General features: G+C 33.8%; 52 protein-coding genes, 2 tRNA genes and 3 pseudogenes (1 of these 57 running past the window's edge). 27 read left to right on the top strand and 30 right to left on the bottom strand.

What is annotated here, in order from left to right; all coding sequences use genetic code 11:
* From uvrB to OUY_RS04565, 6 genes and pseudogenes are all read right to left on the bottom strand, one after another.
* A protein-coding gene (uvrB, locus tag OUY_RS04590; RefSeq protein ID WP_139686809.1) for an excinuclease ABC subunit UvrB crosses the window boundary here: on the bottom strand, positions 1 to 980 show its 5' portion. 955 nt of this gene lie to the left of the window's left edge; the window shows 980 of its 1,935 coding nt (coding positions 1–980); the start codon lies at positions 978 to 980; its stop codon lies beyond the left edge, outside the window.
* 85 nt (positions 981 to 1,065) lie between these two features.
* A complete protein-coding gene (locus OUY_RS04585) occupies positions 1,066 to 1,827 on the bottom strand; it encodes a cytochrome c1 (RefSeq protein WP_139686808.1) in 762 nt (253 codons plus the stop codon).
* Positions 1,827 to 3,053 (bottom strand): cytochrome b, encoded by a 1,227-nt coding sequence (locus OUY_RS04580; protein WP_139686807.1) that lies wholly within the window; start codon positions 3,051 to 3,053, stop codon positions 1,827 to 1,829. The genes OUY_RS04585 and OUY_RS04580 overlap by 1 nt, the downstream gene beginning before the upstream one ends.
* 122 nt (positions 3,054 to 3,175) lie before the next feature.
* A pseudogene (locus tag OUY_RS04575) lies at positions 3,176 to 4,347 on the bottom strand (ankyrin repeat domain-containing protein).
* A gap of 260 nt (positions 4,348 to 4,607) precedes the next feature.
* Entirely contained in the window at positions 4,608 to 5,600 is a 993-nt protein-coding gene (locus tag OUY_RS04570; protein ID WP_139686806.1) for an ankyrin repeat domain-containing protein, read from the bottom strand.
* Positions 5,601 to 5,691: 91 nt separating this feature from the next.
* Positions 5,692 to 5,943, bottom strand: a complete 252-nt coding sequence (locus OUY_RS04565) for a DnaJ domain-containing protein (protein ID WP_236607909.1) — start codon at positions 5,941 to 5,943, stop codon at positions 5,692 to 5,694.
* A gap of 168 nt (positions 5,944 to 6,111) precedes the next feature.
* On the opposite strand from OUY_RS04565, the gene OUY_RS04560 reads away from it, so the two are divergent.
* Together OUY_RS04560 and hisS are read left to right on the top strand one after the other, a co-directional pair.
* Entirely contained in the window at positions 6,112 to 6,684 is a 573-nt protein-coding gene (locus OUY_RS04560) for a NifU family protein (RefSeq protein WP_006015115.1), read from the top strand.
* Positions 6,681 to 7,904 carry a histidine--tRNA ligase gene (gene hisS / locus OUY_RS04555; RefSeq protein WP_139686805.1) on the top strand — a complete coding sequence of 408 codons (1,224 nt, stop codon included), beginning with the start codon at positions 6,681 to 6,683 and terminating at the stop codon, positions 7,902 to 7,904. The genes OUY_RS04560 and hisS overlap by 4 nt, the downstream gene beginning before the upstream one ends.
* On the opposite strand, the gene surE is transcribed toward hisS, so the two are convergent.
* The 4 genes from surE to OUY_RS06560 form a co-directional block, all read right to left on the bottom strand.
* Positions 7,901 to 8,671 (bottom strand): 5'/3'-nucleotidase SurE, encoded by a 771-nt coding sequence (surE, locus tag OUY_RS04550; RefSeq protein ID WP_010402923.1) that lies wholly within the window; start codon positions 8,669 to 8,671, stop codon positions 7,901 to 7,903. The genes hisS and surE overlap by 4 nt on opposite strands.
* Before the next feature lie 195 nt (positions 8,672 to 8,866).
* Positions 8,867 to 9,577: a hypothetical protein gene (locus OUY_RS06570; protein WP_246038732.1), complete on the bottom strand. Its 711-nt coding sequence runs from the start codon at positions 9,575 to 9,577 to the stop codon at positions 8,867 to 8,869.
* A 5-nt stretch (positions 9,578 to 9,582) separates the two neighbouring features.
* Positions 9,583 to 9,840 carry a hypothetical protein gene (locus tag OUY_RS06565; RefSeq protein WP_246038731.1) on the bottom strand — a complete coding sequence of 86 codons (258 nt, stop codon included), beginning with the start codon at positions 9,838 to 9,840 and terminating at the stop codon, positions 9,583 to 9,585.
* A complete protein-coding gene (locus OUY_RS06560; RefSeq protein ID WP_246038730.1) occupies positions 9,840 to 10,304 on the bottom strand; it encodes a hypothetical protein in 465 nt (154 codons plus the stop codon). The genes OUY_RS06565 and OUY_RS06560 overlap by 1 nt, the downstream gene beginning before the upstream one ends.
* Positions 10,305 to 10,449: 145 nt before the next feature.
* Here OUY_RS06560 and OUY_RS04540 point away from each other — a divergent pair, with 145 nt between their 5' ends.
* Complete coding sequence (locus OUY_RS04540; protein WP_029237623.1) at positions 10,450 to 11,724, top strand: APC family permease; 1,275 nt, start codon at positions 10,450 to 10,452, stop codon at positions 11,722 to 11,724.
* Positions 11,725 to 11,794: 70 nt separating this feature from the next.
* A complete protein-coding gene (locus tag OUY_RS04535) occupies positions 11,795 to 13,081 on the top strand; it encodes an APC family permease (RefSeq protein WP_010402900.1) in 1,287 nt (428 codons plus the stop codon).
* 28 nt (positions 13,082 to 13,109) lie between these two features.
* On the opposite strand, the gene OUY_RS04530 is transcribed toward OUY_RS04535, so the two are convergent.
* The gene (locus tag OUY_RS04530) at positions 13,110 to 13,535 is read right to left on the bottom strand and encodes a hypothetical protein (RefSeq protein ID WP_139686804.1); all 426 of its coding nucleotides are present in this window, start codon (positions 13,533 to 13,535) and stop codon (positions 13,110 to 13,112) included.
* Between the two features lie 138 nt (positions 13,536 to 13,673).
* Between OUY_RS04530 and OUY_RS04525 the strand changes: the two genes are divergently transcribed.
* Positions 13,674 to 14,696 carry an aspartate-semialdehyde dehydrogenase gene (locus tag OUY_RS04525; protein WP_010402896.1) on the top strand — a complete coding sequence of 341 codons (1,023 nt, stop codon included), beginning with the start codon at positions 13,674 to 13,676 and terminating at the stop codon, positions 14,694 to 14,696.
* A 1-nt stretch (position 14,697) separates the two neighbouring features.
* On the opposite strand, the gene OUY_RS04520 is transcribed toward OUY_RS04525, so the two are convergent.
* Positions 14,698 to 15,774: a 5-(carboxyamino)imidazole ribonucleotide synthase gene (locus tag OUY_RS04520; RefSeq protein WP_010402894.1), complete on the bottom strand. Its 1,077-nt coding sequence runs from the start codon at positions 15,772 to 15,774 to the stop codon at positions 14,698 to 14,700.
* Between the two features lie 106 nt (positions 15,775 to 15,880).
* Here OUY_RS04520 and apaG point away from each other — a divergent pair, with 106 nt between their 5' ends.
* Positions 15,881 to 16,285, top strand: coding sequence for a Co2+/Mg2+ efflux protein ApaG (apaG, locus tag OUY_RS04515; protein ID WP_139686803.1), 405 nt, complete (start codon positions 15,881 to 15,883; stop codon positions 16,283 to 16,285).
* A gap of 202 nt (positions 16,286 to 16,487) precedes the next feature.
* On the opposite strand, the gene OUY_RS04510 is transcribed toward apaG, so the two are convergent.
* Positions 16,488 to 18,086 (bottom strand): ABC transporter permease, encoded by a 1,599-nt coding sequence (locus OUY_RS04510; protein ID WP_139686802.1) that lies wholly within the window; start codon positions 18,084 to 18,086, stop codon positions 16,488 to 16,490.
* Positions 18,087 to 18,216: 130 nt separating this feature from the next.
* Between OUY_RS04510 and trhO the strand changes: the two genes are divergently transcribed.
* Positions 18,217 to 19,062 (top strand): oxygen-dependent tRNA uridine(34) hydroxylase TrhO, encoded by an 846-nt coding sequence (gene trhO / locus OUY_RS04505; protein WP_139686801.1) that lies wholly within the window; start codon positions 18,217 to 18,219, stop codon positions 19,060 to 19,062.
* Here trhO and OUY_RS04500 read toward each other — a convergent pair.
* Positions 19,059 to 19,475 (bottom strand): hypothetical protein, encoded by a 417-nt coding sequence (locus OUY_RS04500; RefSeq protein ID WP_139686800.1) that lies wholly within the window; start codon positions 19,473 to 19,475, stop codon positions 19,059 to 19,061. The genes trhO and OUY_RS04500 overlap by 4 nt on opposite strands.
* 137 nt (positions 19,476 to 19,612) lie before the next feature.
* Between OUY_RS04500 and OUY_RS05940 the strand changes: the two genes are divergently transcribed.
* On the top strand, positions 19,613 to 19,771 hold the full coding sequence (locus OUY_RS05940; RefSeq protein ID WP_019236727.1) for a type II toxin-antitoxin system RelE family toxin: 159 nt from the start codon (positions 19,613 to 19,615) through the stop codon (positions 19,769 to 19,771).
* 300 nt (positions 19,772 to 20,071) lie between these two features.
* On the opposite strand, the gene OUY_RS06555 is transcribed toward OUY_RS05940, so the two are convergent.
* From OUY_RS06555 to OUY_RS06545, 3 genes are all read right to left on the bottom strand, one after another.
* Positions 20,072 to 20,182 (bottom strand): hypothetical protein, encoded by a 111-nt coding sequence (locus OUY_RS06555; RefSeq protein ID WP_246038729.1) that lies wholly within the window; start codon positions 20,180 to 20,182, stop codon positions 20,072 to 20,074.
* A 20-nt stretch (positions 20,183 to 20,202) separates the two neighbouring features.
* Entirely contained in the window at positions 20,203 to 20,364 is a 162-nt protein-coding gene (locus OUY_RS06550; RefSeq protein WP_246038728.1) for a hypothetical protein, read from the bottom strand.
* A gap of 66 nt (positions 20,365 to 20,430) precedes the next feature.
* On the bottom strand, positions 20,431 to 20,580 hold the full coding sequence (locus tag OUY_RS06545) for a hypothetical protein (RefSeq protein ID WP_246038727.1): 150 nt from the start codon (positions 20,578 to 20,580) through the stop codon (positions 20,431 to 20,433).
* A gap of 137 nt (positions 20,581 to 20,717) precedes the next feature.
* On the opposite strand from OUY_RS06545, the gene OUY_RS04485 reads away from it, so the two are divergent.
* Complete coding sequence (locus OUY_RS04485) at positions 20,718 to 20,981, top strand: hypothetical protein (protein ID WP_139686799.1); 264 nt, start codon at positions 20,718 to 20,720, stop codon at positions 20,979 to 20,981.
* A gap of 767 nt (positions 20,982 to 21,748) precedes the next feature.
* On the opposite strand, the gene OUY_RS04480 is transcribed toward OUY_RS04485, so the two are convergent.
* The 3 genes from OUY_RS04480 to OUY_RS04470 all read right to left on the bottom strand — a co-directional run bounded on the left by OUY_RS04480 (position 21,749) and on the right by OUY_RS04470 (position 25,089).
* A tRNA-Ser gene (locus tag OUY_RS04480) sits at positions 21,749 to 21,835 on the bottom strand.
* A gap of 31 nt (positions 21,836 to 21,866) precedes the next feature.
* Positions 21,867 to 22,655, bottom strand: a complete 789-nt coding sequence (locus OUY_RS04475; RefSeq protein ID WP_139686798.1) for a DUF2163 domain-containing protein — start codon at positions 22,653 to 22,655, stop codon at positions 21,867 to 21,869.
* Positions 22,656 to 23,046: 391 nt separating this feature from the next.
* On the bottom strand, positions 23,047 to 25,089 hold the full coding sequence (locus OUY_RS04470) for a WD0745 family porin (RefSeq protein ID WP_139686797.1): 2,043 nt from the start codon (positions 25,087 to 25,089) through the stop codon (positions 23,047 to 23,049).
* Positions 25,090 to 25,417: 328 nt separating this feature from the next.
* Between OUY_RS04470 and OUY_RS04465 the strand changes: the two genes are divergently transcribed.
* A complete protein-coding gene (locus OUY_RS04465; protein WP_139686796.1) occupies positions 25,418 to 26,710 on the top strand; it encodes a lipase family protein in 1,293 nt (430 codons plus the stop codon).
* A 43-nt stretch (positions 26,711 to 26,753) separates the two neighbouring features.
* Here the strand turns inward: OUY_RS04465 and OUY_RS04460 are convergent, their stop codons facing one another.
* Genes OUY_RS04460 through OUY_RS04450 form a run of 3 tightly spaced genes read right to left on the bottom strand, consistent with a single transcriptional unit; the run spans position 26,754 to position 28,827 of the window.
* Positions 26,754 to 27,581 (bottom strand): 3'-5' exonuclease, encoded by an 828-nt coding sequence (locus OUY_RS04460; RefSeq protein ID WP_010402862.1) that lies wholly within the window; start codon positions 27,579 to 27,581, stop codon positions 26,754 to 26,756.
* Positions 27,574 to 28,458: a GTPase Era gene (gene era / locus OUY_RS04455; RefSeq protein WP_010402857.1), complete on the bottom strand. Its 885-nt coding sequence runs from the start codon at positions 28,456 to 28,458 to the stop codon at positions 27,574 to 27,576. The genes OUY_RS04460 and era overlap by 8 nt, the downstream gene beginning before the upstream one ends.
* 51 nt (positions 28,459 to 28,509) lie before the next feature.
* Positions 28,510 to 28,827 (bottom strand): hypothetical protein, encoded by a 318-nt coding sequence (locus OUY_RS04450; protein ID WP_246038726.1) that lies wholly within the window; start codon positions 28,825 to 28,827, stop codon positions 28,510 to 28,512.
* A gap of 42 nt (positions 28,828 to 28,869) precedes the next feature.
* On the opposite strand from OUY_RS04450, the pseudogene OUY_RS04445 reads away from it, so the two are divergent.
* Positions 28,870 to 29,957 (top strand): annotated as a pseudogene (locus OUY_RS04445) (IS481 family transposase).
* A 47-nt stretch (positions 29,958 to 30,004) separates the two neighbouring features.
* On the opposite strand, the gene OUY_RS04440 reads toward OUY_RS04445, so the two are convergent.
* A complete protein-coding gene (locus OUY_RS04440) occupies positions 30,005 to 31,174 on the bottom strand; it encodes an aspartate aminotransferase family protein (RefSeq protein WP_010403274.1) in 1,170 nt (389 codons plus the stop codon).
* 64 nt (positions 31,175 to 31,238) lie between these two features.
* Here OUY_RS04440 and OUY_RS04435 point away from each other — a divergent pair, with 64 nt between their 5' ends.
* The 6 genes from OUY_RS04435 to OUY_RS04415 all read left to right on the top strand — a co-directional run bounded on the left by OUY_RS04435 (position 31,239) and on the right by OUY_RS04415 (position 40,449).
* Positions 31,239 to 32,666 carry a sensor histidine kinase gene (locus OUY_RS04435; protein WP_139686795.1) on the top strand — a complete coding sequence of 476 codons (1,428 nt, stop codon included), beginning with the start codon at positions 31,239 to 31,241 and terminating at the stop codon, positions 32,664 to 32,666.
* A gap of 175 nt (positions 32,667 to 32,841) precedes the next feature.
* Positions 32,842 to 33,579: a WD_0702 family putative metalloprotease gene (locus OUY_RS04430; protein WP_139686794.1), complete on the top strand. Its 738-nt coding sequence runs from the start codon at positions 32,842 to 32,844 to the stop codon at positions 33,577 to 33,579.
* Positions 33,580 to 33,652: 73 nt separating this feature from the next.
* Positions 33,653 to 34,663 carry a tRNA (adenosine(37)-N6)-threonylcarbamoyltransferase complex transferase subunit TsaD gene (tsaD, locus tag OUY_RS04425; RefSeq protein ID WP_010403280.1) on the top strand — a complete coding sequence of 337 codons (1,011 nt, stop codon included), beginning with the start codon at positions 33,653 to 33,655 and terminating at the stop codon, positions 34,661 to 34,663.
* 118 nt (positions 34,664 to 34,781) lie between these two features.
* Entirely contained in the window at positions 34,782 to 36,977 is a 2,196-nt protein-coding gene (locus tag OUY_RS06540) for an ankyrin repeat domain-containing protein (RefSeq protein ID WP_246038725.1), read from the top strand.
* Positions 36,970 to 38,409, top strand: coding sequence for a hypothetical protein (locus OUY_RS06535; protein WP_246038724.1), 1,440 nt, complete (start codon positions 36,970 to 36,972; stop codon positions 38,407 to 38,409). The genes OUY_RS06540 and OUY_RS06535 overlap by 8 nt, the downstream gene beginning before the upstream one ends.
* Positions 38,410 to 38,703: 294 nt before the next feature.
* Positions 38,704 to 40,449: a type I secretion system permease/ATPase gene (locus tag OUY_RS04415; RefSeq protein ID WP_139686793.1), complete on the top strand. Its 1,746-nt coding sequence runs from the start codon at positions 38,704 to 38,706 to the stop codon at positions 40,447 to 40,449.
* A 99-nt stretch (positions 40,450 to 40,548) separates the two neighbouring features.
* On the opposite strand, the gene OUY_RS04410 is transcribed toward OUY_RS04415, so the two are convergent.
* The 3 genes from OUY_RS04410 to OUY_RS04400 form a co-directional block, all read right to left on the bottom strand.
* Positions 40,549 to 41,310 (bottom strand): hypothetical protein, encoded by a 762-nt coding sequence (locus OUY_RS04410; protein WP_010403294.1) that lies wholly within the window; start codon positions 41,308 to 41,310, stop codon positions 40,549 to 40,551.
* 57 nt (positions 41,311 to 41,367) lie between these two features.
* A complete protein-coding gene (locus tag OUY_RS04405) occupies positions 41,368 to 42,630 on the bottom strand; it encodes a pyruvate dehydrogenase complex dihydrolipoamide acetyltransferase (protein ID WP_139686792.1) in 1,263 nt (420 codons plus the stop codon).
* Positions 42,631 to 42,914: 284 nt separating this feature from the next.
* A complete protein-coding gene (locus tag OUY_RS04400; RefSeq protein WP_010403296.1) occupies positions 42,915 to 43,409 on the bottom strand; it encodes a WBM0748 family T4SS-associated protein in 495 nt (164 codons plus the stop codon).
* 236 nt (positions 43,410 to 43,645) lie between these two features.
* Between OUY_RS04400 and OUY_RS04395 the strand changes: the two are divergent.
* A pseudogene (locus tag OUY_RS04395) lies at positions 43,646 to 44,526 on the top strand (hypothetical protein).
* Positions 44,527 to 44,650: 124 nt separating this feature from the next.
* Here the strand turns inward: OUY_RS04395 and ftsH are convergent.
* The 3 genes from ftsH to OUY_RS04375 form a co-directional block, all read right to left on the bottom strand.
* On the bottom strand, positions 44,651 to 46,480 hold the full coding sequence (gene ftsH / locus OUY_RS04390) for an ATP-dependent zinc metalloprotease FtsH (protein ID WP_139686791.1): 1,830 nt from the start codon (positions 46,478 to 46,480) through the stop codon (positions 44,651 to 44,653).
* A gap of 219 nt (positions 46,481 to 46,699) precedes the next feature.
* Positions 46,700 to 47,992, bottom strand: a complete 1,293-nt coding sequence (tilS, locus tag OUY_RS04380; protein ID WP_139686790.1) for a tRNA lysidine(34) synthetase TilS — start codon at positions 47,990 to 47,992, stop codon at positions 46,700 to 46,702.
* Between the two features lie 142 nt (positions 47,993 to 48,134).
* Positions 48,135 to 48,614: an OmpA family protein gene (locus OUY_RS04375; RefSeq protein ID WP_139686789.1), complete on the bottom strand. Its 480-nt coding sequence runs from the start codon at positions 48,612 to 48,614 to the stop codon at positions 48,135 to 48,137.
* A gap of 273 nt (positions 48,615 to 48,887) precedes the next feature.
* Between OUY_RS04375 and OUY_RS04370 the strand changes: the two genes are divergently transcribed.
* The 9 genes from OUY_RS04370 (at position 48,888) to OUY_RS04325 (ending at position 57,548) form a co-directional block, all read left to right on the top strand.
* Positions 48,888 to 50,306 carry a carboxypeptidase M32 gene (locus OUY_RS04370; protein WP_139686788.1) on the top strand — a complete coding sequence of 473 codons (1,419 nt, stop codon included), beginning with the start codon at positions 48,888 to 48,890 and terminating at the stop codon, positions 50,304 to 50,306.
* A gap of 20 nt (positions 50,307 to 50,326) precedes the next feature.
* Positions 50,327 to 51,394, top strand: coding sequence for a rod shape-determining protein (locus tag OUY_RS04365; RefSeq protein ID WP_007302210.1), 1,068 nt, complete (start codon positions 50,327 to 50,329; stop codon positions 51,392 to 51,394).
* A 227-nt stretch (positions 51,395 to 51,621) separates the two neighbouring features.
* Positions 51,622 to 52,734, top strand: coding sequence for a tRNA 2-thiouridine(34) synthase MnmA (mnmA, locus tag OUY_RS04360; protein ID WP_010403319.1), 1,113 nt, complete (start codon positions 51,622 to 51,624; stop codon positions 52,732 to 52,734).
* Positions 52,735 to 52,841: 107 nt separating this feature from the next.
* A complete protein-coding gene (locus tag OUY_RS04355) occupies positions 52,842 to 54,074 on the top strand; it encodes a WD1261 family protein (protein ID WP_139686787.1) in 1,233 nt (410 codons plus the stop codon).
* A 59-nt stretch (positions 54,075 to 54,133) separates the two neighbouring features.
* Positions 54,134 to 54,640: an inorganic diphosphatase gene (ppa, locus tag OUY_RS04350; RefSeq protein WP_139686786.1), complete on the top strand. Its 507-nt coding sequence runs from the start codon at positions 54,134 to 54,136 to the stop codon at positions 54,638 to 54,640.
* 373 nt (positions 54,641 to 55,013) lie between these two features.
* Positions 55,014 to 55,104 (top strand) — tRNA-Ser (locus tag OUY_RS04340).
* Between the two features lie 118 nt (positions 55,105 to 55,222).
* Positions 55,223 to 56,350, top strand: coding sequence for a SurA N-terminal domain-containing protein (locus tag OUY_RS04335; RefSeq protein ID WP_139686784.1), 1,128 nt, complete (start codon positions 55,223 to 55,225; stop codon positions 56,348 to 56,350).
* A 33-nt stretch (positions 56,351 to 56,383) separates the two neighbouring features.
* Positions 56,384 to 57,013 carry a ferredoxin reductase domain-containing protein gene (locus tag OUY_RS04330; protein ID WP_139686783.1) on the top strand — a complete coding sequence of 210 codons (630 nt, stop codon included), beginning with the start codon at positions 56,384 to 56,386 and terminating at the stop codon, positions 57,011 to 57,013.
* Entirely contained in the window at positions 56,997 to 57,548 is a 552-nt protein-coding gene (locus OUY_RS04325) for a 5-formyltetrahydrofolate cyclo-ligase (RefSeq protein WP_010403418.1), read from the top strand. The genes OUY_RS04330 and OUY_RS04325 overlap by 17 nt, the downstream gene beginning before the upstream one ends.
* Positions 57,549 to 57,671: the final 123 nt, after the last annotated feature.

Genomic DNA, 57,671 nt, shown 5'->3' with positions numbered 1-57,671 from the left:
AAATACTCAAACAATGTAGGCGGTGGATCTCCGGCTTTCATTCCGCAAAGATAACGCAAATAATTTTCAATACCTTTACACACTCCCGTTGCCATCATCATTTCAATATCAAAATTAGTACGCTGCTCAAGGCGTTTTGCTTCAACAATTTTGTTCTGTGAATAGTAATAATCCAGGCGTTCATGTAGTTCTTTTTTAATCAATTGAACTGCTTGCAAAAGAGTCTCACGTGATGTAGTGTAATAGCTATTTGGAAAAATGGTGACTGTATCTATGCGTCTGATAATATTGCCGTTCATGGCATCAATCTCAGAAATTTCCTCTATTTCATCACCAAACAATGATAAACGCCAAGCTTTATTTTCATAATAGGCAGGAAATATATCAATAATATCGCCGCGCACTCTGAAATATCCTCGCTCAAATCTGACATCAGAACGTTTATATTGGAGATTAACTAAATTATTCAGAAAGTCATTAACATGAATCTTATCTCCAGCACTTAAAGTCAAGGTCATGCTGAGATAGCTCTCAGGCGAACCAAGACCATATATACAAGAAACACTCGCAACTACAATCGTGTCCCTACGCTCCAAAAGAGAGCATATAGTAGAATAGCGTAGCATATCAATTCTTTCATTTATTAAAGAGTCTTTTTCAATATAAGTGTCTGTTTGTGGCGAATAAGCCTCAGGCTGATAATAATCATAATAAGAAATGAAGTATCCAACAGCATTGTGAGGGAAAAATCCTCTCATCTCCTCGTAAAGCTGCGCCGCTAAAGTTTTATTATGTGCCATAATTAATGCAGGCCTGTTTGTTCTTGCAATAACATTTGCCATAGTGAAGGTTTTTCCAGAGCCAGTAACTCCAAGCAAAACCTGATCTCTTTTATTACTATTTAACCCTGCAACTAAGTTGTCTATTGCCTGTGGTTGATCTCCAGCTGGCTGAAAATGTGTAACTATTTGAAATTCCATACCTTTATATTTTCATAATGTATTTATTACTATACAATACATTTGCTAGTGTAAATAAGGTATGAAAGAATGAACATAAAAAACTCTATTTTTTCTTTTTATAGAGCCTGCTCCAAATCCTATTGTTGGTTAATACAAAAAACAACGTCAAAATTATAAAGTATGTCACTATTTTTAACCCAAGTTTATGTCGGCGTTCCATTTCTGGCTCTGCTGCCCATTGTAAGAAATTTACCACATCATATGACATACTTTCAACTGTAGCTTGCCTTGCACCATCATATTCTACCATTCCTTCAGAGAGTGGTGGTGCCATAGCTAACCTGCCTGTTGAAAAATATGGATTAAAATATAAACCGTTCTCATCGTGTTCACCATTTTGATAACCAATGAGCAGTGAATAGATGTAATTTGCACCATCGTGCCTTGCTTTAACAATGAGTGATAAGTCTGGTGGAATTGCACCATTATTACTTGCTGCGGCTGCTTCTTTTGTATCAAAAGGTGCAATAAAATAATCCGAAGACACTCCCGGCCTATCAAACATTTCACCCAAATCATTTGGACCATCTTTCACTTGGTAAGAGGCTGCAATTTGTTTTACATCCTCTTCGGAAAAACCAACATCTTGCAAGTTACGAAACGCTATTCTATTCATTGAATGGCAAGCAGCACAGACTTCCTTGTATACTTTATAGCCACGCTGAATTGACTCTCTATCGAAAGATCCGGTAATTCCATTAAAACTCCAGTCAATTTTCTTATTTGGTAAAGGTTTAAACTCCTCTGCAGATAGAGAATTAGCGAAAAATAATACACAAAACACAGCAACTTTAACCAATAGCATCACTTCATCTCCGGCACGGAATCGCTTATTGTTTTTGGTAATTTTTTTGGTTTCTCATACTTACTAAGTAAAGGTAAAATTATCACAAAATATGAAAAATAATAAAGAGTTGAAAGCCTACTTAAAGTAATGTAAGGCTCCTTAACTTCTTGTCCCCCAAGCCAGGCAAGAAATGCAAAATTTATTGCAAAAACCCAAAAAAATTTCTTAAATAATGGACGGTAGGAACCACTTTTAACATTTGATTTATCAAGCCAAGGCAAAAGAAACCACACTAAAATAGATCCAAACATGGTAAGTACACCAATAAGTTTATTTGGAATTGAACGCAGCATCGCATAAAAAGGTAAGAAATACCACTCTGGCACTATATGTGCTGGAGTTACCATAGGATCAGCCTCTATATAATTATCAGGATGCCCAAGATAATTAGGGGCATAAAAAACAAATGCAAATAAAATTATAAAAAATAAACCAAAAGTTATGCAGTCCTTTGCTATATAGTAAGGATAAAAAGGAATGGTATCCTTATCTGACCTGACTTCTATTCCACTTGGATTATTAGAGCCAAACCTATGCAGAGCAACAACATGCAACATAGCTAAAGCGATAATAATGAAAGGCATAAGATAATGCAGCGCAAAAAAACGATTAAGCGTTGGATTATCAACAGAGAAACCTCCCCATAGCCATATAACTATTTTATCACCAATTAAAGGTATAGCCGAGAATAAATTAGTTATAACTGTTGCACCCCAAAAACTCATTTGTCCCCATGGAAGAACATATCCCATAAAGGCAGTTGCCATCATTGCAAAAAATATAAATATGCCAATAAACCATACCATTTCTCGCGGTCTCTTATAAGATCCGTAATATAATCCACGCATGATATGAACATAGACCACCATAAAGAAGAGCGACGCCCCAACAGCATGAGTATAACGTATCAGCCATCCATAACTTACGTCACGCATTATACGCTCCACACTATTAAATGCATGATCAACATGCGGAGTGTAGTGCATGGCAAGAAATATACCTGTTATTATTTGTAAAATCAGCGCTATACCAGCTAAAGAACCAAAATTCCAAGCATAATTTAAATTTTTTGGTACTTGATAAGAAGCAGTATGTTTTAGAAAAGAAAATATAGGCAGTCTGTACTCTATCCAACCTAATATACCTTTTTCTTCTATTATTTCTTTTTTGCTATCATCTTCCATAACTTAAAGCTTTGTCATCTTAACTCATTGTATTGTAACAATTTAACGCTAATAAACAATAAAAAGTTTAAGTTTAAAGAGTAGATTTCACAAAAACAAGCACTCAAATTTGAGTGCTTGTTTTAAAGGGACTTTTGATGACATACACCTTTAGATATTGTTGAATTGCTTAATGAACTTCGAGGACATTGATAAAGTTTTTCACAATTACTAAGTGCCGTCTCGAATTTTTTTTCTATAATGTCAAGTTCTCTTTCTTTATTTTTTTCTCTGTCAAAGGTGAATCGTCTAGTGGCCTAAAATGTTGTTTTCTTGTGAACTTACTTATTGCTAAAGCAGTTAGCAGAACTGTTCCATTACAATCAATTTGTGAAGAACCAATAGGACTTCCAGTTAAATGTGCAACAGATTGCTGTACAGTAGGTAAAGCAGGAGCGCTGCTGAATAAGCCACTGATGGTGGTAGTTATCCAACTAAATATACTATTAATAAAAGAAGAAGGTTTTACTGCATTGCTTGCAGTGCTGCTAACTTCTTCAAAATTTTCTCTGATAAGAGTGAAGGAAGAATTCACTGTTCTACTTGCCAAGTCTGTGGTATTACTAACTTCCAATTCTATCTTGATTGCTTTGGTAGGGAATAATGAAAGATTCGCTGCACTACTTACAGAATCTGTGGCGTCATTAGCGTCTAACCCTACCTTAACACCTGCTTTTATAGAAGTTAATTTTGCTTCACAATCATCTTCAGTAGCACTGCTCAATACAGATTCTATCTCTTGAATTTTACTATTGCTATTACATCTATCTTTTCTATAACCTCCAACAACATCTAATGCTGTTTTGCCGTACTGACTTTGAATACTAGCATCAGCACCTCTACAGAGTAGGAGTTTTACCATATCTAAATGACAATGGTTAAATGCTAAGTACAAAGGTGTAAAGCCTTTATAATTTGTAGCATTGATGTTAGCATCACGATCAAGTAAAAACTGTGCTATTTCTAGTTTGCCATTAATAGCAGCAATGTGTAAGGGAGTACTCAAATATCGACTGCTAATAGTAGTATTAACATCAGCGCCACTGTCACACAAAAACTGCAATACCTTTAAGTTACCTATGTAAGTAGCAGAATGCATAGGCTTCATACTATATTTTTCATTATTCAAAATCTCATTTTTTATGTGTCTATGTTCTGCCTCTTCAATATATTCTTTAACTTTCTCAAAATCATCTCTGTTTATAGCAGAAAATAATTTTTTTCTCAGGCTCTCAATTATTTCTTGTCTTTCCATCAAATACCTCCTAAAAGACAACGTTCCCGGCTCTATATCACACAATTTAGTATGTGCAAGTGAAATTTACAGAGAAAAAATTTCAATAGTTAAAAATTAGGTCTTCAGCAATCTATCACTTTAACTTTCGTACAAGACATGCTGAGCTTCCTTATTCAAATTTTTTTTGCTCTTAATAAGAAGCAATATGCTTTAGAAAAGGAAATAAGGGATAAGTTTTGTAAATAAGCACTCGAATTCTAGTGCTTATTTTAACTGATTTAGAGGGACTTTTGATGCATACCTTTAGATATCGTTAAATTGCTTAATGAACTTTCAGGACATTGATAAAGTTTTTCACAACTACTAATTGCCGTCTCGAGTTTTTTTTCTATAATAGAAAGTCTTGTCAGAGGTGGATTGTCCAGTAGCCTTGAATACTTTTTCCCTGTGAACTTTTTGACCACTACATCAACTAGTAGAGCTGTTGCATTAAAATCAACTTGTGAAGAACCAATTGGGCTACCAGCCAAGTGATCAACAGATTGCTGTGCAGGAAGTAAAGTAGGAGCACTGCTGAATAAGCCATTGAGTGTGGCAGTGGTTACCCAACTAAATATACTATTAATAAAAGAAAAAGGTTTTACTGCACTGCTTGGTGCAGGATCTGGAGTATCACCAGCTTCTAATTCTAACTTAGTATTTATTCTAGCAGAAAGTAATAGTTCTGTACAATTATTTTTATGAAATCTTAACACAGCTAAGAATATTTTTTTTATGTCACAGCCATCACTGCAAAGACTTTCATAACCTGGAATAACCTCAAATGCTATTTTGCCATTTGTACTTCTAATATTAACATCAATATTATGATCAAGCAGAACTTTTGCTATATCTAATCGACAATGATAAAGTGCTAAGTGTAAAGCTGTAAAATTTTGCATTCCTTGAAAGCTAGTGTTGCCGTGAATACAATCAAATACAACTTTCTCCATATCATATGTTACAATAATGGATACGGAAGGAACAATGCACGCATCACTCACAGCATTAACACGAGCACCATTGTTAATCAAAAACTGCAATATCTTTGAGTTAGCTCTGTAAGTAGCAAAATGTATAGGTGCCATGCCATATTGCTTACCATTAATAATATCGTTTTGTACACCTTTAATCTTTTCCTTTCTAACACATCTTTTAACTTTCTCAAAATCAAGTTTGTTTATAGCAATAAACAATTTATTCCTTAACTCTTCTATTCTGTATTTTCGCATCAAATACCTCCTATAAGACAACGCCCTTGGCTTTGTATCACATGATTTAGTATTTACAAGTAAAATTTACAGAGAAAACAATAGTTAAAAATTAGGTCTTTAGCAATCTATCACGTGCTGCGTTTAACTTTTGTGCAAAATATTCCGAGCCTCCCTTGTCTGGATGGACCAGTTTCATTAAATTTTGGTATGCCTTATTGATTTCATTTTGGCTTGCCTCGGAATTCAGCCCCAGTATTTTTAATGCTTCATCTTTGGACATATTATCACCAGTGTAATTTTTGGTGTAACTTTTACTGCTGTTAAATTCGTTCAAAAACTTACTTAATATAGAGTTCATCATAAAACTTATGTTATTTCTCTTTGCCAAAAAGAGAAAAAATACAACAACGCTAGGTAAAACAAACGTGATTATTGTGAATATCAAAAAAAGGAAGAAGATGAATGACATGTATATTTTTTATCATTTTATGATTAAATAGTAACAATTATAATTGTCATGGTAAATAACATGTTTATCCAGATTGAAGAAACACCAAACCCAAACACGCTGAAATTTCTTCCTGGTTTTGAAATTCTGAGCGAAGGAGAAACAGCTGATTTTTCAAATGCAGATGAAATAAAGAACTCCAAACTAGCAGTAAATCTTTTTCAAATAGAACATGTTGTAAGAGTATTTTTTGGTCATGATTTTATTTCGGTAACAAAATCAGATAGAATGAATTGGGATATAGTAAAGGTGGAAATTTTAACTACAATTATGGATCACTTTACTTCTGGTGGAAAAGCATTTGATAAAGAAGGAGTAAGTGATAATAAAATGCTAGAGGAAGAATTCTTTAATGAAAATGATATAGAAATTGTAAATAGAATAAAAGAATTGATGGAAAGTTATATTAAACCTGCAGTTGCTCAAGATGGTGGTGATATCAAGTTCCGTGGCTATAAAGACGGAATAGTTTACGTTGAACTGCAAGGAGCTTGCTCTGGGTGCCCAAGTGCTGCAATTACCTTAAAACAAGGAGTGCAGAATATGCTAAGCTATCACATACCAGAAGTTTCGGGTATAGAGACTATGCTATGACTAATCAAACAGTTAGAGGAACAAAAGATCTCCTGTTTGATGAATGGTACAAGTTTAAACACATAGAGCAAACAGCAAGCAGAATCTCAAGTTTATACGGCTTTTTACCTGTTCAAACTCCGATATTTGAATACACAGAAGTCTTTACAAAGACTTTAGGTGATAGCTCAGATATTATCACTAAAGAGATGTATACTTTTATTGATACGGGGGGAAAGAGCATAACTCTGCGTCCTGAGTTCACTGCAGCTATTGTTAGGTTACTCATTGAAAAAAAACTGCACACGCCGATAAAATTATTTTCAATAGGGCCTGCATTTCGCTATGAAAGACCGCAAAAGGGAAGACAAAGGCAATTTCATCAGATAAATTTTGAGTTTTTTGGCATAGAAGATCCAAAAGCTGATATTGAATTGATATCACTCGCTCAGCACTTACTAACTGAATTTGGCATCAATAAAAATGTAAAGCTGGAAATCAACTCTCTGGGTGATAGTGAAACAATAACTCAGTATAGAGAAGCTTTGATATCGTATTTAAAAAAGTTTCAAAATGACCTATCAGAAGATAGTCAAAATAGATTGATTAAAAACCCACTCAGAATATTAGACTCTAAGGATAAGACAGATAAAGAAATAATCTCTGACGCACCAAAAATCAGTGATTATTATACAAAAGAATCTTCATATTTCTTTGACCAGGTGTTAAATGGACTGCAAGCTCTTGGCATACCTTACACTGTAAATAGCAAATTAGTTCGAGGTCTAGACTATTATTGTCACACAGTATTTGAATTTGTCACAGAAGATTTAGGTGCACAAGGAGCAGTTTTTGCCGGTGGAAGATACGATAATCTAGTATCTTCAGTAGGTGGAAAACACACTCCAGCAATAGGATTTGCAGGGGGGATTGAGCGTATAATGGAATTAATCAACTATGCTGAAAAAAAAGAGAGGCCTATTTATATAATTCCAATCGGTGGAGAAGCTGAAGAACATGCTCTAACACTTGCAAGTGAATTACGCAGAAATGGTTTATATGTGATTTACGAATATAGTGGAACTCTAAAAACCCGAATGAAAAAAGCAAATCAAGCAAATGCAAAAGTTGTATTAATCTTTGGTGATGAAGAACTAAGCGGTAAAACTTTAAAAATTAAAAACATGGATACGGGTGAAGAAAAAGTAATCGCTCGTGATAAAATAGTAGAAAATATCTAATCAAGAGCAATAGGAGTGTTAGCTATAGAAGAAAATTCTTCTGCAAAAGAATTTTTCATAGCGTTCAATGTATTATAATCAGTAAAATCTAATTTTATTGGTGTAATAGTAATAAACCCTCCTTTTATTTTATCTACGCTACCACTGCCTGAGTGTTCCCGAGACCAATTTAAGCTTAAAGAACCATTCGAATTTTCAGTAAAAGTTAAATCCCCATCAATGTTGTATTCACCTTGCTCAGCAAATTCTACTCCTTTCACTTTTTCTGTAGCAGGAAAATTTACACTCATCACTATATTTTTAGGCCAACCAACTTTCATTAGCTTGCTGATAACCTTTGGTGCAAAAACTTTTGTATTGTTCCAGTCTATTTTATCATGATAAACTTGGCTTAGTGCAATAGAGGGTATAGACCTTGCAGCACCCTCCATTGCAGCACCAATTGTTCCTGAATAACAAATATCATCTCCAACATTTGACCCAATATTTACTCCAGATAATATTAAATCTGGTTTTTTATTCATAATCTTATTTAACGCAATAATGACACAGTCTGCAGGAGTACCAGATACACTAAACTCTCTTTCACTATGTCGGTTTATTTTAATGGAGTGTTTCACTGGATAGTCAAGAGATCTTGCAGCTCCACTCCTATCAGTATCTGGCGCCACTATCCATATTTGTGATGCAAAATTCTGTGCAATCTCTTTAAGTAATCTTATTCCTTCACTCTCAAAACCATCATCATTTGTTATCAATATTATCATATATAATACTCACCTATCAAAGTATACTGATGAGGTTTCTTTTCATAACCATAGCAAAGAACCTACTACGAATCAATAAGGAAAAATTAGAGGGTGACCAGGTTGCCATCGTTTAGTTTGCTGTGAGTTAATCGTAAATACCAATTTTTATTTTACGCCTAACTCACAATCAAAGTTTAGACAAGTCTTAGAGCTTTAAGCAGTAGAGAATCTTGCATGCCCTGCAAAAAATGCTTTCACTCTTTCAAGGCAAGTGGATGGTTCTGCAGGTATTGCTACCTCATCTATCTTACCAAATATTGCTGCATCTACGACTTCACCTGTTATTAATTCCCTTAGCTTTTGTTTTATCTGCCCTCTACGAATATATTCTCCATAGTCATTATAAAACTTCACATATAATTCTTTAAATACAAATTCTTTTATAGAATTTCTCATATGAGAAATTCTATCCTTTACTTCATCACTTGCATTGCTCAAATCCACTTCAGAACCTGGCGAATATAAGTCATCAAAATTTTCTTTTAAAATTTTTATTTTAAAGTAGTGCTTATCTAAAGATTTCTCAAGAAATCTTTTAGTAGCATTACCGGCCAACTCTCCTATTATCTGAGGCTCTAGTTGAGCTGCAAAATTATTTTCTGCTTCAAGTCCACTTAATGCATAAATGATACGATTAAGCATTCCAGGACCACATTGGCGATTACTTTCCTCAAAACGAACCAGCAATATGGATTTCAACAGCTCTACATCTGCATTTTGATTTGTTGCTGCAATTAAAACTAAATTTGTAGCCTGTGTTAATGTCAATCTTGTTTTAGAATCTACCCACCTTACCCATTCTCCTTCTCTATAATTATCTACCTTCAAATAATGCGCTATCAGTTCTTTCTGCTGATTTGTCAAACCGCCTATATAGTTTTAAACTCTTCATCCAGCTCATTTGACGGAGTCCAATATTCTTCCTTTAATTTTTTGGCACACTCAATAACACTTTGCTCAAAACTTCTAGTATGAACATTCTGATTACCAGTGCCTACATCACTTACATTAAACAAAAAGCTCATTTGCTTTACACTTAAACCCAGAGGCGAGAAGAGCTTTATTAATGGATATTTTATTAACTCAAGAAGTGCTACTGGGATCAATAATATAGTATTAATAAGCACTAAACATATTCTAAGACCCAAGCTCTACTATTTGATAATGTTCTGCTAAGCTCTGATATCTTCGATGAACAATACAAAAATGGTAATTGGATACAATATATTGAGTATATAGAAAAAAATAAAATCTTATCTTTCAACCCTATTGTCGGGTCATTATATACTTCAGAAAAAATGTTATCATCACTATTTTCATTTTTGAAAGATTGATAGCTACTTGTAATCTTTTCTGTAAAAATAGAACAGAGCTTATGCAGTCCGTAGCACAAAACACAAGTGGCAAGTAAAACTGCAAGTGTTCCAAAAACAGCTAACACCTCACTTGAAGTTTTGGCAAGAAGGAATGCATAAAGCGCATCAATAAAGATCTCAAGTAAGTAGTCAAATAAAAAAATTGCTCCAATAGCAGCACCAACTAATAGAACATACCCACAAACAACCAAAAATGTTTTTAACCTCGGATTCATAAACCACTTCTTAATAACCTATTAATATACTCCTCATTATATGCTTAAATTAAAAAAATGCAAATTTTTATACAAAAAAGATCAATTGAAATTTTCGAGCTTCAGCTATATTGTTAATATATTCAGATAAAAATTAAACATTGTCGTGTCAAATAAAATAGGCTTTTTGGCTATTTTCGCCTTGGTGATCAGTAGCCAAATCGGCTCTGGAATTTTTATGCTCCCAATTAGCCTTGCACCATACGGCGCTTATAGCCTCATAAGCTGGGTTATATCAGGATTTGGTGCTATATCTCTTGCTTTAGTTTTTGCTTCACTCTGCGCAAAATTTCCAGAAACGGGTGGTCCTCATATTTATGTGAAACATGCCTTTGGCTCTACAGCAGCTTTTTTTGTTGGCTGGACATATTGGGTAAGCTCGTGGGTAAGCTCAACAGCCGTGACAATTGCAAGTATCGGTTATTTAGCCCCGCTTTTTCATAATGATATACAAGATATACGTTTGCTTTTAGAAATAACATTAATTTTAGCTATTATGCTAATAAACTTAAGGGGAGTAACTACTGCTGGGCATGTTGAGCTTCTGCTGACCATTGTTAAAATTATTGCACTTCTCGCAATACCTATCGCAGGGTTGTTTTTCTTTGATAAAAATAATTTTATTGTAAGCGAGGAAGTATCAAACTTTACAATATCACAAACTCTTGCTCGTTCTACACTCCTTACTCTATGGTGTTTTATTGGACTTGAATCAGCAACGGCACCTGCAGGATATGTCAATAATCCCTCTAAAACAATACCAAGGGCTATAGTGCTTGGAACAGTCTGTGTTGCTGTGATATATTTCATCAATAGTCTTTCAATTATGGGATTGATAAGTTGTAATGACCTAGCTAGTTCAAAAGCACCATATGTTGATGCGATAAAAATTATGTTTCCAGGTAATTGGCATTTAATTATTTCTGTTGTTGCCTTTATCGTTTCTGTAAGTAATTTAAATGCTTGGTTTTTAGCTGATGGACAGGTCACCTTAGGCCTTGCAAAAGACAAGTTAATGCCGCAATTTTTTGGCAAAAAAAATAAGCATGATGCTCCATTATGGGGAATAATACTCAGTACTTTGGGGGTGTTAGTTTTACTTATCCTAACGTCAAACAAAAGTTTTGCTGAGCAAGTAACTTCAATAATTGATATCTCTGTGGTGTCATTTTTGTTTATCTACTTAGCATGTAGCCTTGCTTTTCTCAAAGTTAATATACAAGACAAAAGCTACTGCAAATTTTTAATTGGAGGTGTGGCTGTATCTTTTTGCTGTTGGGTAATATACGAGACTTCTATAAAAACATTGTTAATATCAAGTCTATTCCCTTTAAGCGGAACACTTATTTATCTACTTTGGTATCATAAACTAAAAACTTAACTTAAATTTTTTATTTGCTAAAATTCTTAAGCTATACTACTGGCTTACATTAATAGAATTAAGAGGTATTGTGTCAAATAAAATAGGTTTTTGGGCTGTTTTTGCTTTAGTCATTAGTAGTCAGATCGGCTCTGGGGTTTTTATGCTTCCAATTAGCCTTGCTCCATATGGCGCTTATAGCCTTATAAGTTGGATGATATCAGGAGCTGGTGCTGTGTCTCTTGCGCTAGTTTTTGCTACGCTATGTGCAAAGTTTCCAGAAACAGGAGGTCCTCACGTTTATGTGAAACATACTTTTGGTCCTGCTGCAGCGTTCTTTGTTGGTTGGACATATTGGGTAATCTCATGGGTTAGTACAACAGCTTTAATAGTTGTGGGTGTTGGCTATCTTACACCATTTTTCCATGAAGATATCAAAAGTATGCGTTTATTTTTAGAGCTGTTGTTATTTACAATCATTACATTAATAAATTTAAGGGGAATAGCTACTGCAGGGCACGTTGAGTTTCTGCTCACGGTTGTGAAGGTTGCTGTATTGCTTGCAATACCTGTAGCAGCGTTGTTTTTTTTCGATAGAAATAATTTTATCATAAGTGAAGAAATATTAAGTCTTACAACATCGCAAATTCTTGCCCGCTCTACACTCCTTACTTTATGGTGTTTTATTGGACTTGAATTGGCAACAGCACCTGCAGGGTCAGTTGATAATCCAGCTAAAACTATACCAAAAGCTGTGGTGCTTGGCACAGTTTGTGTTGCTGTTATATATTTTATCAACAATTTTGCAATTATGGGATTGATCAATGGCAACAATTTAGCAAGTTCAAGAGCACCATATGTTGATGCGATAAAAATTATGTTTTCTGGTAATTGGCATTTAATTGTTTCTATAGTTGCATTCATTTTTTGTGTTGGCAGTCTAAACGCTTGGGTTTTATCTAGTGGACAAGTTGCTTTTGGTCTTGCAGAAGATAGACTAATGCCAAAATTCTTTGCTAAAAGGAACAAGCATGGCTCTCCTTTTTGGGGAATAACAGTTAGTTCAATTGGAACTGCAATTTTACTAATTCTCACTTCAAACAACAATTTTGCCCAGCAGATTACGTCGATTATTGACTTTTCTGTAATTTCATTTTTGTTCGTTTATCTTGCATGCAGTCTTGCCTTTCTAAAGGTTATTATACAGGAGAGGAGTTGTTATAAGCTTTTAATTGGTAGCATAGCAACAACCTTTTGTTGTTGGGTGATATTAGAAACCCCTGTAGGTACTCTACTGATTTCGAGCCTGTTCACTGCAAGTGGCATACCCATTTATTTATTTTGGTACTGCAAAACTTCTGTGCAACAAATTCAGTAGTGAGAGATACACTTTAAATGGTTAATATTTATGGGCCAAGATTTTTTTTCTCTTTATCTACTTGTTCAATATTACCATTCTCAAGTTTGCTACCTACTTCTTCTGTGCGTTTATTATCTATGTAGATCTCATTTTTTGCTTTATTAGAAAGACCTATTTGCGATTGCAGTTTTTTATACTCTTCTTTTTCAGGCGTGAAAATTTTCACTAAAGATCTTCCTATTATTGGTATTGAACTTAAAAAATCTCTTAATCCAAAAGATTCTTGCTTCTTGTTTGAAAGATGCTGGTCTATCTTAGAAATTTTCACACCATACTTTTTATCATCAAAATTTATCGCTGGCTTGCTTTTTTTTGAAAGAACATTTTGAATCTCTAACCTATTGACTTTTTCAGGCTTTTGAAATTCAGATACTGCAGGTTTGACCTTAGTGTCATCATGTTTTTTACTCATTTCATTCTACCATGCAATATTACTAGTGTCTTATAATTATAACTAAATTATGGTTAATTGCAAGGTAAAAATATTAAAGTAATTGTAAATTTTATCAGTAAAAATATAATATAGCTTTAAAATCAGAGGTTTATTTATATGGGATGTAAGATTGCAGTTATTGGAGCAACAGGAAGAGTAGGATATGAGGTATTGACCATGCTTGCTGAGTTTCAAAAAGAGGGAAAATTTTCGATAGATTCTGTTGTTGCTTTTGCATCGAAAAAATCAAAGGGAAAAAAGGTGAGTTTTGGTGACAAAGAGTTAACAGTTTTATGCCTTGAGGATTATGATTTCGTTGGAACTAATATAGCCATTTTCTGTGCAGAATCTCATGTTTCTGAGAGATACGTACCAATTGCAACTGAGGCTGGGTGCGTTGTGATAGATAACACTTCCTATTTTAGGATGAAAGAAGGCGTGCCACTAGTTATTCCAGAGATCAACAAAGATAAAATTACGGAATATAAAAACCATAACATAATATCTAATCCAAACTGTACTACAATACAAATGTTGCTGGCATTACATTTATTACACAAAAAAGCAAAAATAAAGAGAATCGTTGCTTCAACTTATCAATCAACTTCTGGTGTAGGTAAAGCAGCAATGGATGAGCTTTACAATCAGACAAAAAAAATCTTTATGAATGAAGCTAAAAAACCTGAAATATTTCCTAAGCAAATAGCATTTAATTGCATTCCTCATATAGGAGAGTTTATGGAAGATGGTTCTACAAAAGAGGAGTGGAAAATGCAAGAGGAGACAAAAAAAATTTTAGAAGAGGATATAAAAGTAACTGCAACTTGTGTACGAGTACCTGTTCTTGTTGGTCATGCTATAGCAGTAAATGTAGAATTTGATCAGCATATAACTGAAGAAGAAGCTCGTGAAATGCTCAGTGAAGACGATGGAGTTTTAGTACAAGATAAGCGCGAAGATGGTGGATATATGACTCAGATTGATGTTGTGCAAGAGGATGCCGTATACATATCGCGTATTAGACAAGACGATACCGTTAAACACGGATTAAATATGTGGATAGTAGCTGATAATCTACGCAAAGGTGCAGCACTAAATATAGTGCAGATCTTGGAGATCTTGATCAAAGAGCATTTATAGCTCAATAACTTAAATCTATATTGACATGTCCCATTTTACGCTTGTCCCTAACCTCTTTTTTCCCATATATGGTTAAACTAGCTTTTTCGTTGCTCAAATATTTGTGAGAATTATATATATCATTACCTATTATATTTTTTGTCATGCAAGGAAAGCGTAATACTACTTCCTGCATAGGTAATCCGCATATTACCCTCACCAGCTGCTCGAATTGACTAACGTTGCATGCATCCAAGCTCCAGTGGCAAGAATTGTGGGGTCTTGGGGCCAATTCATTAACTAGTAATTCATGATTTTGAGTGATGAAAAATTCAATAGCTAGGATTCCTACTACATCAAGCGCAGTTGCTATTTTCTTTGCAGTTTTTTGTACCTCTTGGGCTAATTTATTATCTATTTTAGCTGGTGCTATTGAAGTATTAAGTATTCCGTCAACGTGGTGATTCTCTGCTATAGGAAAAAAAGCTACTTTACCGTTTTTATTTCTTGCAACGACTATTGAAACCTCTTTCAGTAAATCAACACTTGCTTCAAGAATGTACTCTTTATTCCAATCGAAGGAAGCAAATTGCTTCAGTTCAGAATCATTTTCAATCACATATTGTCCTTTTCCATCATAACCCATTTCTGTTGTTTTTAGCCTCACTGGATAGCTAAAAGTTTCACTACTTTCTAGTAGCTGATTATAATTTTGTATACTTTTGTAATCAGCAGTTTTTATGCTTAAATCTCTAATAAAATCTTTCTCTCTCAGCCTATTTTGCGAAATGTGTAACGCCTTTTTGCCTGGATAAAAATCTGCGTGCAGCGACACAATATCAATTGCACTACATGGAATATTTTCAGACTCAATAGTGACTAAATCCACACTCTGTGCAAAAGATTCAAGTGCCCTCTTATCACAGAAGTCTGCTATTGTTAAATCATCAGCAACAGAACAAGCTGGATCGTTTTTAGCACTGGCAAAAATATGCGTTTTGTGCCCAAGTTTTATTGCAGCGATAGCAGTCATTTTACCTAATTGCCCACTTCCTATTATTCCTATCACTTTTTTATCCAGTGGATCTGTTTTGTTCATCATGTAGATTAATATTTCCTAGTTAGAGTACGATAATATGCTTGGAAAATCTATGAAAAAAGTGTATAATTGAAGTGTGTTAAATTTTTATCATGAACACTTTACGATGACCATGAAATACACACTTATTACTAATTCTGTTGAAGTTACAGTTTTGCCAATTTACATTGAAGAGCAATCCATTCCTTATGAAAATTCTTACGTATGGATGTATAATGTTAAGATAAAAAATAAAAGCTCATCAACCATTCAATTATTAAGTCGCTATTGGCGAATAATAGATCATAAGGGCAAAATAAATGAAATTGCTGGAGTTGGTGTTATTGGAGAACAACCTGTAATAAAATCTGGAGAGGTATTCAAATATACAAGTGGAACATACTTAAATACACCATCAGGAATAATGCAGGGTAAATATGAATTTCTGAACGAAGAGAGCATAAAAACCTTTGATGTTATGGTACCACCCTTTTCCTTAGATAGTCCATACGTTAACACTAGACCTCATTGATCATCAAGATAGTGTATTTGTTTAAGTGCATCTGAAACCAATGCTTCTTGGTTTGTCATTTGAGCTTCCATAATGTCATCCGAGTAGCTGATACTGAGATCCAACTAAGTTGATAAACACGAAAGCACTGACCATTTGCTTCTATAGTTGTCTTTTTTCGTCTATCTTATTTTGTTACTCTGCTGAACAGATGCAAAATAGTTTATTTTTGATTCTTATCATCAAGTGTGAATAAGATTATTGTAGAGGTTAAACCTATAATAACTATCATTAACGAAAATGGGGCAGCTTCTCTGTAACGCTCATCGCTGACAAGTTCATATATTCTAGTTGATATAGTTTCAAAATTAAATGGTCTGATAATTAGTGTTGCCGTGAGTTCTTTTACCGTATCCATAAACACGAGCAGAAATCCCGATAGTATGCTTTTCTTGATAAGGGGAATATGAATATTCAGGCACGTGGAAATAGGCCCATGACCCATAGTATATGCAGTCCATTCAATTTCATTTGGTGTTTTTTTGAGTCCCGACTCTATCGCCTTGAAAGATATAGCAAAAAAACGAAATAAATATGAGTAAACTAATGCGCCAATAGTTCCTACCAAGCTAATTTCTACAATATATTGAGTAATGAAAGAAGATATTCTGCTTAAAAACATTATTATGCTAATTGCAATAATTGCATTTGGAATTGCATATCCAAGAGAAATGAGACATGCTATATTGCTTGTTACCTTATTTTTACGTGCTGTATATCCAATAATTATTGCAATGCTGATCGAGATTAGCGCGGTAATAAATGATAAACTAATACTGTTTGTTATTATATTGTAAAATCTTGCTTCATATATGAAAAAGCCTTTCTCTATGCTCCAATATATAAGTGGAATCATTGGTAAAATAAAGCCTATTAATATCGGCAATAAACACATAAGATAAGAAAAGATCAATGATATAGAACCGTTTATACTACGTTTATTGTGATAATCTGCATTAGTATTGATTGAAGAGTAAGATATTTCTCTTTTTTGTAGTTTTTTCTCGATAACTATTAGTGTTGCAACGAAAATCAGTTCTGCAACTGCCAAAACAGTAGTTGAATATTTGTCATGCAGTAAAAACCAAGTACGGTATATTCCCGTCGTGAAAGTATCGATAGCAAGAAACTGTGGTGTGCCGAAATCTGTAATTACTTCCATTAGTACCAAGGATAACCCAGCTATAATTGATGGACGTATGGAGGGTATGATGACAGAAAACAGACTCTGTAATGAGGAGAACCCAAGTGTTGATGCAATAGTGACTGAGTTACTAACGCTCTTTAGACTTGAGCGGACCAACATATAAACGTATGGATATAGACTAAATCCCATTACTAATATTCCACCACCTAGGGATTTGATCTCGGGAAACCAATAGTCACCTTTGCCCAATTGAAAAGTATCTCTTAACAAGCTCTGAATCGGACCTGAAAACTCTAGCGTATTTACATAAACAAACGATACTATATATCCAGGAATTGATATCGGAAAGAATAAGGCAATCTCAAAAATTCTACTTCCGGGAAACGAAAAAAATGTAGTAAGCCAAGCTGGAATTACTCCAAATATAAAGGATATTAACCCTACTCCTACCATCAAAATCAACGTATTGAGTATATATTCAGGAAAAAGTCTACTAATTACCCATCCAGAGTTTGCTGATTCTGTAAATAGAATCGATATTAACGATAGTATAGGGCAGACAAATAATACACTTACTAAAAACAAGAATATATTTTTAAATACTCTCAGAAACATTAACTTGAATCTATATTTGATATTAAAATGTTATATGCAAAAACTAAAGATATCCAGTAATTAACAGCCGTCCTATTGAATATCTTCATAATTTTATATATTATGTTTTAAATCGATAAACTAATTAATTATGAGTTTTGTCATTGCAACTTTTTATCATTTTGTAAAATTCTCTAATTATTATGACATGAAAGATGAAATAAAAGTTGCATGCGACAATGTCGAATTAAAGGGTACTATACTCCTTGCAGAAGAGGGTATTAATGCAACCGTATCTGGTGAAAGAAACGCGATTGATAAAATATTCGATTTTCTACGTTCTGATTATAGACTAAGGGACCTTACATGGAAAGAGAGTGCAGCAGAATATCAACCATTTAGTAAGATGAAAGTGAGATTAAAAAGAGAAATTGTGAATCTTGGTGTAAGTAATCTCGATACTTCCGTTAGAGGTCAGTACATTGATCCAGATTATTGGGATGATTTTATCTCTCAACCTGATGTTTTAGTGATAGACACACGAAATGATTACGAAGTAAAACTAGGCAAGTTTAAAAATGCAATCAATCCACATACTCAGCGTTTTCGAGATTTTCCTCAGTGGGCAGAGTCTTTCTCTGAGAGTAAAGATCTGAAAGTGGCTATGTACTGCACTGGTGGAATCAGATGCGAGAAATCTACAGCATATATGAAAAGCCTTGGATTTAACGATGTTTATCACCTTAAAGGCGGTATTCTTTCCTACCTTGAAAAAACTCACAACAAAAGTGGTAATTGGGAAGGCGAGTGTTTTGTTTTTGATGATAGAATTGCTGTTGATCATTCACTCGCCCCAAGTGATAAAATAAAATGCATATTCTGCTCAAGTAAAGTTTCAACTGATGAGCTGAAATCAGTTTCACGTGGCCAGGTAGTTTGCTCTGATTGTAAATCTTTAAGTATTGAAAGAAATTCAGAATACAACACGAACCTTTAACGACTTATTTCTCTTTGCATATTTGTAACCTTAATTTTATCAAGACATTTACCTACTACATAGCTCGCTCCAGCTCCAAGTAACGCACCAACTATAGCAAATGCAATCAACACTACACCAGAACCGCCAATAAGAGCTAAAGTTTCTTGCCATAAACAACATGCTGCAACTAGACCAGCAACTAAACCAATTCCTGCACCTCTGCACCTAAGTTTCATATTATTACTAATATTGTAACCTCTTCTATGCTTTAGGCTATGACTAGTATTGTTACTTATCCAATCAAAGATTTTGACATTTGGGTTTTTGTCCATAAAATCGATAAGCTCACCTATTGTTTTGTTACGCAAACTATCTAAAAATATAACTTTATCTTCTACATATTGTTCAAATACATTTTTTTTACGTGTCATTTATTTTTCCATACTATTAGAATATGTTTTTACTACACTGCACATCTTAACAATTGGTAAATTCCCATACAAGAATAAGTAGATAATCTTACCACTATAGGTGGGACTAAAGCGCTATAAGATTAAATTCCTGAAAAATGTTGGTAAGAAGAGCTTTTCCAAAAACAATAAAGTTAAGAGTTGAAGAGATAGTAAAAGAGCGACTTACAGTTAATCCAATTGATTTTGGTGAATCGTTTTGTTACAAACTCAAAGGATACAGAAGACTGAGAACTGGCGATTATCGTATCATGTAAATGCTGCAAAGTATGAAGTGTTTCAATAAAACACAGAAAAGACATTTACGAGTCTGAGGCTCCATACTAATATCCTTCCAGTATTAACTTACTGTAACCTTTCCGGTTGAGCCACTGCGATTCTTTGCAACGTTTATCTCTAATTCGTTATTAGCATCGATTTTATAGTCTGTAGAGTAGTAAAATTATAGGGGTATAGTCAAAAATGAGTTATTTTTGAGCTGAGCAAAGCCACCTAAGGTGAAGAGGAAGGAGAGGTGTATAATATAATATTTATAATTTACTTACGTAACTTAACGATTATTGAAAAACATAGTTCTTAAGTACCTTCAAAGCTTTCTCGTAAATAGTGTCTCTATGTCCTATTGTAACGATAGTTACTTCATGTTTTTTGGTGTCTGCACAATACATAATACGGTAATCGCTGACTCTTAGTCTTCTAAACCCTTTAAAGCTATGGTATAAAGGCTCACCAATGGATCAACTGTAAGGCGTTCCTTTATTGCTTTATTTACTCTTGATTCTATTTTTATTGGTAAAGCTGGAAGATCTTTTTCAGTGACATTCTTCAAAAATTTAATTTTGTAGTTCACTTGATCTCCACTTTACATCTTTGTAATCAACTGTTTCTGCACCTTCAATATCATATTGATCAGCAACTACAGATAGTAAAAATCTTCCATTTCACTATCTATTGCTTCTTTAAGTAGTTTTTCTGCTAATGCTTGAGCAGGTTGCTTAGTAAGTTCAGATAATTTAGCAAGATGCTGTAAGGTTTCTTTACTGAAAGCTAAATTAGCGTTTGCCATAAGTTTTACCAAGTTCTACTACTGTATAATTATACAACATTTTCCTAAAATTTTCAATAAAAGTAATTATACTATTATTAATATAATATTAATGCTTTTATATTAAAATTAATACAATATTAATTAAGGGGAATATTATGTTCGGAAACTTACAGAGTGAGAAAACAGGAGCAGATTTACAACAAAAGTTGGATAATCAATCAACACAGTATGGAAAAACACGTGTACACCGAAATGAATCAAATTTGAATGATTTGGATCCGGACATGGATCCTTCTCGGCTCTGGAAGAGCTCAGAGGGCAGAACAGTTTGTGAAGAACACCAGGTTGATGCAAGTGATGTATTAAGTGATATTGGAGACAATTTCCATGATCTTGCAGATTTATTTTCTGTTCTGTAGAAGGTACAGGTTTAATATCAAAAAAGTGTGAGGCTTCTTTATTTTTTCCTAAAATTTTCAATAAAGTAAACGAAGTAATTATGCTAATCTAAATATTGGGATAATATTAACATATAAGTACTATCTTAGCGTTAGTTTTTTAATTAAGGAGTATATTATGGTTGAAGACCCTTTTTGTCATATAAATCAGACTTGCCACGAATAATGTGAAATGAAATTCATTGAGGAAAAATCTCAGTGCAATGACCTCTGTGATTTTATCTTTCCAATTTCTGAAACTTGTTCACCATCTGAAGTTGTGGATCAATTAGTATCTATTTAACAAAAAAGTGTCAGTATATTTTTTAATAAAGAATTATATTGACAGATTATGACAGGTTGAATATAAACGAGTTTGCTGAGGCTAGGGAGAAATGACGCAGACTAAGTATAGTATTGCAAGATATTGTTAGGAATGGGGAGGATATGCTGGTAGCCGGCTACTGGATGTATTTCTACGATAACAACGACTCTTCGTAATCCGTATTACAAAAACGAGAAAGGTACCAGCCTCTGCAGCTTGATGAACATAAACTCTACTACTTTGTTGACGTAGATTACACCGAAGATCGTTACAATTGCAGAGCTGAAGTGCTAATGCTGCTGCTACTCATACGGTTATTCCGTTGGTGGAGTATGTTTTTTGGTCGATTGCAGTCTACTAAAAATCAATGAGGACAGAGTTGCTATTATAGGACAAAAATGTGTGTTATACTAGAAATAATGTGCGGAAAAGGGGGGATTCGAACCCCCGACATATTTTCATATGTGCACGCTTTCCAAGCGTGTGCTTTAGACCGCTCAGCCACCTTTCCATACTTATTCATAATATTAAAAATTATGCTGCTAAACAACTGGTATATATGGTTCGCCACGGAAATTCACAGTATTGTTAAACTTGTTTTTGCACGTTAAAAACGCTTTATCACAACCTGCAAGTATCGAATATTTATCTCCGGTAGAAATTTGATATGGAGGAGAAGCAAATAATGTAACTACTTTATTTTTGTATTCTTTAACTACAACTTCAAATGTTGCTGAACTAAACACTCCGTGCTTATAATATCCATCGCTTTCGATTAAATTAGTGTCTTCAAATCTTCTTTCATCTATCACTTTAGTAATTGTGCTCATTCTACTAAACTTTTTAGCATCAGCTTTACATCTATCATCGCAAAATTGTGCCCTGCATACAGGAGAATATAGCTCTGTTATGCTTCTCTCAAGCTTTGTCGCAAGACCTCTAATTTCAGCGATAAACCTCCCACTATTTAATGTTACTTTACCAAAAGTTCCTGCATGCAAATTCATAATTCCCTGACTCAAATCTTTATAATTCACAAGAAATATTTCAATATTTGCAAAGTCATGCCTTCCTGATAAAACATCTTTTTCTTTAATATCAGCACTATTTAATATTCCTTCAATTTCTAGATTATCAGTTCTCAAATCGCTATTTAATATTATACTGCTGGCTATAAAACCGCTTGAAGATTTATAGAGTATATTATTGAGATTTAAATCTTTATCATAGTCAATGAATCCCATTACCTCCCCACTTACAAGTGTTAATTTCCAGCAAGTAGCGATGGTAAGTAATTCTCCAGTTAAATGGTTTTTTAGTTTGGTTTGCATACTGCTTAATTGATTGAATTTGAAAACGTTCGATAGGTAAGGGATTATGATAATTTATCCATTATCTGAGTAGCCATAGGGTGTCATGCCAGTGTCCAGACACTGGCATCCAGTTAAATTTACGAGTATAAAAGTAATGTTAAAATACAACGTTTCTGATGATGATGGAAAAATGGATCCCAGTGTCAAGCACTGGGATGACACCATTTACTATGCAAATTGCCACAATTTTCGTACAGCTGTGACTGGGATGACATTACTTATTGTGTGAATAAAATAAATACTCGTAGAGTTTGTTACGCACTGGCTTATGTTTATTTGATCGACAAATAAACACTAACAGACAAGACACACACCACATTCAAGTTGTGGTGTGTATTACTAGAACAAATTAGAAAGAAAACTTCACACCAGTTAGTAGAAGAATTCCTTGGTTAGAAGGTACATCAGTACCTTTTTGGTCTTTCAGCGCACCTTGTTCATCAGTCATAAAATAATGTAAGGCTGCATAAGGAACAAACTTGCTCTTATTGCAAGAAGATAGATCATACTGAACACCAAGTGCAACATCATGAAGCATATCTTTGTCGCTCATTCTGCTACCAAAGTATGTCAAGCTTGTGTAGATATTATCATATTGATAACCAGCACCTGTAGTCCAATACATGGTGTCCTTGTCATTAAATTGCTTTAAGCCATTTTTTCTAACATCATCATTAGTATCTTTATATTCTTTTGAAGTAGGGTTGAGTTCCTTGATACTCTTCGGTTGACCAGATTTGCCTAAATATGCAAAAGAAGCAGCGAATTTTATATTTTGACCTTCATCAATCTTATAATCAGCGCTTACACCCAAATTAACACCCATCAGGTCATTGTACTCTACAAATTCCTTATAAAGATGCTTATCTTTACTCGGTTGCTTTGAAACCCCATATTCACCAACTACGGAAGTTTTAACTTTTACATTATGTTTACTAAAGTCATATTCATATGATGCACCAGCACTTATTATATGCTGGTAATCTGGTCCAACATGTCTTAACGTTTCCTCATTCTTTACCCCTGTTACCTTATTACTTGAATCTTTGAGGAAATCTGGAGCTATTTCTTTTACAACGGATAAACCACTATCGTAGCGAGGTGAGTAGCTAAGACCAAATCTTGCACCCATATAATTCGGCGAGTAGTAAGCAGCTCTAAATGGCAATGTGGTCATAACCTCTTTGTTGTATTTTCCTGCCATACGGAAGGAGAGTTTTTCGCTCTCGCTTGAGAAGCTTTCAGTGTAAAGACGTGGTGTTACGTAAAATGGGAAGTTTGCAGCACTTCCTTCTAAGTTTACTTTTCTGAACCAGTCACTATCTGCAGCTCCATCAACAGTTGCAATTCTTGTTGCATCAAGTCTCATCAGAGACTCAGGACCAAACTGATAGCCAAGTTTCAGATCACCATATTTTGAATTCAAAAACACATGTGCACTTCTACCTCTTGCAGCATTCACGCCTTGTGAAGCTCCTTTACCTTCAGTAACTGGAACATGGAATTGTACATCGGCACCATAACGAAGACCAATATCCTCATTTTTATTTTCAGCTCTTAAGTGCAATATTGCATCTGAAATCATGCCCATGTTTTCACTGTAATCACCAATATTCCCTATCCCTTTAGGAAATATTGGATTTGCTCCTTTTATACTATCTGTAGTATTGTTAAAATAATCTGTAGATTTACCTGGCATAACATTATAATGGTTATAGCCACTTAGCCCATGGTTACCATAACCTTGAGAATCAACAACGCCACCGAAAGTTATTCTTAAACCATCCCCTTGATTGGTATTGATAATATCAACCCCACCAACTGAAACAACAGGACTTGCCTTACCTTTTTCCTCTGTATTGCTGTTAACAACTTTTACATCCTTTTTTATATCTTTAGCTTCAATTTTAGCATTCTTAGTTTTAGAACCCTTAATTTTTGACTTTTCTACATTAGAATTTTTAACTTTCAGGGCTTTCGCCTTTGAATCCTCTATAAGCTTTGCTTTTTTCTCTTTTGCTAGCCTAATTTCATCTTTTTTCTTTTGTTTTGCTACTAATTTTAACTCTTCTTTTTTCTTCTTTTGTTCAGCTGCTAATTTTAACTCCTCTTTTTTCTTCTGCTCAGCTGCTAATCTTAATTCTTCTTTTTTCTTAAGCTCCTCAGCTTTTTTTCTTGGATCAGCATTACATATCCTGTCCATTTTTTCTTTTAGTTTCTTATTTGACGTCTTCATCACTTCCATCTTTCCAGAAGTTTTGATTGACTCGTTACTCTCTTGCTTTTTTACTTCCTTCATACTCTCGTCAGAAAAGTCAGCAGCAAAGCCACTGAAAGAACATAAAGTCAATAGAGAAGCTAGAGCAGTTCTAGTATAAATAGATTTTTTCATGAAGTGCCCCCAAAAAATTTTAAAATCATAACATAAATAGTATAAAGGTGTTGAAAATCCAACTTAAAGCAACCTTATAGCGAAAATAAAAGTAAAATGCAATACTTTAAAAGCAACTTTCTTAATACGCTCAACGTGTATATTAACCAAAATTTAGTACAGAGGTTTGCTTGTTAGTGTATTATAACTCTATACTTATTCTATGGAAGTAAAATTTACTCAAGTGAAAGTACATAAAGATTAAAATATTAATATAACTATTGACAATAATATTAGTTTATATTATAGTTAGTGAATTATTGTTTAATTTTTAATAATTAAGGTATTTATGGATTTTAGTTTTTTACGAAATTGGTTTAGCACTACAGGTGCTGCTACAGGCTCAGAGCCAGGTAATACTGAACAACCAGACTCTATTTCAGTAGATGATGGCAAATACGAGATGAAAGAATATGACGATGAATTTGAGATCATTGAAGATTATGAATTTATAAATCGTGCTGATCCAAATGAGCCATGTTCTTTACCTTCTGACTATAAAATAGATGAAAGTATTGTAAAAATTGCAGGATTTGATAGAGAGAAATTATTAGAAATGGGTAATTTCTGCAATATAAGCTATGGCGATGATGATGATAAATTAAGTAAAAAAAGATGTAACAATCTAGCTCAAAGAGTATACAAAACTGAATTTGAAACTGAAGAAGATTTTGAGATTGTTCCATCTACTGAAAAAATGTATAAAACTAGAGCTGAACTCATCAGCGAAGGTTATGAAATTATTCCATTTGGTAATAGCTTTGAAAAAGACGCTGGTCATGTTTTCATAAAAGGTAAAGAAATAACAATAGCTTACCACGGTACTCGTCTGAGCCATGGTGCAAATGATGGACTTACTGATATAAATGTACTTTTTACTACTTCAGAATTTTTACCTGAAGGTGGAAGAATGCATAGAGGATTTTATAATTCATTTACGGATTCATGGCCTAATCTTTATGGCATTTTGAAATCTCATGCTGAAAAACAAGGATCAAAAATCAAAGATTTTAAAATTAATCTCACAGGTCACAGTATGGGAGGAGCTATTGCCAAGATAGCTGCTTTATGCCTAAACAAAACAGAAGGAGCTGAAGATGTCCATGTTGCAACTTTTGGTGATCCACGAGTTTTTGATCTTACTGCTAGTGAATTTTATAATGATGTTCTTCAAGAAAAAACCATTAGAGTAACTCAACATAGACAAGACCCAGTACCAGCGGTATCACCTGGTATTTGTGGTTATGCTCATGTAGGTGCACAATTGAGAATATCAGTACCTGAAGGATATTTTGTTCATCAAATGGATGGTTATCATGAAGCCATTAAAATAATGGATGAAAATGACTTCCGATCAAACAATAACGTTTCTCTCTTTTACTACCCTTCGAGAATATTAAGCCGAATTAACTGTGCAGTTTTAGGTAACGTTCAATATTATGCTGCTAATTTAGGTAATTATATCCTTGTTGGACAAAGCTTTTTCGAAGAAGTAAAAAATAAAAATTTTTCTCAGCTTGAACAAGCAGAAGTTAAGCAGATAGGATATGAGGATCCCTTGTCTACTGCAAGGAGTTTATAACTACTATACAGAGCAATCTAATGATTGCTCTGTAAGCATCTATTCATTTAAATTCAATATAAAAATTTTCACCAGAAGTTATTTTCCATTCTTCTTTAAATTTCTTTAGGTGTTCTTTTTTTTCGCATTCTAAAAGCAGTTCTTCTATGCTCTTATTATAGCTTTCTGTAGTAATTCTTCCTTGATGATGCATAAACCTCAAATAAATCAAATAAGTGTTAATCACATCTGTTTCACAATAATCGCGAATCTCTTGTATTTTGCCACTATCATATAAGTCCATAACTTGTGAACCATCAACTCCAATCTTACCGGGAAGATTAAATGCTGCGCAAACTTCGTTCATCTTCATTCTTGCAGAAGCTCCAAAATCAGAGAGAGATTCAAGCAAATCACAATGCCAATCACTACTGTACCTCTGATTGTAACTATTCCACTTATCGCCAGCTTTGTGAAAATATTCTGCTTGAATGCCATGAACCATAGAACGGTACTTCAGTACCGGTATATCAAAAGTGCGTCCATTGAACGAAACTAGTCTTGGCTTTTTCTCTGATATGTAGTTAAAAAATCCCTTTACTAGCTCTTTTTCATTGGAGTTTACTGTGCCTCCAGATCTTATTTCTTGTAGTGTGAACATTTCATAGCCGCTCTGGCGTGTTATATTACAAAGTAAAAAACTAATAACTACAACAAGGTGGAAGGGCTGACGCAGAAAAGAGTTTTGCCCGTTTGTTATTTCAAGATGATATTTTGTTAATGCGTTCCTCTTTTCTTCTACACTGCTATCATCACTAATATTTAGTAAATTCTTGCAGGAATTTACATCTGGTATAGTTTCAATATCAAATACTAACAAAGAATTAAGCATTACTTATATATTCCTCAGGGCGATCAGTCCAAGGTCGCACTTTTACGAACAAAAAGAGATGAACTTTACACTCAAATAATTTTTCCAATTCTGTACGTGCCTCGATATTAATTTTTTTTATGCTACTGCCATCTTTTCCTAGCACTATTTTCTTATGATTATCTTTCAATACAAATATGATCTGTTTTATGACTAAACTCTTATCTTTTTTTTCCTCAAATTGTTCAGTTATAACAGCTGTAGAGTATGGCAATTCTTCACGTAGGTTCAAGAATAACTTTTCTCTCGTAATTTCCGCTGATAAAAAATCAGCTGAGGAATCAGTTATTTGATCTTTTTCATAAAACCAAGGGCCTATCGGTGCAATTTTAGACAAGTAACTAGTCAGATCAGAAAGTCCATCATTCTTCAGTGCCGAGATCGTAAAAATTTTTTCAAACTTATAAAGCAAATTTAGGTGCTCATGTGCCATCTTGAGCTCTGATTTCTTTACTAAATCAGTTTTATTGATAACCAAAATGCATCTGCCTTTTGTGCGCTCCAGTCGTGCAAATATCGTTTTTATTCTTTCTATATTTTTTAGGTAATTGTTTACATCAACAAGCAATAAAGTAATGTCACTATCCTTAACTGCTCCCCATGCAGATTTGACTAAAGCTTTTTCAAGATTTGTTTCTGCTGAAAACACTCCCGGAGAGTCAGTAAAAACAATTTGCGCATTGTTGCATATAGCAACACCCCTTACCTGTGTCCTTGTTGTCTGCACTTTAGGGGTGACAATTGCAATTTTCTTGCCTACGATGCTGTTAATTAGCGTTGACTTTCCAGCATTTGGCAAACCAGCTATCGTTACAAATAAGCATTTTTCTTCTTTCACAAAGGAAATTATAAAGAAAACTAAACGTTAACGTCAAACAACTTTTTTTAATTATTCTTTAACTAGCCCGTTTTCTTCCTCTTTTGAAGAAAAACATTTTCCAACTTTTTCAACTATAGGTGATATAATATAATCATTCACTTTTTCAGCTATTGGTTTAATAACACAAACTATTACAAATAACTCTGCGATTACTGCTATGGGTGCTATCACCGCACCTGCTAAAGCTGCCGATCCCATTCCAAGCATTATACTTGGAGAAATAGCAGTTGCAGCTGCAGCAAGACCAACTCCAATTGCAGCACTTGCAAGTGCGGAAATACCAGAATAGAGGTGTAATAGTCTAGACTTGATCTGACAAGCAAACAAAGTAAGATAAAAATATAGACAAGTTTTAAAGGAGTGTCAGATATGAATACAACACAAGAAAAAATACTAAAACCAAAGTTGGGATTGCTAGAACTTGCAAAGCAATTAGGAAATGTATCACAGGCGTGTAAAGTAATGGGATATTCAAGGGATACATTTACCGCTTCAAAGAACTGTATGAAACAGGAGGAGAAGAGGCTTTACACGAGATAAGCAAAAGCAAGCCATTGTATGCAAATAGAGTGTCGGAGGATATAGAAAAAGCAGTAGTTGAAATAGCAATAGAGTTTCCAGCATACGGACAAGAAAGAGCAGCAAACGAACTGAAAAAGAGAGGAATTCTCATCTCTGCAAGTGGAATAAGATCAGTGTGGCAAAGAAACGATCTTGAAAATTTTAAAAAGAGGTTAAAGGCATTAGAAGCAAAAGTAGCTCAGGATGGTATCATTTTAACAGAAGAACAGATAACAGCTCTAGAAAAGGCTAAGGAAGAAAAAGAGGCCCATGGAGAAATTGAAACAGAGCATCCAGGATACTTAGGTAGCCAAGACAGTTATTATGTTGGTAATATCAAAGGTATTGGACGAATTTACCAGCAAACCTTTGTTGATACCTATTCCAGAGTTGCTTTTGCTAAGCTTTACACAGAAAGGACTGCTATCACAGCTGCAGATCTTCTTAATGATAGGGTAGTACCGTTCTTTGATGAACAGAAAGTATCATTGCTACGTGTTTTGACGGATCGTGGTACAGAGTATTGTGGCAGACCTGAAAATCACGCTTACCAGCTATATTTAGGGGTAGAAAATATTGATCATTCTCGAACCAAAGCTCGTTCTCCACAGACTAATGGCATATGTGAAAGGTTCCACAGAACTATGCAAGATGAATGTTACAATATTATCTTTAGAAAGAAAATTTACACCTCTTTGGCAGAACTTCAGTTAGACGTAGACCATTGGGTGCATTCTTACAATAGATCTAGACCGCATTCAGGTAAATATTGCTATGGTAAGACTCCTATGCAAACCTTTTTTGATAGTATGCATATTGCTTATCAGAAAAATATTGATAGCATTAAACAGGATGCTGATTTTGGTTTTGACTTTGTTAATTCTTCTGTCAGTTAATTCATGCTTGTCAGATTAAGTCTAGACTATTACAGTTTAGTTTTTAACTAGAACTTTTCAGATAAATACTGAGTGAGGATTTCAATGCCTTCATCAATCTCTTTTTCAGTGATAATGAGTGGAGGCAAGATTCTTAGAACGTTATCTGATGTTACTCCAACAGTAAGTAAACCACGGTGACTTAGCTCTTCTGCAAATTTTTGGTTATTCATTTTTACTTTTATTCCTAGCATCAACCCTTTCCCTCTCACCTCTTCTATCATTGGAAACTTGCTTGCTAAGTCCTCTAGTTTGTTTTTTAAAGACTTACCTCTAACTTCAACATTTTCTAAGAAGCCAGGGCTGAGCAATTCATCCAATACAGCATTACCTACTGAAGTTGCAAGTGGATTACCACCAAAAGTAGAACCATGCATACCGACCGCCATGTACTTAGCAACCTTTTCAGTTGCAAGACAAGCCCCCAGAGGGAAACCTCCTCCTATTCCTTTTGCAAGAGCACATATGTCAGGCTTAATTCCTATGTGTTCATATGCAAATAACTTTCCTGTCCTGCCAGCACCGCACTGAACGCAATCAAAAAATAGCAGTATGTCGTTTTCGTTACATAGTTCTCTTAGCTCTTTCATGAAGACTTCACTCATTACTTTAATACCACCTTGTCCCTGTATTGGTTCTATTAATATAACACCTATGCCATTAGAAATTGCTTTCTTTACACTCTCAATATTGGGCTCTATGTTATCACACCAGTCAATATAAGGATTCAGTAATTCAGAAAATTTCTGTCTATCGTTTGTTGCACAAGTTAAAAATGTCCTTCCATGAAATGCACCATGAAATGTTAGAATTCTATAGCGATTTTTATTACCTTTTCCATTTTGATAGGCCCTAGCGATTTTAAGTCCACATTCCACTGCTTCTGATCCAGAATTTGCAAAAAATACAGTATTAGCAAAGCTGTTGTTTATTAAATTTTCTGCAAATTTGTTGGTAGTAGATATATTATAGGTATTTGATATATGCCATAGTTTTTCTCCTTGTAATTTTAGGACATCAGTTAATCGTGGGTTGGCATGACCTAAACTGCTAACAGCTATTCCAGAGTGAAAATCTATATAGCGCTTATTATCGATATCATACAAGTAAATACCTTTACCATAAGAAAAATTTATGTTAACAGGAGAATAAACTGGCAAGATAGGAGAAATTGTCATAAAAGTATGATATGCTAATTTTTTATTAATACCATAAAAGACGTTATTTCACAATGAGAAGAATATGTATAAATTAAGTAAATTAATTTTTACTACACTAAAAACAAATAGATATACAAAAATTATCTCGCTATTCTTATTAATTTTTGTGGTTTTATTGGGCACAATATACCGCAGTTATTCATTAAAGAATAATTTTCTTTCTTTTTACCGTAATTCAAATGCAAACTTAAAAGATCTATTGGAAAATAGTATAATAAAAAAATATCATTATTTACTAATAGAAAAACATCATATTAAATATAACAGTTTTGATTACATAAACCAGTTGGTAAAATTGCGTGCTGAATTGTTACAATCAGTAAGCAAAGTAAGAAATTTTAGCTTAATACTGTATGATCAAAATGCCAGAGTAATTTTCAGTAATTTTAATACTCAAGGTCATGACTATGAGCAGTTGCTTACAAATGATGAAATTGATAAATTGCTAAGCAATCAAGAAATATTTTACGCTACAGGAAATACATTAACTTCTACTTTCCCTATATTTCATGAAGATGACATTAAGCCTTCATTTTTTTTGAAGATCATTCAAAGCTATAATGACTCTTATATTATGGTATATAGTCTATTTTCAATATTAATGGGCTTATTACTTGTTATCTTAATACTAATAATGCTTTATTTGCACTTTTCCAATACCCAAATGCTAGCCAAGCAGCATAAAACTAATATTGAATTACAAAGGGTTAAAGAGGCATTAGAGCAAGAAAATGCAAATAAGATAAAATTTTTTGCAAGTGTTACACATGAGTTGCGTACACCTCTTAATGCTATTATTGGATTTGCAAAGTTGATCAAAAATGAAACTTTAGGTTCGGTAGATCACTCTAAATACAAGGAATACGTAGACGATATATATAATGCTGGTACACATTTACTTGCTTTGATTAATGATGTGCTCGATTTTTCTAAAGCTGAATCAAGTAGTTTAACAGTAGAGAAAGTGAAGTTTAATCTGAATAAGATAATAGATTCGTGCTTAAAAATGTTATTACCTAAACTAAAAGAAACAGGGATTAGTTTAAAGAAAGAGATATCTGATAAACAATTATTAGTTATCGCCGATCCCAAAAGAATGAAGCAAGTTATAATAAATTTGTTATCAAATGCAATCAAGTTCACTCCTCAAGGTGGTTTAATAAGAATGATTATTAAAGAGAATATAGAAAAAAATTTATTAACTATTGAGTTTCATGATAATGGAATAGGGATAATGCAGCAGGACATATATAAAGTTATGTCCGTTTTTGGCCAAGCAGATTCGGGATATAGAAACGAAGGCACAGGTATCGGATTACCTCTAAGCAAGAAATTAGTAGAGTTAATGGGTGGGACTTTCAACATTCAAAGTGAAGCAAAACTTGGTACTACGATAACATTGAGCTTCTTTTATGAAGAGCAAACATGTGAAAAGTTGATTGATTTTTAGTAAAATATATTTGATATTGCACTTTTATATCTAGTACACTCCTAAGTCATACTGACGTGATACCTCTTGGCTAATAATAAGTAGCGGAATGTAAGTAAATTAAACTTTTTAGCTATACTTCCTGAAAACACTTTATAATTCTTGAGCATAAAGAAAATTCCTTTAATAATGAAGCATGCTAATCAGGAACTTAATAAAACAAGCAACTCAAGTAGGAAATAGTGAAAACGTAATACAATATGTCAAATATCTCTATCAATTTGAGAAGTTTAGAAATACATTAAACCTCACTTTGTCACTAATAAAGCAAACTAGACTCTCGTTTGAAATATATCAAGAAGGATTAGTGGATATGGAAGAGGGAGTGTGTAAGACAATTCGTTCTTCTGGTTTAAATAAGTATGTTATTGTGCTAAGAAGGTCAAATCCTTACATCATAGTACATGAACTTTCACATATGGTTGAAAATGAACTGAACTTAAGCTTAGAGCAAGAATTTCTCTATAAAGTTTATCAGGATATTGAGCAGAACTTAAAGCAGTCAAATATTCTGGTACAAAAAATTATTGGTCAAATTATATTTAAGGAGATACAAGTTTACCAAACTTCAAAATCACGTGCGTCTGAGTTATTCGCACGCTATTTTGAGCTGTTTGCTTGGGCTCAGGAAGTTTATCCTAAAGATAAAGAATATCTAATTCGCACTCAAGATTTAAATAAAGTATTTCTTGCTACTAACCAATGGAAAAAGAGATGCCTGGATCCACAAATAATGAAGATAATAGATAAAGAAGTAAAGGAGTATAGCAATAAAACTGCCTTTAAAGATATAAACAAAGTACAAAGCAGTTGGATTAATAAATTTTCCTCTGGGAGTAAAAAAATTGGTTCTATATTTGGAGATGATAATTAGCTTAACAGAACAAAGTTCACTTCTTCAACATTTCAAGTTATAGTTCTCACAATTAAAGAGTTCAAATATATATATGAAAACTATATTAGCTGTTGAAACAAGCTGTGATGAAACTGCAGCAGCAATTGTAAATAGTAATAAGCAAGTCCTTGCTCACGAAATTCTTTCTCAGGAAGAGCACAAAAAACGCGGTGGGGTAATACCTGAAATAGCATCACGTGCTCATATGAAGCATTTAAGTGGTCTAGTAAAAAGCGCTATAGAAAAATCTAACCTTAACTTTTGTGATCTAGATGCAATTGCAGCAACATCAGGACCAGGACTCATAGGTGGACTAATAGTTGGTACAATGATGGCTAAAGCAATTTCGCATGTAGCACAAAAACCGTTTATTGCAGTTAATCACTTAGAGGCACACACATTAGTTATTAGGCTGCTATATGAGGTTAAATTTCCATTTCTAGTCCTACTTATATCGGGTGGTCATTGTCAATTTTTAATTGCACAGGATGTAGGTAAGTATATTAAACTTGGAAAAACACTTGATGACTCGCTGGGTGAAGCGTTTGATAAAATTGCTAAGATGCTGGATCTAAGCTATCCTGGAGGTCCATTGATTGAAGAGTTAGCTAAAAAAGGTGATGGTATGAGATTTAAGCTGCCAAGAGCAATGATAAAACGTTCTGGATGTGACTTCTCATTTTCTGGAATTAAAACAGCAGTAAAAAACTTAGTTAAAGAGCTTGCAGTGAGCAAGCAAGATGTTTGCGATATGTGTGCTTCGTTTCAAGAGTGTATTAGCGACATATTACTCGATAGAGTCAGAAATGCTATTGATATCACTGCATCTTTAAATATTAAAATCAATGATTTTGTAATTACCGGTGGAGTTGCAGCAAATAATTTTCTGAAGGAGAGATTGAAAAAATACATAGATTTGAACGTGCTTTCTCCTCCAAGCAACCTATGTACAGACAATGCGGTAATGGTTGGATGGACAGGAATTGAAAGGTTACAGAAAAATTATATAGACTCTCTTGACTTTGCACCAAGGCCAAAGTGGGAATTAGAAAAATATTACTAGCACAAAAAATTATCTACTATATAATGCGGCCGCTGGTGAATTTTTGTAGGCTTAAAAATTACAGTGGTATCTACTAAAGCCTTATTCACTACCGGCATTATTATTTATGAGGTACAGTATGTTCAAAAATAAATTTGACACAGTTACTAATGTTTTCAAAGCTAAATCTAGTACAAGCGCAAAGACACTCAGGTCGGGTTTATTTGTTGCGGTAAACGTTGGTATGGCCAAAGCAATTAGTAATATAGACCCCTCTTCATTACAAGGCAATTCAGAAGATAAAGTCAATAAGCAAGACCTAATAATCATATATGATTATATTAACAAAGTAACTCAAGAAGAAAACTATAATATATGTACTAATAATCTTGATTATATAAAAAGCAGGATTTTAGAAGAAAATATAAGTGATTCATTAGCTGAAAAATTTTGTCAAGATGGATGGAATATAATAAGTAATGATGGTTCTTCGCTATTAACAGTGGCTATTGAAAGAATTAGGGAAAGACAACAAAAGAAAAATAGGGATTGTGATATTAAAATGGCTGTATCTCTAATTCTTGGTATGAAGAAAGAATTGATTACAAAACTGGAGAATTTTGCAGATAGTAATGATAAAACACTTCTACATTATTTAGCTGAGTTGGGTAAAGAAGATATTTTACGTTTTGTGATAGAAAATTCTAATTTTGACATTGAAGAAGCATTAAGGAATAAAGATAGAGATGGCAAAACACCACTACACTATGCGGCTAAATCTGGCAATAAAGAATGCTTGAAAATTCTCATAGAAAATGAAGCAGATTTTAGTTGCACTACCAATAATAAAACTGAGTTACACTATGCTGCCAGAAGCGGAAGTCCTAACCTCCTAGAATATTTAAAAGAAATATTGACAGCAAAAGGAATTTTTGATAAGGAGAAAATTAAAACAGATAAATATGGAAATAACGCATTACACTATGCTGTGCAATCTGGAAATGCTGAGTGCATAAAATTCTTCATTGATAATCAAGTACAATTTTTAAAAAATAAATATAATGAGAATCCTTTTCATAAGATTGCAGGTAACTCAGAAACTCAAGAAAATGCCATAAATTTTCTTATAAAGCATCTAGAATTTTTAGGTAGACCAAATAGTAAAATTGATCAAGAAAATGTAGATGGTAACGCCCCATTGCATATAGCTGCAAAACATGGAAATAAACAGCTAATAGAATTGTTTATTAAATCAGGTGCAAAAATTGTTCAGAATAAACAAGGTAACACCCCCTTACATATTGCTATTATACATGGTAATACATATTGTATAGAGCTATTTTATGAAAATACAGGAAATAGCATACTTCAATCCAAAGGTGAGTATGGAAGAGATCTTGTACATTTAGCTGCAATGTACGGGAAGTATGATTGTCTAACATTTTTACTCAATAAATTTCCTGATTACGATTTAAGTACAGAAACACGCAAAGGAAATATGGCCCTACACTTAGCTCTATCGAGTAATACAGAAACAGAACTAAGAAAAAAATGTGTGAGTCTATTAATAGACAGAAGAATGCAAGTAAATAAGAGTAATAATGAAGGAAACACCCCTTTACATTTTGCTGCCCAACTTGATTTATCGTTTTTAAGCATGATAGAAAAAAAGTTGGAAGAGAAGAAATTTGACGTTTATCAAGAGGTTTTGCGTGAGAATAGCAACGGTGACACCGTCTTTCATATGGCAGCACGTGTTGGTAATAAATCATGCCTTGAGCACCTTTTTAAAAAAGAGAGAGTGGGAGAAATATTAAGTAAGAAAAATAAGGATGGACAAACTTTACTACACTTATCTATCCTAAGTGGAAGAGTAGAATGCGTTAAGTATTTGGTAAAAAAAAGCCCAAAGGGTATTTTTTTAGAACAAAATACACAAAAAAAGTTGTTATTTGCAGCTATTTTGAGCGGCAATAAGGAATGTCTTGAATTTGTGTCAAAAGAACTTGTAGGTAAAAAGGTGGCTGCTAACATCAAAGTGTTATATGATGAAAATGACAATACACCGTTACACATGGCTGCTCTTGCCGACGACATAGGATTCTCTCAGTATGTTATTGAAAGTATTGCTAAGTCAATTATTAGGAACACAGTACCACTTTTTAACACAAACAGTCAAGGGCTTATACCTCTACATTTAGCTGCCATGAGCCTTAATGCTGAGTTAATAGAATATTTTATGACAGATAATCATTACCCCTATAATAAGAAAATGTTAAATGTTGTATCTAAATCTGGAAGAACAGCATTACACTATCTTGCTTGTAATGAGTGATAATGATTTTGAAAAAACTATAAATGAGGATTTTAAGCAAGGTCAATTTTTGAAAAAGTTGGTTTTAGAAAAGCGTAAACAAAATGAGCGCTTAAGGGAAAAAGCTATTAAAGCCTTATTCTACCTAACAATCAGCACCGGAGAGAAAACTGTAAATAAGAAGATAAATTTTGATATAAAGGATAATGCAAAAAAAACAGCTTTAGATTATGCTTTTAAACATGGCGACACAAATATCTTGAGGTTATTTTTAGATTTCTTTTATGAAATAAGGGAAAACAAAAAAAGGAAATATGATAGACTTAATATGGAAGATCAAGAAAGAAGCAAAAAGCTTCTAGACTACTATAATCTGGCCATGTCAATATCAAGTGTGATTATTTCTGTTTGCGTTAAGTATAATAATGCAGAACCTGAAAAGGAAGAAATTCTTACCTGGATTTCCATTGCATTTTCTTCGATATCATTTTTACTTACCTTATACAACTTAGTGATTGGCCTTCAAAAAGAACCTGTTAAACGTAAGATAGAAAACTATACTGAAAAAATGAACAGAATTGAAGAGGTTACAGGAAAGTTAGCTAAGACAAAAGTAGGGGATCATGATTTGGAGGAATACAACTCAATATTGGAACTATTAATAAAGAATGCAGAAGATATTTCACGATTGGAAAATGAACTTTACAAGTTTACGCATGAAACTAGATTAGAGAGTAAAGACAAACTCAATATTTCTCCTCAGAAAATGAGTAGGGGTGGTAGTGCAGTACCATGTTCGAATAAGTCTTTAGAAGGTAGAAAAAGTTCACCTGTTTTGAATGATTTAACAGCAAAACTTAGTCTGTTTTCAAGACGCAACAGTAGAGTACAAAATACAATGGACAAGTTAGATAATCCATCATGTGTAATTACTATAAATGAGCATCCAGAAATTAAACCAAAAGCTCCGAAAAACAAATTCAAGAATGTTGCAACCAAGCTAAAAATAGGCAATATCTTTAGTAAGAAAAAAGAAGATCTTATTGCTTCATCAAGCTTATCAGAAGGTGCTAATCAAGAGAATATTACAAAAATGAATGAAGAAAACTGTGGGTTGATAAAACGATTTGGTGATACCAATGGGTATTCAACATTTTCGACTCCTTTTAATCCAAGCGGTTCAACCTCAAGAGAAGAGTGTGGTAACAATCATAGTGCAGCGCGTCATGTGAGTTATGGTAGTGCAAATAATTCTGTGAGTGATAAGGAAGTTAGTAAATCTCCATCTCTAATACTTTCTAACTTTGAGGAGGGGATTACTGTTGACTGTTTTAAATTCGAAAGATATAGACCAAGGGTATATTCAAGTCCATCTTGTGTGAGAAAAAGAGCAATTACAGCTAGATCATTGGAATATGTAATACTTCCTGATCATATAGAAAGAGGAAAATAGATGCAGATTGTAATCACTGACTCTGATAGCATCAACTTTCAGAGGAGTGATAGTAAGCATTATAGTAAACTGTCATTGAGTAGCAGATAAGGAAAACACAGAACAATTGGCAAGGCTATCGTATAAGATTATAGTAGAGAAGGAATTAGATAGTCTTGCTATAAAAAAGTTTATGTTTTCCTATTCGCATATGTTAACATTTTATTATATTAACGATAGGGTAAGGCAATAGCTGTTAATACTTTTGAAATAAAAGTTATATATGGTGCATATAGTTAAGTTAAAAGGAAGATTGTGGAAATTACTCCATCAATAAAAAAAGAATTAAAGCAAAGTATACTATATACTTGTCTAGAGAAGTGCAAGAGTGCGTTTTGGTTCATTTTCTGGTTTAGTTCAGGGATTAATGCGTTGATGTTATTTTTGCCACTCTATACTTCTCAGGTACTTGATCGAGTGATATCGAGCGAGAGTGTATCAACATTAGTTATGCTGACGATTATTACTTTATCTGCGTTTGCATGTTCTGCAATGCTTGAAACTTGTCGATATTTAGCCATGGCAAAAATTGGCGACTGGATTGATAAAACTGCAACACCAGACCTAATAGTAAGGTCAATTAGGCTAACATCAGTGCAGAGCTCAACTTCCAGCGGTGAAGCAATACGAGATCTTGGGGTAATAAAAAATTTCATTACAGGAAATGGTATATTTTCACTATTTGATACTCCATGGTCGTTAATTTACCTTGTTTTCATCTTTATGATACATACCTCTACAGGGTTTATAGCTATTGCCGGAATTATTATATTAGTTTCAATGGCAGTATGGAATGAACTTGCTACTAAGCGTATATTGAGAGAAACCAATGAAGAAACTATACGTAATATTAATGCTATAGATGTTGCAACACGAAATGCAGAGGTGGTTGAAGCTATGGGTATGTCAGAATTTATAGTTTCTGATTGGTGTAAACGGAATGATCAAAATCGTGCAATGCAAGTTACAGCGCAGAATCGTTCTAATGTGATTACTGGGATTACTAAGTTTTTACGCTCGACTCTCCAAATTTCAGTAATTGGAACAGGTGCATTACTCGCAATCACAGCTCACAAAACTGCTGGTAGTATCATTGCTGCCTCAATTTTGATGGGTAGAGTATTGGCTCCATTTGATGCAGCAGTTCATACTTGGAAATTTTTAAATCAAGCCAAAATGTCATATGGCAGGCTGCAAAGACTTATCCTAACATCACCAAAAAGAGAGCAAAATATGGCTCTACCAGAGCCTGAAGGGAAGTTGGAATTTGATAGAGTATTCTTTACTCCTTATGGGAGTAATAAGCCAACAGTAAAAGGAATATCATTTTTAATAGAACCAGGGGATGTAGTTGGTGTTATTGGCGCAAGCGCTTCTGGTAAGTCCACCATTGCCAAGCTAATTGTTGGTGTATGGAAACCCATATCTGGTGTAGTCAGACTAGATGGTGCTGATGTATACACTTGGAATCGAGAAAATTTTGGTAATTATGTTGGCTACTTACCTCAAGATATTGAGTTGTTCAACACTAGTGTTAAAGCTAATATTGCTCGAATGAGACCAGACCCAAATCCTGAAGAAATAATCAAAGCAGCAAAAATTGCAGGAATACATGAATTAATACTGAGCTTACCAAATGGGTATGATACAACAATAGGAGGACCTGGAGGAGTAATACTCTCTGGTGGCCAAAAACAGCTTCTTGGACTTGCAAGGGCTTTTTATGGTAATACTAAGCTTTTAGTGCTTGATGAACCGAATGCTAACTTAGACAGTAATGGAGAGGCGCGCTTGATTAATGCAATCAATGTTGCAAGAAAGCAAAATACTACCACTGTTATCATCACTCATAAGCTACCGTTACTATCCGTAGTTGATAAAGTGATTATCATGTCAGATGGTATTATTTATGATATGGGACCAAAAGATGAGATTTTGAGCAGATTAGTTGCTCCATCATCAGATGCCACAGAAGATAAACGTTCTTCAGCAAGTGGTTAAGAAAGAGAGAACCTGTCACACTTCTCTTTCTCTTATAGAGTACTATATGCACAGTTTATAAAATCTTAAGCAATTGTTATTAGAAAAATCCAATAATGATTAGCCGCGGAACCTATTTGCTAATTCTCTCACATTGACCTTAGACATTTCTGATATAGGCTCTTGTGTATATGAGACATCAGATTTAACGCCTTTTTTGTCATGACCTTTAGTAATAGAACATACTACAGTATCAGCCTTTACATGCTTAACACTTGGATCTGATTGAAACCCATGCTTTCTTTCCATTTGTGCTTCAAGCTTACTGCTATCATGTGTAACCCTACACCTTTCTAGATTACGGTCACGTTTGTCAGGAGCTACATATCCATCTATATCACTACATAAGAACGGGCGCACTTTGAACCTGTCTGAACTAACACCATTTTCAACACTTGCAGAATTATGAGCTTTTCTATTATTGCGCATTTTATCTACAGCTTCCTTTATTTTTTCTTTTGATGGTTTTGGCAGCAGTGCTGGCTTATATGCACATGCTGGTAGTTCTGGAAATGAGTCCTCCTGAAACAGCAAATGACTTTGGTTTCTCTTACTATCTGATTCTTCAATATTCTTTATTGGTGTCTTGAAAGAGTTTTCATTTTTCTTTCTTAGATCTAACTCATTTAATCCGCTTCCAACATTATTTTTTCTTGTTGTAGTGTGAATAACACCTGGAAGTTTCACTTCATACTTAAATTTTTTACCAATGGTATCTATTGACTCATTAGATGAGGAATCTATTTGAAACCTATCGTTTGAAAATTTTGATTTTGTAGCATCAAAAGATATACTACGTTTTTCTATCTTTTTATCAGTCATATTTTACCTCTAAACCTATTAACTAACAAAAGTATAAACTAAGAGGTATTAATTTTATTATAATAATAAAGGCTCAAGAAGCATCACCGTAGGGTTTTCTATATAGTACTTAAAGGCATTTAAAAATTTTGCTCCGAGTGCTCCATCAACTGCTCTGTGGTCAACAGAGAGAGTAACTGTCATTACCTCTGCTATCTCTATTTTTTCACTTATGACAACTGGTTGTTTTTTAGATGCGCCGACAGCCATAATGCAAGACTGTGGTGGATTGATTATAGCACTGAAAGTTTTTATACCAAACATGCCTAAATTAGAAATGGTAAACCCTCCTCCTTGAAATTCTTCAGGCCTTAATTTTCCAGATCGTGCTCTATTTACTAAATCTTTCACTTCTTTTGATATAGATAAAACACTTTTTTCATCAGCATTTTTTACTATAGGAGTAATAAGTCCATCCTCAAGCGCTACAGCAATTGAGATATCTATATTTGAATATTTTACTATCTTAGTATCTATCCACGATGAGTTTATGTCAGGAAATTTTTTCATGCTGAAAGCCACAGCTTTTATAATTAAGTCATTAATTGTTACTTTATTGTTCTCATTTGCTGAATTAACCTCATTTTTGAGCGATATTAGCTTATCAACGTGGCAGTCTACAGTTAAATAAAAGTGTGGAATATTTTGCTTAGATTCAACTAGGCGCTGCGCTATCACTTGGCGCATATTACTTACTTCAACTGTTGTATTTTCCTCAAATCTCTCATAGCTTTTAGTTTGATCTAAAAATTCTAATACATCAGCTTTGATGATACGACCATATGGACCTGTACCTTTTAATCGCTTTATATCAACACCTTCATTTTGAGCTATTTTTTTAGCTAAGGGGCTTACTTTTATTCTATTTTCTGTTGCTCTATCCTCTTTTTTAGATCCCAGTGTCACGCACTGGGATGACATTGAAGAGCTAGATGAAATCGAAGGGTTGGATGATACTGAAAAATCGGCTTCAACCTCCTTCTCAACCTTGGTATTGATGGCAGAAGCTAAATCAAGTGCGCTTTTATCTTCCCCTTCCTCTAACATTAGAGCTATCAGTTGATTTACAGGCACACCACTTGTTCCTTCCGACACTAAAATTTTTGCTAAAACTCCTTCATCGACAGATTCAAACTCCATTATGGCTTTATCAGTCTCAATTTCAGCGATTACATCACCTATTTCAACTTTATCTTGTTCTTTTTTACACCACTTTACAATTTTCCCTCCAGTTTTACTCATTGTTGGGGAAAGAGCGGGCATCAATATTTCTATAGGCATTTATTCTGCATTAAAAGATCTATTTAATTTTTAATTTACTCTTTACCCTATGTCAATCTAATCGTAAATCATGATACTTATATCATCCTAGTACGTGATGCTGGAATCTTGGTTGACTACTGTTATCCTACTATTTCTATTGCTTAGTCCTAGACAGAGTACAAATAGTAAGATCATCATGAAAATAGACGAATCTGTTATAATGGAAATAGAAAAATGTAATGCTTACTATCCTCTCACAAACATATAGCTTGGGTACAGAAAAAATTTATATGAGGAGCTGGTTAAATTGATAAAAGATCAGAATTAATAGTAGTTTCCGAATCTTCTGTAGCAGGCTCTTCATGTGAAGCAGAGGACAGACTAACTTCTTTATCCTCTGTTCTCTGTATAGAACTACCACAAAAACTCCTTAACATCTCTTCAGCAGATGAATTTAAAATCTGTATAATAGACTTTTCACTTTGTTCTTTCAGCGATTGATCCATCTTAGAAATCAACTCGGAAAATTCACTACCTTCTTTTCTAGCTTCACTTTCTATCTTATTTTTTATGCTTTCTATATTACTTTGGTTAATTTCTTCTTTCGTTATGTTAAATGAATTAGCAATACCTTGATACTTAATCTCACAATCGCCACAGCCAACTATGCAAAGAGCAATAGAATCGGATATTTCACCTGCAGCCGAATTATGGATAGTGTAAGCTAAGCAATTGTCATGATATTTAATGCCAAGCTGTTGCTCTATCAATTCAGAAATTTCATTTTTTAAAGACATAAAGTACCTCCTTCTTACATTACTGTACCTTCTGATTAAAGTACAACAGCTGCTCCTAAATAGCAATCCATATATGGTTTACTTTAATAAATTATTAAAGTAAGAAGCTTTTACATCCTAAAACATAACTTAGATAGGCCAATGTAAAAAAATTTTTAAACGAGAATTATTGTATATATATTACTTATTTGGTAAAATTATTTTGGCAAAATAGCATATAAAAGTTGAGGCTAATTATGAATATTAAAGAACGAAAGGATTTACAACAGGAGTTATTAGGAATTGTTTTCAATATACTCATAGAAAGTGAAGATAGCGCCATAGAAGCTATGGAAACAAGAGCAGTAGAGATAATTAAAAAAATAAAAGAACACATTAATGATGATATAGAACATGGTACAGGATTTGATAGTCAAAAATGCCAATTTTAGACTGGATCGTTGCTTGTGATTCTCAGGATTATGTTAGACTAAACAACAAGTCGCTATTAAAATTTGAGAAGGCAATTAAGGATATTGGAGGAAGAGCACCGCTAAATGAAATAAAAAGTACAATAAGGTTATTAGTAGAACAAGCACAGCTAAATCATGTTAGAATTAGAGGTGAGAGAGAAGTACCACTAAACCTCTTTGAGGAAAACATAATAATGAGAGAGCGAAGAAGGGCAAGAGAACAACAAATGCGGCCAAATTTTATTAGAGAAAGAGAAGCGTCATTGAATCTCTTTGGAAACAGGGATGAAAATGTAATAATGAGAGGACAAATGAGGTCGCGCTATATTAGGCGTATTAGACGTGAAAGAGAAGTACCACTTAGTTCAAAAATAGGAGAATTAATTGGTGTAGTTTCATCCATAATTGTAGGTGCTTTCATTGGTATAATGGTTGGTATGGTCATTGCTGGTTTATGTATTGAGCTTTGTGTAATCACCACTGCAGAACCGATTCTTCTCATCATGGGTGCTACTGCTGTTATAGGAGCTATTGTAGCAGGAACTGCTCCTGTATTAAAGCTAATAGAGATGTTTAAAGGTCAAGAACCTAATCTTTCTCCTAGTAGCGGTCTGGAAAGCTCTAATACTGAACATACTTATTTAAATAGGCAAAGAGTTATTTAGAAAAAAATTGGAAGAATGTTCAAAAAATTCCATTTATAAAATACATCGGCTTAACTATGATCTTATAACTTAAGCTAATTAATTAAAAATTTTTGTTTTAGCGGTTAAATAAAGCCAGATCTTATTAGAGAGAGGATCTTCTTATCTCTTCTTTACCTTCATTTTCATTTCTAACAATTTTTTTTCCACTTAATATGTCTCTTATTTCATCTCCTGTTAAAGTTTCAAACTCCAGTAGATTTTCAGCAATGAGCTCCAAGTCTTTCCTACGCTTGGTTAAAATGTCTTTTGCTTTTTCATAGCAAGAAAATACGACTTTCTTTACTTCCTCATCTATAAGTCTTAACGTATCTTCAGAAATTGTCTCAGAATCATGTGTGATTTGTTCGCGATTATGATAGATCGGACCTATTTTGTCGCTCATTCCCCATTTTGTCACCATAGAACGTGATAAATCTGATGCTAGTTTTATATCTGAAGATGCACCGCTTGTGACTTTATCATAGCCAAAAATTAGCTCTTCTGCCACACGTCCACCCATTGCAACAGTTATATCTGCTAGCATCTTTTCTCTTGTGAGGGACACTCTATCTGTTTCTGGTAGTCTCATAACTAAACCGAGTGCTCTACCACGTGGAATAATTGTTGCTTTGTGTATAGGATCAGAAGCAGGCATATTAACTGAAACTACTGCATGACCAGCTTCATGGTAAGCAGTAAGCTTTTTTTCTTCTTCTGTAATGACTAAGGACCTTCTTTCCATGCCCATCATCACTTTATCACGTGCATACTCAAAATCATCCATGGTAACAATTTTCTTATTTCTTCTTGCAGCAATAAGCGCAGACTCATTCACTAAATTTGCTAGATCAGCCCCTGAAAAACCTGGCGTTCCCCTCGCAACTGTTTTTACGTTTACATCTGGTGCTATCGATATTTTCTTTATATGCGTATTTAATATTCTCTCACGCCCATTTATATCAGGTAAAGAAATAGTAATCTGTCGGTCAAAACGACCAGGTCTAAGTAGTGCTGGATCTAGGACGTCTGGACGGTTAGTTGCAGCAATTATTATCACACCTTCATTAGACTCGAAACCATCCATCTCAACCAGTAACTGGTTTAATGTTTGTTCCCTTTCGTCGTTACCGCCACCAAGACCGATGCCGCGATGCCTACCTACTGCATCTATTTCGTCTATGAAAATTATACAAGGAGCATTTTTCTTACCTTGATCAAACATATCCCGGACACGGCTTGCACCAACACCGACAAACATTTCAACGAAATCAGATCCAGAAATACTAAAAAACGGTACATTAGCTTCACCTGCAATTGCACGAGCAAGTAGAGTTTTACCAGTTCCAGGGGAACCAATTAAAAGGCATCCTTTTGGTATCTTCCCACCTAACACTTGAAATTTTTGCCTTTGTTTAAGAAAATCAACAATTTCAACCAACTCTTCTTTTGCTTCATCAATCCCAGCAACATCATCAAATGTCACTTTTTTTCCAGTAGTCATAAGCCTAGCTTTTGATTTGCCAAAGCTTATAGTTCTATTACCTCCTGCTTGCGTTTGTTTAAAAAGGAAAAGTAATAAACCGATAAAGATAAGGGTCGGAACCCATTGAATAAGTAATCCACCAATTATACCTATTGCAGAGTCTCCAATTGAAAAGAAGAACTTCACTTTCCTATCATGCAAACTTTTTATTAAGTCACTATATATAACACCACTTGAGTTAAAGGCTGACCCATCCCTAAACTTCCCTTCGATGCTTTGGTTTCTTATTGTAATATTTTCTATATCATTATCTTCTAGTCTAGTTAAAAATTCTGAAAAAGGTATGGTTGTTTTACTCTTACCTATACTTCCGCTAAATTGAATATAAGCAACTGAAATAAGAACAATAATCACTAACCAGATCAATAAGCCTTCTAAAAATTTTTTCATTTACATTTCTAATTAAACACTAATCAAGCTTACCAAATTTTGTTTTATCGTGCTATTAATAATGCATCGAATCTTATCATCACCGTATTTCTCCGTTATAATTTACATCAGGATAAGCAACCACCTTTCCATTTTTTTTCACTGTTGGAAAAGAGTAGTAAACTTTAGAAAAATAATTACAAATTTAAAAAACCTTGCCCCACTCATTGTAATCCTTAATTAAACATCAATTAACTTTAGCAAATTTTCCTTTATTATGCTAGTGATAAAATATTTAATCTCATCATCACCAATATGCTTGCTATCATGTTTTATACATGGATAAGCAAGCATCTTTCCATCTTTTTGTACTGTAGGCAAAGAATAGTAAACTTCAGAGCAATAATCATAATTTTTTAGAAATTCAGGGATTTTTTGTGTTTTTTTTAGCGGAGCAATAGTTACTGAACACTCCTGATCTCCAAATATTGTGCAGCTAAACCTGTTATCCCATTCAATAGAACCATTTAATGGTAAGTGTACAGTAATTTCCTGTATATTTGACGATTCTCTCATTATCAAAATACTTTCTCCATATTTTCTTATTTTGCATCCATAGAGTGTGCAATTAACATCACTATTTTGTTGCAATATTCTATTAAATATTGCGATAAGGCTACGGTACCTTGGTTTATAGTGCTTGTTGACAATTGCCATTATAGAATAAAGAAGAAGCCTTAAAGCTATTTCCTCTGGCAGTTTATAAAGTTCATCTAGTTTAATTTCAATATAACCAAGATCATAAATATTAACGCAGTCATTAAGTGCAAGGCGTGTGTAGTGCATCAACGCTTTTGCAGCTCTTTTCATATGAAGGGCTGTGAGGCATATTCGCTCTGTTAAAATCTCTTGATTGTCACTTGCTTTAAGTAAGTTACGGTATAAAGTTCGTCTGTATTTTAAGTCATAATTGCTTCTATCTTCGATCCATTTTAACCGGTGAAGATTAGCGTACTTTTCTATTTCACTACGACTAAAATTTAACAACGGCCTAAATATATAAATACCATTTAAGAAAGATTTGTAATCCATTGATGATAATCCATCTACTCCACTACCTCGCTCCAATCTTAATAAGAACGTTTCTGCTTGATCATCTTTGTGATGAGCAACGAGCAAACATTTAACATTATTGTTTTTACACCACTCTGCTAGTAACTTATATCGTGCTTTTCGTGCCTGTAACTGAATATTACCTTTAATATTTTGCTTCTCCCAATTTAATATGAACGATTCCTTTGCTCCAAGTTCTTTTGCATAACTTATAACAAAATCAGCTTCTTTTTGAGACTCTGAACGTAACCCATGATTTACTGTTAATGCTATAGGAAGTGAGAGCTTGTTTTTTTTTGCCCAGTTAGTCATTAAATGCAGTAAGACTATACTATCTACACCACCTGATACTGCAACTGCGATTTGGTTATGGAAAGCAAAGCTATTAGCTATATTTTGAAATAATAACTCTAATTTCATTATGTTTCTTGATGGCCAGATAGTCTCTACGTCATACAGCGACTTATTTGTGGTATATATAGATCCCGCTAATAAGCAGCGGAATTGCTCTCTTTTGTCATCCCAGTGCTTGACACTGGGATCCAGGTTTTAATGCAAGAAACTACTTCTTTATTCCAAAAAATGAAAATTCCACTCTACGATTTTTAGCATGCTCTTTTTCATATTTAGAATTTCTAGAATCATCTTTTACATTAACCAAAGGCTCAGTTTCACCTTTAGAAGCAGTTTTTATTCTATTTTCTAGATAAGGTGTACAGCTGACCATAAATTTTTTAGCTGCATCTGCTCTTCTAGCTCCTAGTGCAAGATTATACTCGTGAGAACCACGATTGTCAGTATGACCAGTTAAAGTGACCTTTGCGTCAGGATTATTTTGTAACACTTCCATCACGTCAAGTAATGCATCTGCACTCACTTCACTGATACTAGATTCATCATAACCAAAGAAAACTCTTTTATCACCTATCTGCTTAACAACAGCATTCATTTTATTTGTCGTATTTACTCCTTTTTTAGGGCAAGAACTTACACCAGTAAGCAGTAAACAAAAACAACACATTATAATCAGTCTACTCCACATCACTAAACCTCCATAAATTTAAAATATAGTGCGTAATTTTAATTTTAGTACTAATAATCCCTCTATACTAGAATAGAGTCAAGGGAAAAAAATACTAAATGTTTTCTTTACAATCTTATAATTAATTTTCTGATAAGATGCTCAATTCTTAGCAATGAAGTACAATAAAAGAATAAAAATACAATTTTTTATTGTACTTTAAGCAAATATACTTTTAACTTTATTATTAATCTATTACGATAGTAAGCAGATGTTTCAAAGCAATGAATAAAAATGAGGTCTTATAAGTTTTTAGAGGAAGTATTACATAAGGTAAGGAATATCGAAAACACACTAAAACTGCTAAGCAAAAGCCAATTGAATGTAGAGGACAAAGTTGAACAAATGTGTCTTCTAGAGGAAATCAGACATGAAATTATCTCTCATGATGCAATAAAGGAATCATTAGCGAATGCTCTTGGGAATAAAAAGAGTGCTAATATTCAGCAGCTAAAGTTAATAGAGGGGATACACAAAAGCAGCAGTGCTATTCCTGTTGATTTAGTAAAATCTTTGTCCAAAGCTAAGATTGAATGCCAAAACTTATGGAGGCTAACTAATTCTGAAATTAGTAACTTAGAAAAGCTGAAAGAATGCTTTACTAACCTAATTAAGCTTACTCGTGAAGCAGCTTCTATAAAATCGCAGCAATTAAAGCGCTCAAACTATGAGTCATTGCTTGCTGACTATGACTCTAATATCACAGAAAAGAACATAAAGGAAATATTTCCCAAGCTAGGTAAATTTTTTAGTGAAAATGTAGAGAAAGTAACTCAAAAGCAGAAGAAGGATAAGGTTACTAATATACAAAAAGTTACGGTTCAGAGACAGATTGAACTTGGTTCCTTATTCTTACAGCAAATGAGTGTTACACCAAATGAGATTTCCATTTCTTATTACGATCCTATCGATTCAGATGAATCTGACCTTTGTTATGGTTTATTTTTACTTTTACGGCATACTGGTTATGCAATTCATCAAAAATGTTTAGCGCAAAATTCTATAAAGAGCTCAATTACGAAACATATTATGTATGAAACTCAAGGGTTATTCATGGAAAGGATCATTGGAACATCCAGAGAATTTATTGAGTTCATTCAACCACACATAAAGGAGAAACTTTCTACAAAAGGCAAAATTAATAGTAGTGTTGAAAATTTGTATTTGATTTTCAATAAAGTAAATCTTTCATCTTTTTTGAAGAATGCGGATGAATTTAGTTTATTGGCTCACATTATGCTAAGAACTAAATTAGAACAAGATCTAATAAATGGTACGTTAGAAGTTAAAGATCTACACGATAAATGGTTGGAAGGTATGAAGCATTACAAGATTTCAGTAAAAGCTAAAAATGAGCTAGACACTTATTTTCAAGATGAGTATTGGATAAGTGGTGTTATAGGCTGCTTTCCTATTAAAGTCATAGCGTTAATCGCTGCTGTGCAGTTTTTTTCTTTCATTAAGAAAAATCATTACGAATTTTTAGATTCTATAGTAAAAGGAGATTTCAGTTTACTTATCGATTGGTTCTCTAAAAATGTATATAGTGCAAATTATGGCTTTTTGGAACAGCTAAAAAAGGTAACAGGTAGGGATTTAGATATTGAGTGCTACACTAGTTACTTATCTGAAAAGTATAATTTGTCTCAATAAATGGTTTTCTTGAGTTGTGTATGAGTTTTGTTCAGAATTTAATCAGAAATTTTTTTACTTTCAAAGGTTTATTTGCTAGCGATATTGCTATAGATCTTGGTACTGCAAATACTTTGGTTTATCAGAAAAGTCAGGGGATAGTGCTTGATGAACCCTCAGTTGTAGCAAGAGTAAAAGAAAAAGGAAGTTACGTTCCTTATGCTTTTGGCAAAAAAGCTAAGATGATGCTCGGAAAAACACCTGGAGAAATAGAAGCGATAAGGCCCTTGAAAGACGGAGTTATTGCTGATTTTAAAAGCGCGGAAGAAATGTTAAAATATTTCATACGCAGCGCAAACACAAGATTCACTGTTAATAAGCCTAGTATTATCATATGTGTTCCATCTGGATCTACCCCAGTTGAAAGGCGTGCTATACAAGATGCAGCAGAAAGTGCTGGTGCAAATGAAGTATTCTTAATTGAAGAACCAATGGCTGCAGCAATTGGGGCTGGACTTCCAGTTACCGAACCTGAAGGTTCTATGATTGTTGACATAGGAGGTGGTACAACTGAAGTTGCAATTATTTCTTTAGGTGGAATTGTTTATTCACGTTCTGCCAGAGTAGGTGGTGATATTATGGATGAGGCAATAAAGTCATACATTCGTGAAAATCATAAGTTATTGATTGGCGAAACAACTGCTGAAAAAATTAAGAAAAACGTCGGTTCAGCCAGTCTGCCAGTTGAAAACAACAAAGAGGGAATGATAATTAAAGGCAGGGATTTAGTGAGTGGTATGCCAAAAGAAATGCTTTTATCAGAATATCAAGTTGCAGAGAGCCTAATAGAGCCTGTACATCAGATAATTTCTGCTATTAGAACTGCACTGGAGAGTACTCCACCTGAACTTTCTTCTGATATAGTTGATAGAGGAATAATTTTATCTGGTGGAGGTGGGTTATTGCGCAACTTGAGTAAAGTTATTAGTGAAACAACAAAATTACCAGTTCGTGTTGCAGATGATCCACTTTGTTGTGTTGCCTTGGGTAGCGGAAAAGTACTTGAAAACATGGACTATTTTGGCCATGTTTTATTCAAGCAAGATTAAATTGTTTTTGAAGGCAGTTTATCGAATTGTTTTGATGGAATTATGTAATATAAATGAGATCCCAGTGTCACGCATCAAGTAATTTAAAGGCAACTTCCAGCAGGAAGGGGTGTCATCCCAGCGCTTGACACTGGAACTTGACTACAAATAAGTACGCTGTTTCGATGAAATTGTGTAATAGAAACTGGATTCCAGTGATTGACACCAGGTTTGTGTTTATAAATTATATGCTAAAAGAATTTGAAATTGAACCTTTATTAAAAGATAAAGCTCCGCATCAAACTAAGGCTATTGTTGCAATGTCCGGGGGAGTTGATAGCTCCGTTGCTGCAGCACTGCTGTATAACCTTGGGTACGAAGTGATAGGTGTGACTCTTCAGCTATATGGCACTGATGGCAATGCTAATGCAAGAAAAGGTGCATGCTGCGCTGGACAAGATATTTATGACGCCAAACGCGTAGCTGAAAGTGTTGGCTTTCCTCATTATATTTTAAATTACGAAGAAACATTTAAAAAGGAAGTAATAGAAGATTTTGCGAATACTTACATGCGTGGGGAAACCCCCATACCATGTGTAAGATGTAACCAAACAGTCAAATTCCGTGATCTATTGCAAGTCACAAAAAATCTTGGTGCGGATGTGCTCGTAACAGGACATTACGTAAGAAGATTAGAAGAAAATGGTGAGGTAAAGTTGTGCAGAAGTATTGATAAAAGTAAAGATCAAAGTTATTTTTTGTTTGCTACAACTGAGGAGCAGTTAAAGCTTTTGCGATTTCCACTAGGTGGGTTCTATAAAAGTGATATAAGAAAATTAGCAAAATATTTTAGCTTACAAATCTCTGAAAAGCCGGATAGTCAAGATATATGCTTTGTTTCCGAAAGCTATAGTAAAACAATAGCTAAATTAGCTCCACAATCTGTACAGAAAGGTAAAATAGTAGATATTCATAGAAAAGTGCTAGGTGAGCACAGCGGCATAGTAAATTTTACAGTGGGCCAGAGAAGAGGCCTCTGCATTGCACACAGTGAGCCTCTTTATGTAATAAGAATTAATACAGAAAATAATGAGGTTGTAGTGGGTCCAATCAATGCGCTCATGCAAAAAAAGATATTGGTCAAAGAGTTAAATTGGCTAGAACAACCAAAAGAAGGCATGGAAGTAACTGTGAAGCTCAGGTCATCACATGCAGGAAGTTTAGCAACAATACATTCGACTGACGAAAAAAATAAAGCCTGTGTAATTTTAAACGACGATTACTTTGGCATCAGTCCAGGTCAAGCCTGTGTAGCGTATAAAGATGAGCAAGTAATTGGCGGTGGATGGATATGCTCTTAACTAAAGGGCTTAATTCTTTGATACAGAGTGTAAACGTACAATAATATTTATTGCTATTTTGCCATGTATCCCTTATACTATAAAGTAGAACATTATAGGTTTTAGCAATGGTTAAGGAAGTTGAAGAACTAATAAAAATTGTTGGTAAGGGTAATTTATTAGAGGCCTTGTTTATTTTTTTAGGCGGTTTTCAACATGCTAACTTAACTGGTAAAATAGACCATAGAAACCATATTGGTTTGTCTTCATTCGTTAGAAAAAAAGAGGAATCATTAGATAAATATTTTAACTTACAATTTAGTCTACAAGGGTTGTTCTTAATTTATACTCAAGCTTATAAAATTTTAAGCGGAAGTAATAATCTGAGCACTCAAGATATCATAGATGAAATATATAAAGTTATTAAGGAGTCTGAGTTAGGTAAAGACATACACGAAGTAGTAGATGGAAGAAAATTAGATTTACTTAACGTTTTGGCAAATCCAAAAAGAGAATCAATATTTAAAGCAGTAGAAGATTTTGAAAATAAGGTGCTTATTGATGTTAGAAGGTTGTTAAGTGAAGAAAATGCATTAAACGAATATGATAGAGAATTTACCTTAAATCAATGCATTATTGACTTCTATTATTCTATTCACAACATAAAAGTAGATAAAGATATAGCATTGTTCTTTTCTTTGGGTAGTCATTATAAAAAACTTTCGTCATCTAACAAAACAGTAAAAAGAGAAGTATCAGAGATATGTGAAGATCCATTAATAGAGAGCTATATAGTGTTCTTAGCTAGCTCACTACAAAGGATCGAGCTATCAAGTAGAGATGGAACCATCGAATATACAATCGATCATGAGGATGTGGATCGACAAGAGAGAGCATTAAAAATGGATGGATTAATTTATCCTAAGAATACAAAAAACACCCTGGAGCAACTGTTAAAAAACCAAAACAGTGATGAATTTGAACAATTAGTAACAAGCCCTAAAAATATATACTACTCAGTGCCACAAGAAGAGAATAAATGTAGGCCAAATTTCATTGTCAGCAAGAAAAATCATAAAAACACAGTCTGTAAACTTATTTTAGGTATGTTTGTATTGTCTGTTGGGTTATATGTTGCTGATTATTTCCTTATGGAGCAAAAATTATTTAATCCAATAAAAGGTGTCCTACCACAGGATAATTTTGCTAATCTAGTAATTGCTGCAATGCTTACTATCGTAATAGTATATGCCTTATCTCAATTATTGAAACCACCACAGGAACCACCACTTTCAACAGTCGATGATGTGCGGAAGAAAAAATTAGAACCGCTCCATGCAAATAAGCTCAGAACTACATAAATGTGGCAACTTAAAAGCACATATTGTATAATGCTTATTCTTAAGTTAAGAGGTAATCCATGGATTTAAGTAAAATAAAGATAAATTCAGATGAAATAAATGTAGTAATTGAAATAAGTGCAAGTGCTGAACCTGTAAAGTATGAATTTAATAAAGAGCTTGGGTTGTTACAAGTTGACAGATTTTTGTCTACCTCAATGACTTATCCTTGCAATTATGGGTTTATACCAAATACCTGCGCAGGTGATGGTGACCCTGCGGATGTTTTGGTGCTAACTCAATTTCCTTTAGCGCCTGGAGTTTTGATATCGGTGCGTCCAGTAGGTGCATTACTTACCAAAGACGAGAAAGGGGAGGATGAAAAAATATTAGCTGTACCTATCTCCAGTGTTGACAGCTATTATGAGAATATAAAAAACTATTCTGATTTATCTAAAAACCTACTAGATAAAATAGCTCATTTCTTTTCTCATTATAAAGATTTAGAAAAGGAAAAAACGGTGACAGTTGGAGAATGGGCTGATGTAGAAGAAGCAAAAAAAATTATTGAAAAAAGTAGAAATTAGTTTGCGTTGATTTAGCCTGAAATTACAGTTATTCGGAAAAATGTTGTTGTTTTTAATGGGTAAATATTGGTATCCGTTCAGGATAGCGGCAAGGTAGTATAACCATAGAGTAAAAGTGAGTTTACAACAAATGGTGTCATCCCAGTGCTTGACACTGGGATCCAGTCCTTTCGCACAAAAAACGTTGTAAAGTGTTTACCAACTTAGTTGGATCCCATTGTCAGCTACTCTGATGACAAGAAAGGGAGCACTGGAATTTTTGTTTCAGTATTTGTACATTAGCCATGCATCTGAACAGATACAAATATTGCAATTAAAAGCATTAGACAGGCAGTAAAGGTCTTGATATTATATAATCTTAAGTTCTAAACTTGGAAGGGTGGCCGAGCGGCTGAAGGCGGCGGTTTGCTAAACCGTTATACGATTGAAAAGTCGTATCGAGGGTTCGAATCCCTCTCCTTCCGTATATTATTGTTTAGGTATTCATTACAGTAATTTCACCCTCTTTTTTAATTATTAAAAAGTTAGCTAGCGTTTATTCAGTATTTATTATAGAATTAGTTATTAGCTAAATAATTTTATATGCATAAAATACTAATTTTGATATTAATAATGCTGCCGCTTAGGTTACTTGCAACTGAGATTGAAATTGTTGCAGATGTAAATGGTGAGCCAATTTCAAATTTAGATATCGAAAGACGTATAAACTTCATAAATTCATTGCTTGGCACTCAGAAGATTAATCAAAAAGAGGTAAAATCTCAAATTCCAAGACAGTTAATAGACGAAATTATCATTGTCAGCAAAGCACAGAAGATGAATATAGAATTGAGTAACGAGGAGTTAAATAATGCTGTCACGTTATTCTTAACTCAAAGTTTAAAACTTGAGGCTGATGAAGTTGATCAATACGTAAAAAAGCATAATATAGATCTCAATACCCTAAAAAAACAAGTAAAGTGTCAGCTACTGTGGAACAAGATTATTGAAGTAGGAATTGTGCCACTTGTCAATATCAGCGATAAAGAAGTGGACGATGTAAGAAAACAAAAAGAGAAACCTGACTACCTTATTACATTTCAGGAGTTTGTAATTCCTGATCAGAAGATGGCTGAAGATTTAATAAAACAATTACGTAGCAGTAATAATCCAGAATCTTCAATAAAGATGAGCAAAGCAACCGTTAATTTAAGTCAGCTAAAAGGTAAACTCAAGGACGTTTTGGAAGGATTAGAAATCAGTGATGTAGCAGGTCCGGTTAGTTTAAGCGAAGGTTACTCTGTTATAAAAGTCATAGATAAAGTACAGCTTAATCATACAATGCTGAAAAGTACTTTAAAACTGAAACAGGTTGTAGTTGAAGGTTCAGAAAGTTTACTCTCTAATTTTAAGGAGCAAAAGGTCAGTTGTTTAAATTTTGACAAGTTAGCAGATGATTTCAAGTTGCCAAGCGTAAAAGAGTTTGAAATAAAAATGCGAAATTTAAATCCTGATTTACAGATTTTATTTAGTAAAACAAATGTGAATGAAATAGTAGAATTAAGAGAAAATAGCACTGCAAAGTTGATGATGTTATGTGATATCAAAAATAATGCAATGGATATAGAAGCAATCAAACAGGAAATGTATCAACAAAAGATTATGATACAAAGCAACCTGTTATTGGATAATATGCGTAAAAATGCAGCTGTTAGTTATCAGTTTAATTGAAGTTAGAGAGGTTTTCTACTCCATAAAAAGTTTATGAAGAATATAATGCTCATTGGCGGTGGAGTTGGAAATGCAGTGTTATTTTCGATAGGGAAGGCATGTCTTGAAAACAATCATAAGGTTTTATATTTCGCTGGCTATAAAAAATTAAGTGATGTATTTAAACGAGCACTGATAGAACGTGCATCAAGTGCAGTAATTTGGGCATGTGAAGAAGGATTGATAGAAACAAGTAGAGATCAGGATAAATCCTTTCATGGTAATATAGTTAATGCAATAAGCTCATATCAGCAAGGAAAGTTAGGTAAAATTACTATTAGTTTAAACACTATAGATAAAATCATCACTATTGGTTCTGATAAAATGATGAAAGCTGTAAATGAAGCTAGAAAAACAATTTTAAAGCCATATCTGAAACCAAAACACATAGCAATATCATCAGTTAACTCTCCTATGCAGTGCATGATGAAAGAAATCTGCGCTCAATGTATTCAGCAACACATAAATAAGGAAACAGGAGAAATAAGTTTTGTTTATAGTTGCAGTAATCAAGACCAGGATATGGAGCTTGTTGACTTTGATTTTTTAAGTGAGCGCTTGAAGCAAAATAGTTTACAAGAAAAGCTCACTGCAAAATGGATAGAACATGTTCAAAGACACTAAACAGCACAAAGAGGAACTAAGGAAGCAATATAGAACCATAAGAAAAGATGTTGATGAAAGTTATTCTAGTTATGCAGCAAATTCTCTTATTAATCTCTTTAACAAAAACTTAAGTTGCGTTAAAGGTAAAACAATAGCAGCGTACATTCCAACAGACGGAGAAATTAATGTTGTGCCTTTGATGCATCATTTACTCGATTTAGGATATAAAGTAGCAATTCCTAATAAAAATAAGTTATTAAAATTTGAGGAATGGAATAAAGCAGATGAAGATATAATTCCCGACACAATTATTACCCCTATTGTTGCTTTTGATGATCATTTTAATAGGTTAGGTTTTGGCGGTGGTTGGTATGATGAAATGATAAAAAAATTACGGCCACTTGGAAAAATATTTATAGGTGTAGCCTATGAGAAGCAATATTGTAAAAATTTACCTGTAGAAAAACATGATCAAAAATTGGATATTATAATCACTGAGATGTGTGTTAGATGTAGAAGTGGATTGCTCAAAAAAGTGGATAGAAAGGAGTAGCATAGTCTCCCTCTTTCTGATAGTATAGCCCTTCTCATAATAGTCCAAACGAGGAAAATAAGGTTTTATAGTAGTGGAAGGTAAGGATGCCAGTAGCATATAGTTATGACTTAAGAAAAAAGG

The sequence above is a fragment of the Wolbachia endosymbiont of Leptopilina clavipes genome, assembly GCF_006334525.1.
In the GTDB taxonomy this organism is placed as follows: domain Bacteria; phylum Pseudomonadota; class Alphaproteobacteria; order Rickettsiales; family Anaplasmataceae; genus Wolbachia.
The sequence above is the reverse complement of the archived record's forward strand: the minus strand, read 5'-3'. Positions and strand labels throughout refer to the sequence as shown.

Bases quoted from the DNA above. Each gene is read 5' to 3' on its own strand.
- OUY_RS04585 (WP_139686808.1), bottom strand. From the start codon at position 1,827: ATGCTATTGGTTAAAGTTGCTGTGTTTTGTGTATTATTTTTCGCTAAT.
- OUY_RS04580 (WP_139686807.1), bottom strand. From the start codon at position 3,053: ATGGAAGATGATAGCAAAAAAGAAATAATAGAAGAAAAAGGTATATTA.
- OUY_RS04570 (WP_139686806.1), bottom strand. From the start codon at position 5,600: ATGCGAAAATACAGAATAGAAGAGTTAAGGAATAAATTGTTTATTGCT.
- OUY_RS04565 (WP_236607909.1), bottom strand. From the start codon at position 5,943: ATGATGAACTCTATATTAAGTAAGTTTTTGAACGAATTTAACAGCAGT.
- OUY_RS04560 (WP_006015115.1), top strand. From the start codon at position 6,112: ATGTTTATCCAGATTGAAGAAACACCAAACCCAAACACGCTGAAATTT.
- hisS (WP_139686805.1), top strand. From the start codon at position 6,681: ATGACTAATCAAACAGTTAGAGGAACAAAAGATCTCCTGTTTGATGAA.
- surE (WP_010402923.1), bottom strand. From the start codon at position 8,671: ATGATAATATTGATAACAAATGATGATGGTTTTGAGAGTGAAGGAATA.
- OUY_RS06560 (WP_246038730.1), bottom strand. From the start codon at position 10,304: ATGAATCCGAGGTTAAAAACATTTTTGGTTGTTTGTGGGTATGTTCTA.
- OUY_RS04530 (WP_139686804.1), bottom strand. From the start codon at position 13,535: ATGAGTAAAAAACATGATGACACTAAGGTCAAACCTGCAGTATCTGAA.
- OUY_RS04525 (WP_010402896.1), top strand. From the start codon at position 13,674: ATGGGATGTAAGATTGCAGTTATTGGAGCAACAGGAAGAGTAGGATAT.
- OUY_RS04520 (WP_010402894.1), bottom strand. From the start codon at position 15,774: ATGAACAAAACAGATCCACTGGATAAAAAAGTGATAGGAATAATAGGA.
- apaG (WP_139686803.1), top strand. From the start codon at position 15,881: ATGACCATGAAATACACACTTATTACTAATTCTGTTGAAGTTACAGTT.
- OUY_RS04510 (WP_139686802.1), bottom strand. From the start codon at position 18,086: ATGTTTCTGAGAGTATTTAAAAATATATTCTTGTTTTTAGTAAGTGTA.
- trhO (WP_139686801.1), top strand. From the start codon at position 18,217: ATGAGTTTTGTCATTGCAACTTTTTATCATTTTGTAAAATTCTCTAAT.
- OUY_RS04500 (WP_139686800.1), bottom strand. From the start codon at position 19,475: ATGACACGTAAAAAAAATGTATTTGAACAATATGTAGAAGATAAAGTT.
- OUY_RS05940 (WP_019236727.1), top strand. From the start codon at position 19,613: ATGTTGGTAAGAAGAGCTTTTCCAAAAACAATAAAGTTAAGAGTTGAA.
- OUY_RS06555 (WP_246038729.1), bottom strand. From the start codon at position 20,182: ATGTATTGTGCAGACACCAAAAAACATGAAGTAACTATCGTTACAATA.
- OUY_RS06545 (WP_246038727.1), bottom strand. From the start codon at position 20,580: ATGGCAAACGCTAATTTAGCTTTCAGTAAAGAAACCTTACAGCATCTT.
- OUY_RS04485 (WP_139686799.1), top strand. From the start codon at position 20,718: ATGTTCGGAAACTTACAGAGTGAGAAAACAGGAGCAGATTTACAACAA.
- OUY_RS04475 (WP_139686798.1), bottom strand. From the start codon at position 22,655: ATGCAAACCAAACTAAAAAACCATTTAACTGGAGAATTACTTACCATC.
- OUY_RS04470 (WP_139686797.1), bottom strand. From the start codon at position 25,089: ATGAAAAAATCTATTTATACTAGAACTGCTCTAGCTTCTCTATTGACT.
- OUY_RS04465 (WP_139686796.1), top strand. From the start codon at position 25,418: ATGGATTTTAGTTTTTTACGAAATTGGTTTAGCACTACAGGTGCTGCT.
- OUY_RS04460 (WP_010402862.1), bottom strand. From the start codon at position 27,581: ATGCTTAATTCTTTGTTAGTATTTGATATTGAAACTATACCAGATGTA.
- OUY_RS04440 (WP_010403274.1), bottom strand. From the start codon at position 31,174: ATGACAATTTCTCCTATCTTGCCAGTTTATTCTCCTGTTAACATAAAT.
- OUY_RS04435 (WP_139686795.1), top strand. From the start codon at position 31,239: ATGTATAAATTAAGTAAATTAATTTTTACTACACTAAAAACAAATAGA.
- OUY_RS04430 (WP_139686794.1), top strand. From the start codon at position 32,842: ATGCTAATCAGGAACTTAATAAAACAAGCAACTCAAGTAGGAAATAGT.
- tsaD (WP_010403280.1), top strand. From the start codon at position 33,653: ATGAAAACTATATTAGCTGTTGAAACAAGCTGTGATGAAACTGCAGCA.
- OUY_RS06540 (WP_246038725.1), top strand. From the start codon at position 34,782: ATGTTCAAAAATAAATTTGACACAGTTACTAATGTTTTCAAAGCTAAA.
- OUY_RS06535 (WP_246038724.1), top strand. From the start codon at position 36,970: ATGAGTGATAATGATTTTGAAAAAACTATAAATGAGGATTTTAAGCAA.
- OUY_RS04410 (WP_010403294.1), bottom strand. From the start codon at position 41,310: ATGACTGATAAAAAGATAGAAAAACGTAGTATATCTTTTGATGCTACA.
- OUY_RS04405 (WP_139686792.1), bottom strand. From the start codon at position 42,630: ATGCCTATAGAAATATTGATGCCCGCTCTTTCCCCAACAATGAGTAAA.
- OUY_RS04400 (WP_010403296.1), bottom strand. From the start codon at position 43,409: ATGTCTTTAAAAAATGAAATTTCTGAATTGATAGAGCAACAGCTTGGC.
- ftsH (WP_139686791.1), bottom strand. From the start codon at position 46,480: ATGAAAAAATTTTTAGAAGGCTTATTGATCTGGTTAGTGATTATTGTT.
- tilS (WP_139686790.1), bottom strand. From the start codon at position 47,992: ATGAAATTAGAGTTATTATTTCAAAATATAGCTAATAGCTTTGCTTTC.
- OUY_RS04375 (WP_139686789.1), bottom strand. From the start codon at position 48,614: ATGTGGAGTAGACTGATTATAATGTGTTGTTTTTGTTTACTGCTTACT.
- OUY_RS04370 (WP_139686788.1), top strand. From the start codon at position 48,888: ATGAGGTCTTATAAGTTTTTAGAGGAAGTATTACATAAGGTAAGGAAT.
- OUY_RS04365 (WP_007302210.1), top strand. From the start codon at position 50,327: ATGAGTTTTGTTCAGAATTTAATCAGAAATTTTTTTACTTTCAAAGGT.
- mnmA (WP_010403319.1), top strand. From the start codon at position 51,622: ATGCTAAAAGAATTTGAAATTGAACCTTTATTAAAAGATAAAGCTCCG.
- OUY_RS04355 (WP_139686787.1), top strand. From the start codon at position 52,842: ATGGTTAAGGAAGTTGAAGAACTAATAAAAATTGTTGGTAAGGGTAAT.
- ppa (WP_139686786.1), top strand. From the start codon at position 54,134: ATGGATTTAAGTAAAATAAAGATAAATTCAGATGAAATAAATGTAGTA.
- OUY_RS04335 (WP_139686784.1), top strand. From the start codon at position 55,223: ATGCATAAAATACTAATTTTGATATTAATAATGCTGCCGCTTAGGTTA.
- OUY_RS04330 (WP_139686783.1), top strand. From the start codon at position 56,384: ATGAAGAATATAATGCTCATTGGCGGTGGAGTTGGAAATGCAGTGTTA.
- OUY_RS04325 (WP_010403418.1), top strand. From the start codon at position 56,997: ATGTTCAAAGACACTAAACAGCACAAAGAGGAACTAAGGAAGCAATAT.